We start from the raw sequence: 55,093 nt of genomic DNA on the forward strand, positions 1-55,093 counted from the left end.
GCGGTCGAGCTTGTCGTACTTCCAGTCGCCCACGGCGCCGAACAGCACGGCATCGGCGTCCTTGGCCAGCTTGAGCGTGGCCTCGGGCAGGGGGTGGCCGTGCGCCTCGTAGGCGGCGCCGCCCACCAGGGCCGACTCCATCTCGAACTTCAGGTCCAGCACTTCGAGGACCTTGACGGCCTCCGCGACGATTTCGGTGCCGATGCCGTCTCCCGGCAGAACTGCGATTTTCATGAACGACTTCTTTTCAAAGGGATGGCCGAGCGCCGCGGCAGGTCTGCCGGGCGCTGCTGGCCGCTGGTGGTGAACCGGGGTGAGTGCGGGGTCAGGAGACCATGCTGTGCGCCAGCCAGGGCTTGGTGGCCAGGCGCTGGGCTTCGAAGGCGCGGATCTTGTCGGACTGGCGCAGGGTCAGGCCGATGTCGTCGAAGCCGTTGAGCAGGCAGTACTTGCGGAAGGCCTGCACGTCGAACGGGATCTCCTCGCCCTGGGGGCGCACGATGACCTGGCGTTCCAGGTCGATGGTGAGCTGGTAGCCGGGGAAGGCCGCCACTTCATCGAACAGCTGGGCCACGGTGGCCTCGGGCAGCACGATGGGCAAGAGGCCGTTCTTGAAGCAGTTGTTGAAGAAGATGTCGGCGAAGCTCGGCGCGATCACGGCGCGAAAGCCGAACTGGTCCAGCGCCCAGGGCGCGTGCTCGCGGCTCGAACCGCAGCCGAAGTTCTTGCGCGCGATGAGCACGCTGGCGCCCTTGTAGCGCGGCTGGTTGAGCACGAAGTCGGGGTTGGGCTTGCGCGCGGACTCGGGGATGCCGGGCTCGCCGTGGTCCAGGTAGCGCCATTCGTCGAACAGGTTCACGCCGAAACCGGTCTTCTTGATCGACTTGAGGAACTGCTTGGGGATGATGGCGTCGGTGTCGACGTTCTCGCGGTCCATCGGGGCCACGAGGCCCTTGTGCACGGTGAATTGCTGCATGGTGGGGATGCCTTACTTGTTGGCGGCGCGCTCGAGGGCGCCGCCAGCCCGCTGGACGTCCTGACCCACGCCCTTGACGGTGTTGCAGCCGGCCAGCAGGAAGGCCAGCGAAAGGGCGATGAAAGTGGCGGTCTTCTTCATGACGGTGTTCCTTGGGGAGAGTGGATGGGCCAACGGGTGTTGGATGGGATGGATGGGGGTGAAGTTCAGGCGAACTGGCGGATGTCCACGAAGTGGCCGTGCACCGCTGCGGCGGCGGCCATGGCGGGGCTCACCAGGTGGGTGCGGCCGCCGGCGCCCTGGCGCCCTTCGAAGTTGCGGTTGCTGGTGCTGGCGCAGCGCTCGCCCGGCTCCAGCCGGTCGGCGTTCATGGCCAGGCACATCGAGCAGCCGGGCTCGCGCCATTCGAAGCCCGCGGCCTTGAAGATCTCGTGCAGGCCTTCGCGTTCGGCCTGTTCCTTGACCAGGCCCGAGCCGGGCACCACCATGGCCAGCTTCACGTTGCTGGCCACCTTGCGGCCCAGGTTCTTGACCACGGCGGCGGCTTCGCGCATGTCCTCGATACGGCTGTTGGTGCACGAGCCGATGAACACCTTGTCGATGGTGATGTCGTTGATCGGCTTGCCCGGTTCCAGGCCCATGTAGGTCAGCGCTCGCTCGATGGCGCCGCGCTTGTTGGCGTCCTTTTCCTTGTCGGGGTCGGGCACGCGGGCGTCGATGCCCAGCACCATCTCGGGCGAGGTGCCCCAGGTGACCTGCGGCTGGATCTGCGCGGCGTCGAGCTTGACCACGGTGTCGAACTGCGCATCGGCGTCGGAGTGCAGCGTCTTCCAGTAAGCGACGGCCTGGTCCCATTCCACGCCCGTGGGCGACAGGGGGCGGCCGCGCACGTACTCGATGGTCTTCTCGTCCACGGCCACCAGGCCTGCGCGCGCGCCGCCTTCGATGGCCATGTTGCAGACCGTCATGCGGCCTTCCATGGACAGGCTGCGGATGGCCGAGCCCGCGAACTCGATGGTGTAGCCCGTGCCGCCGGCCGTGCCGATCTTGCCGATGATGGCCAGCACGATGTCCTTGGCCGTGATGCCCTTGGCGAGCTGGCCGTCCACCTGCACCAGCATGTTCTTGGCCTTCTTGGCCAAGAGGGTCTGGGTGGCCATCACGTGCTCCACCTCGGAGGTGCCGATGCCGTGGGCCAGCGCACCGAAGGCGCCGTGCGTGCTGGTGTGGCTGTCGCCGCACACCACGGTCATGCCGGGCAGGGTGGCGCCGTTTTCGGGGCCGATCACGTGCACGATGCCCTGGCGCTTGTGCATGAACGGGAAGAAGGCCGCAGGGTGGATCTGCGCCATGTTGTCGTTCAGCGTGGTGATCTGTTCCTTGCTGATCGGGTCGGTGATGCCGTCATAGCCGGCTTCCCAGCCCGTGGTGGGCGTGTTGTGGTCGGCCGTGGCCACGATGGAGCTGGTGCGCCACACCTTGCGGCCGGCCTCGCGCAGCCCTTCGAAGGCCTGGGGGCTGGTCACCTCGTGCACCAGGTGCCGGTCGATGTAGAGGATGGAGGTTCCGTCCTCTTCCGTGTGGACGACGTGCTCGTCCCAGATCTTGTCGTACAGGGTGCGTCCCATGGTGCGTCTCTTTCAGGTGGGTGTGTGATTTTAGTGGGGCATGCCCGCAGGCGCGGCTGCGCTGGCGGGCGGCGGAGGGGCCAGGTGTTCTGCCAGCAACCGGGCGGTGACGGGCAGGGCGTTGAAGTCGCGGGCCACCACCTGCAGTTCGCGGTGGGCCCAGGCATCGGTGAGGGGGACGGCGCGCAGGCTGCCCACGCCGCGCATCAGCGCAAAGGCGCGGTCGGGCAGCAGGCCCACGCCCAGGCCGTTGTCGATCATGCGGCACATGGCATCCAGGCCCGTGACCTGGATGCGCTGGCGCAGCGGGCGCCCGACCGCGGCGGCTGCGGCCCGCATGGCCAGGCTGATGCTGCTGTTGGCGTGCAGGCCGACGATGTCCCAATCCAGCACCTCCTCGAAGCCGATGGCGGTGTGCTGGGCCAGGGCATGCACCTCGGGCACCACCAGCACCAGGTGGTCGGCGCGGTAGGGGCGGCTTTGCAGTTCGGCGGCGCCGTTGCCCGTGGCCATGGCGACATTGCAGATGCCCAGGTCGGCCGCGCCTTCGTGCACGGCGCTCAGCACATCGCTGCTCAGGTGTTCCTGCAGGTCGATCTTGATCTGGCTGTGCTCGCGCGCAAAGGCGCCCAGGTCCTCGGGCAGGAACTGGAAGATGGCCGAGATGTTGGCGTGCATGCGCACATGGCCGCGCACGCCGTCGGCGTACTCGCTGAGCTCGCCCTGCATGCGCTCCAGGCCGAAGAGCACGGTGCGCGCGTGGTGCAGCAGGCTTTCGCCGGCCGGGGTGAGCGTCACGCCCCGGCTGTGGCGGTACAGGAGGGCCGTGTCCACGGCGGTTTCCAGGTCCGACAGGCGCTTGCTCACGGCCGAGGCGGCGATGAATTCACGCTCCGCCGCGCGGCCGATGCTGCCGAGCTCGCACACCGCCACGAACAGCTGCAGCGAGGTGAGGTCTATGCGGCGCGCAAAACTGCGCTCGGAGCTTTTCATCGGGTCTCTTGAATGCTTTGTGCTTCTCGTTTGGAGAAGGCGAACTGCTATTTTCCTCTAAAAGAATGCCTGCTGTCATCGCGAACGGCGATGTCGTCCATCGCGTCTGCGGTCTTCTTGGCATGCGCAGGCCCATGAAAAAACCGCACGGGCCTGGTGGCGCCGTGCGGTTTTCTGGGGGGGCGATCAGCTGAAGAAATTCTTCAGCCGGTCCGTCCAGCTCTCGCCACTGGGCGAATGGCGCGAGCCGCCCTTCTTGAGCGATTCCTCCAGTTCGCGCAGCAGCTTGCGCTGGTGCTCGGTCAGTTTGACGGGCGTCTCGACCGCGATGTGGCAGTACAGGTCGCCCGGGTAGCTGGCGCGCACGCCCTTGATGCCCTTGCCGCGCAGGCGGAACTGCTTGCCCGCCTGGGTGCCTTCGGGGATGTCGATGGCTGCCTTGCCGGCCAGGGTGGGCACCTCGATCTCGCCACCCAGTGCGGCCGTGATGAAGCTCACGGGCACCTGGCAGTGCAGGTCGTCGCCATCGCGCTCGAAGATGTCGTGCTTCTTCAGGCGGATCTCGATGTACAGGTCGCCTGGCGGGCCGCCGTTGGTGCCTGGCTCGCCATTGCCCGTGCTGCGGATGCGCATGCCGTCGTCGATGCCCGAAGGAATCTTCACTTCCAGCGTCTTTTGCTTCTTGAGCTTGCCCTGGCCATGGCAGGTGGTGCAGGGCTCGGGGATGATCTTGCCCGTGCCGCGGCAGTGCGGGCAGGTCTGCTGCACGCTGAAGAAGCCCTGGCGCATCTGCACCGTGCCGCTGCCCGAGCAGGTCGAGCAGGTCTTGGCGCTGGTGCCGGGCTTGGCGCCGCTGCCGTGGCAGGTGTCGCAGCTCTCCCACGAGGGGATGCGGATCTGCGCATCCTTGCCGCGTGCGGCTTCCTCCAGGGTGATCTCCATGGCGTAGCTCAGGTCGCTGCCGCGGTAGACCTGGCGGCCACCGGCGCCGCGGCCCCGTCCGCCCTGCTGGCCGAACATGTCGCCGAAGATGTCGCCGAACGCCTCGGCAAAGCCGCCGAAGCCCTCGGCGCCTGCGCCACCCGGGCCACGCATGTTGGGGTCCACCCCGGCGTGGCCGTACTGGTCGTAGGCGGCCCGCTTTTGCGGGTCCGAGAGCATTTCGTAGGCCTCCTTGGCCTCCTTGAACTTCTCTTCGGCGGGCTTGGCGGCATCCCCCTGGTTGCGGTCAGGGTGGTGCTTCATCGCCAGCTTGCGATAAGCCTTCTTGATCTCTTCGTCCGAGGCGTTCTTGGGAACGCCCAGGACTTCGTAAAAATCGCGTTTGGACATGGTCTTTCTGGGCCCGGTTGGAACAGGAACGCCGCGCAAGCCCCCTTGTCAGGAAACTCGCGCGGCGGCTCGGATCAAACGGGGCGTGCTCAGCCCTTCTTGACTTCCTTCACCTCGGCATCGACCACATTGTCGTCGTCGGGCTTGTTGGCACCGCCGGCAGCAGCCTGCTGGGCCGATGCATCGGCTGCGCCGGCGCCAGCGGCGGCCTGGGCGGCTTGCGCGTCGGCATACATCTTCTCGCCCAGCTTCTGGCTGGCGGCCATCAGGGCCGTCGTCTTTTCCTCGATGGCGGCCTTGTCGTCACCCTTGAGCACGTCTTCCAGGGCCTTCACGGCCGAGGTGATCGCGTCCTTCTCGCCCGCATCGAGCTTGTCGCCGTGCTCGGCCAGGCTCTTGTTCACGCTGTGCACGGCGGCTTCGCCCTGGTTGCGCGCCTGGATCAGCTCCAGCTTCTTCTTGTCGTCGGCCGCGTTCAGTTCGGCATCCTTCACCATCTTCTGGATTTCTTCTTCCGACAGGCCCGAGCTGGCCTTGATGGTGATCTTGTTTTCCTTGCCCGTGCCCTTGTCCTTGGCGCCCACGTGCAGGATGCCGTTGGCGTCGATGTCGAACGACACCTCGATCTGCGGCACGCCGCGCGATGCGGGAGGGATGCCTTCCAGGTTGAACTCGCCCAGCAGCTTGTTGCCCGAAGCCATTTCGCGCTCGCCCTGGAACACCTTGATCGTCACGGCCGGCTGGTTGTCGTCGGCGGTCGAGAAGGTCTGTGCGAACTTCGTCGGGATCGTGGTGTTCTTGGTGATCATCTTGGTCATGACGCCGCCCAGGGTCTCGATGCCCAGGGACAGGGGGGTCACGTCCAGCAGCAGCACGTCCTTGCGGTCGCCCGACAGCACCTGGCCCTGGATGGCGGCGCCCACGGCCACGGCTTCGTCAGGGTTCACGTCCTTGCGGGGTTCCTTGCCGAAGAATTCCTTGACCTTCTCCTGCACCTTGGGCATGCGGGTCATCCCGCCGACCAGGATCACGTCATGGATGTCGGACACCGACACGCCGGCGTCCTTGATGGCCGTGCGGCAGGGCGCGATGGTGCGCTCGATCAGCTCTTCCACCAGGGCTTCCAGCTTGGCGCGGGTCAGCTTGATGTTCAGGTGCTTGGGGCCCGAAGCGTCGGCCGTGATGTAGGGCAGGTTGATGTCGGTCGCAGCCGAGTTGGACAGCTCGATCTTGGACTTCTCGGCCGCTTCCTTCAGGCGCTGCAGGGCCAGCACGTCCTTGGACAGGTCCACACCTTGTTCTTTCTTGAACTCGGTGATGATGTAGTCGATGATGCGCTGGTCGAAGTCTTCGCCGCCCAGGAAGGTGTCGCCGTTGGTCGACAGCACTTCGAACTGCTTTTCGCCGTCCACGTCGGCGATCTCGATGATGGACACGTCGAACGTGCCGCCGCCCAGGTCATACACGGCGATCTTGCGGTCGCCCTTTTCCTGCTTGTCCAGGCCGAAGGCCAGGGCCGCAGCGGTGGGTTCGTTGATGATGCGCTTGACGTCCAGGCCCGCGATGCGGCCGGCGTCCTTGGTGGCCTGGCGCTGGGCGTCGTTGAAGTACGCGGGCACCGTGATCACGGCTTCCGTGACCGGCTCGCCCAGGTAGTCCTCGGCCGTCTTCTTCATCTTGCGCAGGATGTCGGCCGACACCTGCTGGGCCGACAGCTTGTTGCCGCGCACTTCGATCCAGGCGTCGCCGTTGTCGGCGGCCACGATCTTGTAGGGCATCAGGTCGATGTCCTTTTGCACTTCCTTTTCCGTGAACTTGCGGCCGATCAGGCGCTTCACGGCGTACAGCGTGTTCTTGGGGTTGGTCACGGCCTGGCGCTTGGCCGAGGCGCCGACGAGGATCTCGCCGTCTTCCTGGTAGGCCACGATGGAGGGCGTGGTGCGGGCGCCTTCGCTGTTCTCGATCACGCGGGTCGTGTTGCCCTCCATGATGGAGACGCAGCTGTTCGTGGTGCCCAGGTCAATACCGATGATTTTTCCCATTTTCTTCTCCGCGATGTTTGAGTGATTTGGATGATTGGTAACTTGTGGATAACTTGGCTGGCTTCAAGCCGTTGTCCACCAAATTTATTTATTTCGGGGCCGTGACGGTCACGAGCGCCGGGCGCAGCACGCGGTCGGCGATCTTGTAGCCCTTTTGCAGCACGGCCACCACGGTGTTGGGTTCCTGGTCGGCGGGCGCCACGCTGATGGCCTGGTGCTGGTGGGGGTCGAACTTCTCGCCCGCAGGCGGGTTGATGGCCAGCACCTTGTTGCGTTCCAGTGCCGAGGTCAGCTGGCGCAGGGTGGCGTCGGCGCCCTCGCGCAGCTGCTGGGGCGTGGCCTCCTTGATGGCCAGGGCCGCATCCAGGCTGTCGGCCACGGGCAACAGGCTCTCGGCAAAGCTCTCGATGCCGAACTTGCGGGCCTTGGCCACTTCGTCCTCGGCACGGCGGCGGGCGTTCTCGGCCTCGGCCTTGGCGCGCAGGAACTGGTCGGCCAGGTCGGCGCTCTTGGCCTTGAGCTCGGCCAGCTCGCCTTGCAGGCGCGACAGCTCGTCAGAGGCATTGGCGGCCATGGCGGCTTCAATTTCTTCGGGGGAGGCGTCTTGGGAGGTGGTGGGCTGGCTGTTATCGGACATGTCGGGGTCTTCGTAAATAAAACAGTACGCGCACAAGGTTGGGCGTGTGTGTGGTATTTCAAGTTCGTGCGCCATGCAGGGGCATCGGCGGCAGCGAAGCGAGGGGAATGGGCAGGGCAGCAGCCCGTTTCTGGCAGGGGGAGAGTGTACAAGGTCAAAGATGCGGGCTATAATCTACGGCTTTGCCCTTGCCACACCGCTTCTGGACGCAGCGGGTGGTCTCATCCAAAAGGAGTCTGCATGCGTCATTACGAAATCATTTTGTTGATCCACCCGGATCAAAGCGAACAAGTTCCAGCCATGCTGGAGCGCTACAAGGGCATGATCACCGCTGGCGGTGGCAAGGTGCACCGCGTGGAAGACTGGGGCCGCCGTCAACTGGCGTACCTGATCAACAAGCTGGCCAAGGCCCACTACCTGTGCGTGAACATCGAAGCCGACCAGGCTGTGATGGCTGAACTGGAGCACGCCTTCAAGTTCAACGACGCCGTGCTGCGCCACCTGACGGTTCAGAAGAAGAAGGCCGAGACCGGTCCTTCCTCGATGATGAAGACCGTCGAGCGCGAAGAAGCCCGCAAGGCCAGCCAGGCGGAATACGCCGCTGCCGGCGAGCGCTGATCGCCCACCGCCCTTTCGGGAGTGGAGAACCGCGTCGTCTTGACGGCCTGTATCGCCGAGGCTGAGGCCCTGCGCTACACCCCCGCCGGTCTGCCTGCCATCACCCTGCGGCTCGAACACGAGTCCAGGCAAAACGAGGCAGGCGAACCCCGGGACGTCAAGGCAGCCATGAAGGCCGTTGCATTCGGTGCGATGGCCGAGCGGTTGGCAAGGCAGCAGATTGGGAGTCGATGGACTTTCAACGGCTTTCTCGCCACGCCGCGCAATGGCCGCAACGCCGTGCTCCACATCCAGGATATTCAACAAAATTAATTTTCAAGAGGTCCGCAATGGCCACGTTCAAGAAGTTCAACAAAGACAAGCGCCCAAAGCGCAACACCCAGTCCCTGCTGTTCAAGCGCAAGCGCTTCTGCCGCTTCACGGTGACCGGTGTTGAAGAAATCGACTACAAGGATGTCGACACGCTGCGCGATTTCATCGCCGAAAACGGCAAGATCATCCCCGCGCGCCTGACCGGCACGCGCGCCATCTTCCAGCGCCAGCTGAACACCGCCATCAAGCGCGCCCGCTTCCTGGCCCTGGTGCCTTACAGCGACCAGCACAAGATCTAAGGAGCACAACCCATGCAAATCATTCTGCTCGACAAGGTTGTGAACCTCGGCAACCTGGGTGAAATCGTCAAGGTCAAGGACGGTTACGCTCGCAACTTCCTGATCCCTTCGGGCCGCGCCCGCCGCGCCACCGAAGCCGCCAAGGCCGAGTTCGAAGCCAAGCGCGCCGAACTGGAAAAGGCTGCTGCCGCCAAGCTGGCACAAGCCCAGGCTGAAGGCGAAAAGCTGGCCGGCACCACGGTCAAGCTGACGCAAAAGGCTGGCGTGGACGGCCGCCTGTTCGGCTCCGTGACCAACCACGACATCGCCGAAGAGCTGAACAAGCAAGGCTACAAGGTCGCCAAGTCGCAAGTGCGCCTGCCCAACGGCCCGATCAAGGTCGTGAGCGACAGCGCTGTGAGCGTGGCCCTGCACACCGACGTGGTTGTGGAAATCAACGTCTCGGTCTACGGCGAAACCGCCTGATCGCCGTCGCGTAGCCTCCCTCTGCGCGATTCGCTGGAAGCCGCCCTCGGGCGGCTTTCGTCTTTTCGATCCGGCCCTCTGTACAGGGTTGCCCACCGGTAATCCACAGGTTGCCCAAAGGCTTGTCCCGGCCGCCCGGAGAAATCCATGTCCGCTGTCTTTCCCCCGCTCGAAGACCAGGGAGCGCTGCCATCCTCCAGTGACGACCAGGAGATCGCCAAGCTGCGCACGCCGCCGCACTCCATCGAGGCCGAGTCCAGCGTGCTCGGCGGCCTGCTGCTGGACAACAACGCCTGGGACCGCGTGGGCGACCTGCTCAAGGATGGTGATTTCTACCGCTACGAGCACCAGGCGATCTTTGCGGCCATCGGCGCCCTGATCAACGCCAGCAAGCCGGCCGATGTGATCACCGTGTTCGAGCAACTGACGAACCAGGGCAAGGCCCAGGAAATCGGCGGGCTGACCTACCTGAACAACCTGGCGCAGTACGTTCCGAGCGCCACCAACATCCGCCGCTACGCCGAGATCGTGCGCGAGCGGGCCATCTTGCGCAAGCTGGTCACGGCCAGCGACGAGATCTCCACCAATGCCTTCAACCCGCAGGGCAAGACGGTGGAGCGCATCCTGGACGAGGCCGAGGCCAAGATCTTCGCCATCGGCGAAGAGGGCTCGCGCAACAAGCAGGGTTTTCAATCGCTCGACAACCTGGTGATCGATCTCCTGGACAAGGTCCAGGAGATGGCCGACAACCCGGCGGAGGTGACCGGCGTGCCCACGGGCTTCGCCGACCTGGACCGCATGACTTCGGGGCTGCAGGCGGGCGACATGATCGTGCTGGCGGCACGCCCGTCCATGGGCAAGACCTCGTTTGCGGTGAACATCGCCGAGCATGTGGCGCTCAACGAGGGCCTGCCGGTCGCCATCTTCTCCATGGAAATGGGTGCCGCCCAGCTGGCGGTGCGTATCGTGGGCTCCATTGGCCGCGTGAACCAGGGCAACCTGCGCACCGGCAAGCTCACCGACGACGAATGGCCGCGCCTGACCGAGGCCATCGAGCGGCTGCGCACCGTCTCGCTGCACATCGATGAAACCCCGGGTCTGACCCCGGGCGAGTTGCGTGCCAACGCGCGCCGGCTGGCGCGCCAGTGCGGCAAGCTCGGCCTGATCGTGGTCGACTACCTGCAGCTCATGAGCGGCTCGGGCGCCGGCAGCGCCGACAACCGCGCCACCGAGCTGGGCGAGATCTCCCGGGGCCTGAAGATGCTGGCCAAGGAGCTGCAGTGCCCGGTGATCGCGCTGTCGCAGCTCAACCGCTCGGTGGAGCAGCGCACCGACAAGCGTCCCATGATGTCCGACCTGCGCGAATCGGGCGCCATCGAGCAGGACGCTGACATCATCATGTTCATCTACCGCGACGACTACTACAACAAGGACAGCAAGGAGCCCAACGTGGCCGAGGTCATCATCGGCAAGCAGCGTAACGGCCCCACGGGTACCGTGAAGCTGTTCTTCCAGAAGAACCAGACGCGCTTCGAAAACCTGGCCATGGGCGGTGGTGATGACTATTGATCCCCCCTGAGGCGCTTTGCGCCATCCCCCCAGGGGGACGCTCCCGGTGCGGCGGGGCGGCCCTTGCACGGGAGCGCTGGCAGGGCCGCGCCCAACTTCAAAGGCTGGAAATGAAAAGGCCCCTGCCGTTGGCAGGGGCCTTTTCATCGTTGGGCAGCGCGGTTCTTTAGAGTACTTCGCTGGCGAAATCGGCCAGACGTGAGCGCTCACCCCGCGCCAGCGTGATGTGGCCGCTGTGGGGCCAGCCCTTGAAGCGGTCCACCGCATAGGTCAGGCCCGAGGAGCCTTCGGTCAGGTAGGGGGTGTCGATCTGCGCCAGGTTGCCCATGCAGATGATCTTGGTGCCCGGGCCTGCGCGCGTGATCAGTGTCTTCATCTGCTTGGGCGTCAGGTTCTGCGCCTCGTCGATGATCACGTACTTGTTCAGGAAGGTGCGCCCGCGCATGAAGTTCATGCTCTTGATCTTGATGCGGCTCCTGATCAGCTCGTTGGTGGCGGCGCGTCCCCACTCGCCGGCATTGCCGCCGTCGCCCTTGGCCAGGAATTCGAGGTTGTCGTCGAGGGCGCCCATCCAGGGGCCCATCTTCTCTTCTTCCGTGCCGGGCAGAAAGCCGATGTCCTCGCCCACGCTCACCGTGGCGCGGGTCATGATGATCTCGGTGTAGCGGCGGTCATCGAGCACCTGGGTCAGGCCCGCGGCCAGGGCCAGCAGGGTCTTGCCGGTGCCGGCGGTGCCGGTCAGGGTCACGAAGTCGATCTCGGGGTCCATGAGCAGGTTCATGGCGTAGTTCTGCTCGCGGTTGCGCGTGGTCACGCCCCAGACCGCATGCTTGGCCGAGCCGTAGTCCTTGAGGGTCTGCAGCACCGCCGTCTTCTCGCGGATCTCGCTCACGCGTGCGAACAAGCTGGGTTCGCCGGGCGCCTCGAAGTACACGAACTGGTTGATCATCAGCTGCGGCACGATGGGGCCGCCGATGCGGTAGTAAGTGTGCACTCCGCTTTGCCAGCTCTCCACGTTCTTGCCACTCTTGACCCAGAAGTCGGGCGGCAGGGCGAGCACGCCCGAGTACAGCAGGTCGCCGTCTTCCAGGGTCTTGTCGTTCTGGTAGTCCTCGGCGGCCAGGCCCAGCGCGCGTGCCTTGACGCGCATGTTGATGTCCTTGGACACCAGCACCACCTCGCGCGGCGCATGCAGCTTGCGCAGCGCTTCCACCACGCCCAGGATCTGGTTGTCCGCCTTGCCCTGCGGCAGGCTGGTGGGCAGGCTGTAGTCCAGCGGTGCGGTCTGGAAGAACAGGTGGCCGCCGGCCGCGCGCTGGCCGGTGGAGTCGAGCTTGAGGCCGTGGGCGATGTCGGCACCCTGCACCCCGGCCAGGGCGTCGAGCGTGCGGCTGGTCTGGCGGCCGTTGCGGGCCACTTCGGTCATGCCCTTCTTGTGGCCGTCGAGCTCCTCCAGCACGATCATCGGCAGGAAGATGTCGTGCTCTTCGAAGCGGAACAGGCTGGTCGGGTCGTGCAGCAGCACATTGGTGTCCAGCACGAACAGCTTGGTCGGGCCGCTGGGGCGCGCGCGCTTGGTGGTGGTGCGTGTGGCCGCTGTCGGCGCGGAAGCACTGCCGGAGGTCTTCTTGGTAGTGCTGCGCGGGGTCGCGGTCGCGGGCGTGGCCGGCGCCTTGGCGCGGCTGCTTGCGGCTGCGGGCACCGCTACCGGGGTGGCGGTCACGGTCGCTGCGGGGGCGGGCACGGCCTGCAGGGTGGCGCGGCCGGTGGTCGTCTTGCGGGCGGGTGTGCGGGGGGCGGGGAGTTCCGGGGCCTCTGTGGCCGCAGGCTGCGCTGTGGCGCGGCCGGGTTTGGCCACCACGTCATAGGCATCGGGGGAGAGCAGGGCGGCGCGGCGGCTGGGGGCGGGAGGAAGGGGCATGGTGTACGGGCCTCGGTCTGGTAGGGATCAGAAAGCAAAAAGCCGCCTGGAGGCCAAGGCGGCTTTGTCGGGGAAGGCTGGCGTTGCAAAATCCGGAAGCATCGACCCCATTATGCCCATTCCCGGTGGCGCTTCCGAAGTGGGTGGATGCGCCTGTTGCGTGGATGCCCGCCGGGTGGCTTCAGGCGGCTTTCTTCAGGGCCTTGATGCTTTTGACGGCCTTGAGCACTTCGTCCACGTGGCCGGGGACCTTCAGGCCACGCCATTCCTGCACCAGCAGGCCGTCGGGACCGATCAGGAAGGTGCTGCGCTCGATGCCCTTGACCTTCTTGCCGTACATGATCTTGTTCTTGACCACGCCGAACATGTGGCACATCTTCTCTTCGGTGTCGGCGATCAGCTCGAACGGCAGTTCCAGCTTTTCCTTGAAGTCGTCGTGCGACTTCATGTTGTCGCGCGACACGCCGAACACGGCAGCGCCGGCCTTCACGAAGTCCTTGTACTTGTCGCGGAACTGCATGGCCTCCGTCGTGCAGCCCGGGGTGTTGTCCTTGGGATAGAAGTACAGCACCAGAATCTGGCCGAGGTGGGAGGTGTTGGAGACCTTGATTCCACCGGTTGCGTTGGCTTCAAATTCAGGGAGGGGTTTGTTGACAACGATCGCCATATCACTTCAATCTCTCAGGATGTAGTCGTTGATAAGCCAGGGGAGTGGGGGTGTTTTTGCTTTTGGAGGGCCCCTGACCGCAACCGGAGATTTTACCCTGAAACGGACTCTTTCGCGAATCGCATTCTGTAACCAAAGTACACAGGCCGGAACCTGTTCGGTACCTCCGTCGCCCTGGGGCGAGGGTCAGGGCGCTGCCTCCAGCAGCAGTGCCGCGACCACATTGCGCCCCTCGCCGGCCAGGATGTTGTAGGTGCGGCAGGCGGCCGCCGTGTCCATGGTTTCCAGGCCCAGGCGGCGCGCCATCAGCGGCTGCAGCCAGGCCGGGGGCGGAAAACGGTTGCGCTGGCCGCTGCCGAAGATGACCAGCTCGGTCTCGAGCTGTGCCAGTTCGGCAAAGTGCTCGGCCGTGAGGTCCTCGTAGCGCGCGCAGGGCCAGGCCTGGCGCAACCCGTCCGAGCCCACGATCACGCTGTGCGTGATCTTCTCGCCATCCACCCCGATCCAGCCCGGGCCATAGCCCGTGACGGTTTGTACGTTGGCTTTGTCCGGCTGGAATTTCATGGTGTGCGTCGGGTGCGCGGCGCGGGCCCGGGGGCCCGCCTCGCTGGTGATCTGTGGTCAAATTATAGGTTTCGCCCATTGGCCGGCCCCGTTGGCTGACCCTGGTGCGAGCCGCACTTTTTGTCCACCGCATCTTCCAGCGCATGAAAACCGTCCAGAAATCCGCCAAGCTTGCCAACGTCTGCTACGACATCCGGGGCCCGATCATGGACGCGGCCAAGAAGATGGAAGAGGATGGCCACAAGATCATCAAGCTCAACATCGGCAACCTCGCGGTGTTCGGTTTCGATGCGCCCGAAGAGATCCAGCAGGACATGATCCGCAACCTGCCCAACTCGGCCGGCTACTCGGACAGCAAGGGCATCTTCGCGGCCCGCAAGGCCGTGATGCACGAGACCCAGAAGCAGGGCATCAAGGGCGTGGCCCTCGATGACATCTACCTGGGCAACGGCGCCAGCGAACTCATCGTGATGGCCACCAACGCCCTGCTGGACGATGGCGACGAGCTGCTGCTGCCCTCGCCCGACTACCCGCTGTGGACGGCTGCGGCCAGCCTCTCGGGCGGCACGCCCGTGCACTACCTGTGCGAAGAGGCCAATGGCTGGATGCCCGACCTGGCCGACATCCGCGCCAAGATCACGCCGCGCACCAAGGGCATCGTGGTCATCAACCCCAACAACCCCACCGGGGCGCTGTACTCGGACGAACTGCTCAAGGGCATCGTCGCCATCGCGCGCGAGCATGGCCTCGTGATTTTTGCCGACGAGGTCTACGACAAGGTGCTGTACGACGGTGCCACGCACACCGCCATCGGCTCGCTCAGCGAGGACGTGCTCACCCTCACCTTCAACTCCCTGTCCAAGAGCTACCGCTCCTGCGGTTACCGTGCGGGCTGGCTGGTGGTCTCGGGCGACAAGAAGCCCGCGAAGGACTACATCGAGGGCCTGAACATGCTCTCCAACATGCGCCTGTGCGCCAACGTGCCCGGCCAGTGGGCCGTGCAGACGGCGCTGGGCGGCTACCAGAGCATCAACGAACTGGTGTGCGAGGGCGGCCGCCTGCGCAAGCAGCGCGACCTGGCCTATGAGCTGATCACCGCCATCCCGGGCGTCACCTGCGTGAAGCCGCGCGCCGCGCTGTACATGTTCCCGCGCCTGGACCCGGCCATCTACCCCATCCAGGACGACCAGCAGTTCTTCCTGGAGCTGCTGCAGGAGACCAAAGTCATGCTGGTGCAGGGCACGGGCTTCAACTGGGCCGCACCCGACCATTTCCGCATCGTGTTCCTGCCCCATGAGGACGACCTGCGCGACGCCATCGGCCGCGTGGCGCGCTTCCTCGAGCAGTACCGCAAGCGCCAGCAGACCGCCGTTGCCTGAGGCGGCCGGGCCCGCTGACCGACAGACAGACAGGAGACCTGCCCATGCGCCACCGCCATGCCGCCCGATCCCTGGCACTGCCCGTCTGCTTGGCTGCGCTGGCGCTGCCGGCGCAGGCCGCTGACAAGGACCCCGTGGGCTTTCGGCACAAGGACTGGGGCCTGCAGTGCGACAACACCCGGGCCTGCCGGGCCGTGGGCTACCAGGCGGAGGCCGGCGACTCCGGCCCCGTCTCCATCCGCCTGGCGCGCGAGGCCGGGCCGGGCACGCCAGTGCTGGTGGACCTGCAGGTGTCCAGCGACAACGCCACCCCGGCGGCGCTCAACCTCAAGGTGGGCAAGCTGGCCCTGACCGGCCTCAAGGGCGAGATACCCCGTGTACCCGCCGGCCAGGTGGCTGCGCTGCTGCAGGAGCTGCAGAAGAACGACGAGGCCACCGTCACGGCGGGCAAGGAGCAGTGGGTGCTGTCGCTGGCGGGCGCCAGCGCCGTGCTGCTCAAGATGGACGAGGCGCAGGGCCGCATCGGCACGCCCGGAGCCCTGGTGCGGCGGGGCAGCAAGCCCGAGTCCTCGGTGCCGGCCGCCGTGCCGGCGCCGGTGGTCAACGCCGTGCTGCCCCTGCCCGAGCGCAAGGGCGACGCCGCCCTCGCCAAGCCGCTGCTGGCGGCCATCAACCTCAAGGAGGTGGATGAGCGCTGCAATGGCGATCCGCCCAAGCCGGCCGACGTGCAGGTCCATCGCCTCACTGAGCGCAAGGTGCTGCTGTCCATCCCGTGTGCCATGGGCGCCTACAATTTCGGTGGACTCAACTGGCTGGCCAACGACCGCCCGCCCTACCAGCCGCAGCCACTCGACGCCGAAGGCGAATTCGATGCGGCCGATGGTTCGATCCGCTCCTCCATGAAGGGACGCGGCATCGGTGACTGCTGGTCCATGCAGGAATGGCACTTCGACGGCAAAGGCTTCGTGCTGACCGGCGAATCCGGCGACAGCATGTGCCGCGGCTTTGCCGGCGGCGCCTGGCAACTGCCCTCCTATACCGCCAAGGTGGTCCTGCCCACCAACCCCGCTTCCAAGAAACCCTGATTTTTATGACCATGAAACCCATCCAAGTAGGCCTGCTGGGCATCGGCACCGTCGGCAGCGGCGTGTTCAACGTGCTGCAGCGCAACCAGGAAGAAATCCGCCGCCGCGCGGGCCGCGGCATCGAGATCACCATGGTGGCCGACCTCGATGTGGCACGCGCCCGCGCGGTCGTGGGTGAGGGCGTCCAGGTCGTCAACGACGCCCGCGCCATCATCGCCAACCCCGACATCGACATCGTCATCGAGCTCATCGGCGGCTACGGCATCGCGCGTGCCCTGGTGCTCGAAGCGATTGCGGCCGGCAAGCACGTGGTCACCGCCAACAAGGCGCTGCTGGCCGTGCATGGCACCGAGATCTTCGCGGCCGCATCGGCCAAGGGCGTGATGGTGGCCTTCGAGGCCGCCGTGGCCGGGGGCATCCCCATCATCAAGGCGCTGCGCGAAGGCCTCACGGCCAACCGCATCCAGTGGATTGCCGGCATCATCAACGGCACCACCAACTTCATCCTGTCCGAGATGCGCGACAAGGGCCTCGATTTCGACGTGGTGCTCAAGGAGGCCCAGCGCCTGGGCTACGCCGAGGCCGACCCCACCTTCGACATCGAAGGCGTGGACGCTGCCCACAAGGTTACGCTGATGAGCGCCATCGCCTTCGGCATCCCGGTGCAGTTCGACAAGGCCTACGTCGAGGGCATCACCAAGCTGGGCGCGGCCGACATCAAGTACGCCGAGCAACTGGGCTACCGCATCAAGCTCTTGGGCATCACCAAGCGCGCGGACAAGGGTGTGGAGCTGCGCGTGCACCCGAGCCTGGTGCCCGCCAAGCGCCTCATCGCCAACGTCGAAGGCGCCATGAACGCCGTGGTGGTGCAGGGCGATGCCGTGGGCTCCACGCTCTACTATGGCAAGGGCGCGGGCAGCGAACCCACGGCCAGCGCCGTGATCGCCGACCTGGTGGACATCGCCCGCCTGCACACGGCCGACCCCGAGCACCGCGTGCCGCACCTGGCCTTCCAGGCGAACACGCTGGCCGACGCCATGGGCACGCTGCCGCTGCTGCCCATGAGCGAAGTGGTCACCAGCTACTACCTGCGCCTGCGCGTGGCCGACCAGGCCGGCGTGCTGGCCAAGGTCACCGGCCTGCTGGCCGAGGCCGGCGTCAGCATCGATGCAGTGCTCCAGCGTGAAGCCGATGAAGTGGGCGGCGAAGGCTCCACCCAGACCGACCTCATCATCCTCACGCACGACACGCGCGAAGGCACCATGGACGCCGTGATCGCCCAGATGCAGGCCCTGCCCACCGTGCTGGCCCCGATCACGCGCATCCGCAAGGAAGAGCTCAACTGACCCCGGCGCACCCATGATGCAGCCCCGCCACCGCCATGCCCTCCGTCGTCGCTGCGCTCACGCTCGCGGCACTGCTGCGGCTGTCGCTGGTGGAGATGCCGCGCTGGCACCTGGCGTTCTGGTTCGCCCTGCTCGTAGGGCTGGCGCTCAGGCCGTCCCTGCCGTTCATGGACGTGCTCCTCAACGGGCTGGGCAGCTTTGCCGCGTCCTGGCTGTACTTCGTGCTGCTCGAACGCACCGACAACCGGGCCGACCGGGGGCTGCACTGGCTCATCCTGATCGCTGGCTATGCGCTCCTCATCGCCTCGCGCCTCTGCCTTGACATCCGTGTCTACGGCATCAGCATTTGAACCCTGACGGGAACCCCATGAAATACCTCAGCACCCGCGGCCATGCAGACCGCAAGCAGTTCTGCGACATCCTGCTCGAAGGCCTGGCCCCCGATGGCGGCCTGTACCTGCCCGAGCACTACCCACAGGTCGACGATGCCATGCTCACGCGCCTGCGCAAGGCCTACCATGAGCAGGGCTACGCCGAGCTGGCCTTCCAGATCCTGTCGCTGTACATCGACGACATTCCGGCCGCTGACTTGAAGGCCCTGTGCGAGAAGACGTACACCGCCGAGGTCTTCGGCACCGGTGAGATCGTGCCCCTGCGCCATCTGGAAAACAGCCTCTGGCTCGAAGCCCTGTCCAACGGCCCCACGCTGGCCTTCAAGGACATGGCCATGCAACTGCTGGGCAACCTGTTCGAGTATGAACTGGGCCGCCGCGGCGAAGAGCTCAACATCCTGGGCGCCACCAGCGGCGACACCGGCAGCGCGGCCGAGTACGCCATGCGCGGCAAGAAGGGCGTGCGCGTCTTCATGACCAGCCCGCACGGCCGCATGAGCGCCTTCCAGCAGGCGCAGATGTTCAGCCTGCAGGACGAGAACATCCACAACCTCGCCATCGAAGGCGTGTTCGACGACTGCCAGGACATCGTCAAGGCCGTGAGCAACGACCTCGCGTTCAAGCGCAAGTACAAGATCGGCACCGTCAACTCCATCAACTGGGCGCGCCTGCTGGCGCAGGTGGTCTACTACTTCGCCGGCTATGTTCAGGCCACCGAGCGCAACGACCAGAAGGTCAGCTTCACCGTGCCCAGCGGCAACTTCGGCAACGTCTGCGCGGGCCATGTGGCGCGCATGATGGGCCTGCCCATCGCCAAGCTGGTGGTGGCCACCAACGAGAACGACGTGCTCGACGAGTTCTTCCGCACCGGCGTGTACCGCGTGCGCGGCAGTGCCGATACGCACGAGACGTCGAGCCCCTCGATGGACATCAGCAAGGCCAGCAACTTCGAGCGCTTCGTGTTCGACCTGCTGGGCCGCGACGGTGCGCGCACCAAGGCCTTGTTCGGCGACGCGCTGGCCAAGGAGGGACGGTTCGACCTGAGCCGCGATCCGAAGTTTGCCGAGGCCGCTGCGCGCTATGGCTTCGAGAGCGGCAAGAGCACCCATGCCGACCGCCTGGCCACCATCAAGGACAACTTCCAGCGCCACGGCGTGACCATCGACACCCACACCGCCGACGGCGTGAAGGTGGCCCTGGAGCACCACAGCGACCCCGCCGTGCCCATGATCGTGCTGGAGACGGCCCTGCCCATCAAGTTCGCCGAGACCATCGTCGAAGCCCTGGGGCAGCCGCCCGAGCGCCCGGCGAAGTTTGCCGGCATCGAAGACCTGCCCAAGCGCGTGCAGGTGATGCCTGCCGATGTGCGCCAGGTGCAGGCCTATATCGAGCGCCACTGCCAGTGAGGCGCCGCCTGCCCGCCAGGGCAGTCCGCGCCGCTTGTATCGGGGCGCCCTGGGCGTCCCTGTCGCTCCGTGACGGAGCTTGGTGGACCATGGGTGGCATGGCCTTGTGCAGGAGCATGGGATGAAGGTGGTAGGTTTTGCAGGGTTCTCCGGCAGCGGCAAGACCACGCTGGTCGAGCAGCTCATCCCCGAGATGCGGCTGCGCGGACTGCGGGTCTCGGTGGTCAAGCACGCGCACCACAGCTTTGACATCGACCATGTGGGCAAGGACACCTGGCGCCACCGCGAGGCCGGTGCCTTCGAGGTCGTGGCGGCTTCCGACCGGCGCCTGGCGCTGGTGCGCGAGTTCGAGCGGCCGGCCGAGCTCACCGTGCACCACCTGCTGGCCGAGCTGTACCAGGGCGTCGACTGGGTGCTGGTGGAGGGCTTCAAGGACAGCGACCTGCTCAAGGTCGAGGTCTGGCGTGCCCCCGAAGTCGGCCAGGCCCCACGGCCGGTGCGCTACGCCGAGGACGATTTCGTGGCGGCCGTCGCCACCGATGCGCCGGAGCAGCTGCCCGTGCCCACGGGCCTGCCCCTGCTCGACCTGAACAACCCGGCCCAGGTCGTGGACTGGTTGTTGCACTACGCCGAGCGTTTCGAATACGACTGGGATCTGCACCAATGAAGCCCCAAGCCGCCTTCAAGCCCCTCAAAGCCCTGGCCGAGGCCTTGGGCGAACTGCTCGACCGCGCGACCCCGCTGGCCGGCACCGACACCGTCACCACCTTCGAGGCCGACGGCCGGGTGCTGGCCCGGGATGCCGTCTCGTCCCTGCAGGTGCCCCCCAACGACAACAGCTCCATGGATGGCTATGCCGTGCGCAGGGCCGACGTGGCGGCGGCGGGCGTGGTGCTGCCCGTGTCGCAGCGCATTGCCGCCGGCAGCGCGGGCACGCCCCTGCAACCGGGCACGGCCGCGCGCATCTTCACGGGGGCGCCGATTCCCGAGGGCGCCGATGCGGTGCTGATGCAGGAAGACTGCGAAGCCCTGGACGACGGCCGCGTGCGCATCAACCTGGTGCCCAATGCCGGCCAGTGGATACGCCGGGCCGGCGAGGACATCACCCGGGGCGCCGTGGTGCTGTCCGCCGGCACCCGCCTGGCGCCTGCGGAACTGGGCCTGGCCGCGAGCATCGGCCTGCACCAGCTGCAGGTGGCGCGCCGCCCGCGCGTGGCGCTGTTTTCCACCGGCGATGAACTGGTCATGCCCGGAGACGTGCCGCCCGAACAGATGCGCCCGGGTGCCATCTACAACAGCAACCGCTTCTTCCTGCGGGCCATGCTGCTGCGCCTGGGCTGCGAGGTGACCGACCTGGGCATCGTCCCCGACCGGCGCGATGCGACCATCGAGGCGCTGCAGCGTGCCAGCGAAGCCCACGACCTGATCCTGACCAGCGGCGGCGTGTCCGTCGGCGAAGAGGACCACATCAAGCCTGCCGTGGAATCGATGGGAACGCTGGACCTCTGGCAGATCGCCATGAAGCCGGGCAAGCCCTTTGCCTATGGGCGGGTCGGCAATGCCCATTTCATGGGTCTGCCGGGCAACCCGGTGTCGAGCTTTCTGACCTTTGCGCTGCTGGTGCGTCCCTTCCTGCTGCGCCTGCAGGGCGTGCAGGCCGTGGCCCCGCGCGCACTGCCTGCCACGGCCCATTTCACCTGGGCCCGGGCCGACAAGCGCCGCGAGTTCCTGCGCGTGCGCCACAACGCAGCGGGCGGGCTGGACCTGTTCTCCAACCAGAGCTCGGGCGTGCTCACCTCCGCCGCCTGGGGCGATGGCGTGGTCGACAACCCCGCCGGGCAGACCATCGCACCGGGTGATACGGTGCAGTTCATTGCGTTTGCGGAGCTGCTGGGATGAAAGTCACCGTGCGCTACTTCGCCTCCATCCGCGAGGCCATCGGCCAGGGCAGCGAAGCGGTGGAGACCGCTGCCGCGACCCTGGGCGGGCTGCGCGACGAGCTGATCGCGCGCGGCGGCACCCATGCGGCCAGCCTGGCCCGGGGCCGGGCCGTGCGCATGGCGTTGGCCCAGGTGATGAGCACCGAAGACGCCGCCTTGCACGAGGGCGCCGAGGTGGCGTTCTTCCCGCCCGTCACGGGCGGTTGAGCCTGTCGCCGGCTACAGGGTCCGCAGGCGCTGCATCAGGGCCGGCGAGGCCGCCATCATCGGTGCGCGCAGCTCATTGCACACCTCGCCCGTGTGCGCGAGCACGGCCTTGAGCGGGGCGGGGTTGGGCTCGGCAAAGCAGGCCTCGATCCAGGGCTGCAAGGCCTGCCAGATGTGGCGGGCCCCGGGCAGGTCGCCTGCGTGCAGCAGGCCCATCAGTTCCACAAACCGGGGCGTCTGCCAGTGCGCGCTAGCAGAGATGGCGCCGGCACCGCCCAGTGCCAGCGTGTTGAAGATCTGTGCGTCTTCGCCGGTCAGTACCTGCAGGCGGCCATCGGCGATCAGCGCCTGCGTCTTGTTGAGGTTGCCCCCACAGTCCTTGATGGCCTGGATGCGGGGGTGTGCCGCCAATTCCAGCAGGGTCTCGGTGGCGAGCGTGGCGCCCGTGCGGTAGGGAATGTCGTAGAGCACCACGGGCGCCGTGCTGGCGTCGGCGATGGCGCGGAACCAGTGCAGCAGGCCCTGCTGCGAGGGGCGGATGTAGTGCGGCGCGGACACCAGCAGCCCCGCCAGCGGGTAGCGCGCCAGGGCGCTCACCTGGTCCAGCACCTGGCCCTGGTGGTAGCCCGAGACACCCATCACCACGGGCCGGCCCCGGGCGGCCTCGAGCACGGTTTCCAGCACCTGCAGCTGCTCGGCCTTGTCCAGGGCCGCGGCCTCCCCGGTGGAGCCGCAGGCGACGAAGCCCGAGACGCCTTCGTCGCGCAGCCGGGCGGTCAGGGCCGCGAGGGCCGGGTGGTCGACCGCGCCGTCCTTGAATGGCGTGACCAGGGCGATCCAGAGCCCGCTGAAGACGGAGCGGGCGGGGGCGGTTGTCAGGGAGGGCATGCGAAACATCCTTTCAGGGTTCGACCAAGGGAAGAACCGTCCAGAGGAAAGGCGCGCGGAATGCCGGGAAGGGAAAGAGAAAAGAAAGGAAGTCGCTTCTCTGCCAGGTGGTTCCGTCGCTCATCCGGACGGAACCACAGCTCCGGTCAGATGAGCTCTGGTTTTTTGGCTTTGGCCACGTGCTGCACGGCCACCGCGGGTGCGGTGTTCAGGGCCAGGGTGCTGCAGGTGGTCATGGTGCGCAGTATAGCGGCAAGCGCTGCGGGCGTCAGCCGGCCAGTGGCGCGGGCTCGGCAGGGGGCAGCAGTTCGGGGCACTGCCAGACCAGCAGCTCGGCCAGGCGCGTCACGATCCAGGTGGCCTCGGGCACCGAGACGCCGGACTCGCCCGTGCACAGCCCGGCATGGATGCGCCGCAGGATCTCGGCCTCGGAAGGGGCCTGCACGTGGTAGAGCGTCTGCGCATGTTCCACCAGGTGGCCGGCCAGGTCTTCGCACAGCTCGTAGCGGCTGCGCACCACGCTGGCGGGCTCGCGCAGGCGCTGGCGCGCGTCGCTGTACACGGCCATGAAGGAGGGGGGAACGTGGATCTGGTTGTCGTCTTCGTACATGGGGCGAGAAAGCAATAGGGTCAGGCCGTGGCGGGTTGGATGCCGCGCCGTGCGCTGCGAAACCGCTTGCCGTACTCGATCATGGGCTGCTCCACGGCGTAGTACAGGGCCGTGGCCAGCAACAGCGTAGCGACGACGACGACGGCATGTGCGCCGGCGCCAGACCATTTCAGGTGGACGTAGACCACCAACATGACCTTGGCATGCACCAGGTACAGCGAGTACGAGATCTTGCCGATGTAGCGCGACAGCACATCCTGCAGCGGCGGCAGCTTGAGGAACAGCAGGAAGATGCAGCCCAGGCCCACGGCCGCCAGCGGCTGCGGTGCAAGCCCCAGGACCACCTGCCATTGCGACCACAGCACGATCAGCACCAGCGCCACAGGCCACAGGATGCTGCTGGAGATGCGGCGCAGCACCGGCTCGTAGCGGTAGATCACCGTGCCCAGCACGAAGAAGTACAGGTAGCCCACGATGTTCGACTTGATCAAGGCATGCTGCAGCAAGGGCGAAAACTCGATCCCGGCGTTGTGCGCCTGGGCTGTGTACAGGAAGTCGAGCACACCGGTGTTGGCCGTCTTGATCCAGGCGATGGACAGCAGCGTGGACAGCAGCAGCACCACCAGCCAGAAATGCCGCCAGCGCAGGCGGTGGGCGACCAGGGCCAGCACCAGCACGATGGCATACCAGAACAGCTCCACCGTGAGCGTCCAGCCCACGTGCACGCGGTCGAAATACAGGCTGCTGCGCACCGACAGCTGCTGCAGGTTCAGCAGGTTGAGCAGGACATGCGGGTAGCCGTCTGCCAGCAGGGCCCGAAAGCCCGGCTGCAGCACCGCCTCGATCAGCATGATGCCCACCAGCGCAACCCAGTACACCGGGAAGATGCGGAAGAACCGGGCCTTGGCATAGTCGCCCAGGCTGTTGCGCTCGGCGCTCTGGATGATGAGGTAGCCCGAGATCAGGAAGAACAGCTGCACGCCGATGCCGCCACCATCGGGGCCGAACAGCGGCACGGGGATGCCCGAGTACGCGGAGAAGTGGTGCAGCGCCACCGAGAGGATGGCCATGGCGCGCAGGATGTCGATGTTGTTGTCGTGCTCGACCGACGAGAAGCGCTGCGTGATGTCTGAAATTTTCATGAGAAGGCAGATCCGCCCATGGGGGCGGGGGCGCCCCGGGCCGGGGCGTCCATTGCAAGGCCCGGATCAGTCCGGGGTGAACAGGCGCTCGAATTTCGCGCGGTCGGCACTGAGCTCGAAGGTCACCACCTGGCCCATCTTCATGTCCGACAGCCGGCAGGCCGCGAACAGGGTGGTCTTGCCGGCCAGTTCCATGATGTCCAGGTCGATGATCGCATAAGGGTAGGGCACGAAGACCTCGTGCGCAAAGACGTCCTTGGTGCGGTTGCGCGGCGAGGGGTAGAGCTTGTACTTGTCGGTGGTGATGGTTTGTGTAGCCATATCAGGAGGGGGTACAGTTCTCTGGATCCTACAGACAAACATTTCCTTTAGAAAAAAACAGATCCATGGCAAAACCCAAAAGTGAATGGCCCGCCAAGGTACTGGCCTTGGTCCAATCAGGCAACCACCCTGCGGCCGTTGCGCAGATCAAAGTGGCACCCACCGTGTCCGACATCACGCGTTTGCAGGCCCTGGTGGCCAAGCTGCCGCGCTCGCCGGCCATCGTCCAGCTGGAAAAAGTGCTGGAGGAGGAGCGCGCCCTGCTGGCCGCTCCCCGCCTGCACCGCGCACCATGACCTTCCGCAGCCCCTCCAGCGTTTCCATCCAGACGGCGGACTTCGACCTGTCCGCCGAAGTGGCGGCGCTGCGCCATGAAGACCGGCGTGTGGGCGCGGTCTGCGCCTTCGTGGGCACGGTGCGCGACCGCAACGATGGCGACGACGTGGCCTCGCTCGAGCTCGAGCACTACCCGGGCATGACCGAGAAATCCATCGAAGCCATGGTGGAGGTCGCGTTTGCGCGCTTTGACCTCTATGGGGCGCGGGTGATCCACCGTGTGGGCCTGCTGGCACCGCTCGACCAGATCGTGCTGGTGGCCGTGACCAGCGCCCACCGGGGCCAGAGCTTTCAGGCCTGCGAATTCCTCATGGACTACCTCAAGACCCAGGCGCCGTTCTGGAAGAAGGAGGTCACCCCCGCCGGCGCCCGCTGGGTGGACGCACGCGTGAGCGACGATGCGGCCCTGGCCCGCTGGGGGATCACCGCCAGCAACGGCTGAGAATGTAAGCACCGGTAAATTCCGTTCTGCAGGCCGCGAAGGCCCCGGGATGCTTGAAATGCACGCCGAAAGTCCCCATGTGTGACGCAATTCGGAGGACATTTCACCCATGCGTCTCGACAAATTCACCACCAAGTTCCAGGAAGCCCTGGGCGACGCCCAGAGCCTGGCGCTGGGCAGCGACAACGCCTACATCGAGCCCGTGCACGTGCTCGTGGCCATGCTGCGCCAGGAAGACGGCCCGCGCGCGCTGCTGCAGCGTGCCGGCGTCAACGTGCAGGGGCTGCTGGCGGCTGCGGAAGGCGCCGTCAAGCGCCTGCCCACGGTGCACGGCCAGGACCAGGTGCAGGGCGGGCCCGAGCTCGGCCGCGTGCTGCAGGCCACCGAGAAAGAAGCCATCAAGCGCGGTGACCAGTTCATCGCGAGCGAGCTGTTCCTGCTGGCCTTGATCGACAGCAAGGGCGAGGCCGCCACGATTGCCAAGGACAACGGCCTCACGCGCAAGAGCCTGGAGGCGGCCATCGACGCCGTGCGCGGCGGCCAGAAGATGGACAGCGCCGAGGCCGAGGGCCAGCGCGGCGCCCTGGCCAAGTACTGCCTGGACCTGACCGAGCGCGCGCGCATCGGCAAGCTCGACCCCGTGATCGGTCGCGACGACGAAATCCGCCGCGCCATCCAGGTGCTGCAGCGCCGCACCAAGAACAACCCCGTGCTCATCGGCGAGCCCGGCGTGGGCAAGACCGCCATTGTGGAAGGCCTGGCCCAGCGCATCGTGGCCGGCGAGGTGCCCGAGTCGCTCAAGGGCAAGCGCGTGCTCAGCCTGGACATGGCGGCCCTGCTGGCCGGTGCCAAGTACCGCGGCGAGTTCGAGGAGCGCCTGAAGGCCGTGCTCAATGAGCTGGCCAAGGACGAGGGCCAGACCATCGTCTTCATCGACGAGCTGCACACCATGGTGGGCGCAGGCAAGGGCGAGGGCGCCATGGATGCGGGCAACATGCTCAAGCCGGCCCTGGCGCGCGGCGAGCTGCACTGCGTGGGCGCCACCACGCTCGACGAATACCGCAAGTACATCGAGAAGGATGCCGCGCTGGAGCGCCGCTTCCAGAAGATCCTCGTGGGCGAGCCGACGGTGGAGGCGACCATCGCCATCCTGCGCGGCCTGCAGGAAAAATACGAGGTGCACCACGGCGTGGACATCACCGACCCGGCCATCGTGGCCGCGGCCGAGCTCTCGCACCGCTACATCACCGACCGCTTCCTGCCCGACAAGGCCATCGACCTGATCGATGAGGCGGCGTCCAAGATCAAGATCGAGATGGACTCCAAGCCCGAGGTCATGGACCGGCTCGACCGCCGCCTGATCCAGTTGCAGATCGAGCGCGAGGCCGTGCGCCGCGAGAAGGACGAGTCCTCGCTCAAGCGCTTCGGCCTGATCGAGGAAGAGATCGAGCGCCTGCAAAAGGAGATCGCCGACTACGACGAGATCTGGCAGTCTGAGAAGGCCCAGGCCCAGGGCAGCGCGCATGTGCGCGAAGCCATCGACAAGCTCAAGTTCCAGGTCGAGGAGTTCACCCGCAAGGGCGACTTCAACAAGGTGGCCGAGCTGCAGTACGGCAAGCTGCCCGAGCTCGAACGCCAGCTCAAGGAAGCCCAGGCCAAGGAAGACGGCAAGGACGGTGTGGCCAGCGCGCCGCGCCTGCTGCGCACGCAGGTCGGCGCCGAAGAGATCGCCGAGGTGGTGAGCCGCGCCACGGGCATCCCCGTGGCCAAGATGATGCAGGGCGAGAAGGACAAGCTCTTGCAGATGGAAGCCAAGCTGCACGAGCGCGTGGTAGGCCAGGAAGAGGCGATTGCGGCCGTGGCCAATGCCATCCGCCGCTCGCGTTCCGGCCTGTCCGATCCCAACCGCCCCACGGGCTCCTTCCTGTTCCTGGGCCCCACGGGCGTGGGCAAGACCGAGCTGTGCAAGGCGCTGGCGGGCTTTTTGTTCGACAGCGAAGACCACCTGATCCGCATCGACATGAGCGAGTTCATGGAAAAGCATTCCGTGGCCCGCCTGATCGGCGCGCCGCCCGGCTACGTGGGCTATGAAGAAGGCGGTTACCTGACCGAGGCCGTGCGCCGCAAGCCCTACAGCGTGCTGCTGCTCGACGAGGTGGAAAAGGCCCACCCCGATGTGTTCAACGTGCTGCTGCAGGTGCTGGACGATGGCCGCCTGACCGATGGCCAGGGCCGTACCGTGGACTTCAAGAACACGGTGATCGTGATGACCAGCAACATCGGCTCGCACCTGATCCAGGCCATGGTGGGGCAGGACTCGGACGACATCAAGGAAGCGGTCTGGGGGGAACTCAAGAACCATTTCCGGCCCGAATTCTTGAACCGCATCGACGAGACGGTGGTCTTCCATGCGCTGGATGCGAAGAACATCGAGGCCATCGCGCGCATCCAGCTGCAGTTGCTCGAAGCGCGCCTGGCCAAGATGGACCTGCAGCTGCAGATCTCGGGCCCGGCGCTCGAAGAGCTGGCCAAGGTGGGCTTCGATCCGGTGTTCGGTGCCCGTCCGCTCAAGAGGGCCATCCAGCAGCGGATAGAAAATCCGCTGTCCAAGCTGTTGCTGGAGGGCCGGTTCCCGCCCAAGAGCGTGATCCCGGTGACGGTGGACCCGGTGCAGGACCCGGGGGTGTTCCAGTTCGGCGGGGCCACCGAGCCCGCCTGATGCGGAAAGAAAAGGGCGGCCACGGCCGCCCTTCATTGAAAGGAAAGGTGTCGTTTGAACGATCTTGTTTCGGGTTTGGTGCGCTTTGCGCTGCGTGCCCTGGTGCTGGCCATGGGGCTGGTGGTGTTCCTGAGCCTGCTGGCGGCGGCCGCTGTGCTGGGCCTGGTGTGGGCCCTGCGCGCTGTCTGGGCCCGGCTCACGGGCCGGCCCATGAGCCCCTGGGTCATGCGGATCGATCCACGCACGGGATTCAACGCCGCCATGCGCTCCCGGGCGCAATGGGGGAGCGCACGCCAGCACGATGGCGCTGCCGAGCCGGCCGCGCCATCGCGGCGCGGCGGGGTGCTGCCCGGGGCCGTCGAGGTGACCGACGTGGAGCCGCGCGAGCTGCGCTGAGGATGCCTGCAAGAGGGCTCGGCATGCCCCTCTAGAGGTGCCGGCATGGACCTTTTGCGGGAATCGGGCGCTCTATCATGCGTGCCATGACTCCTGCCGATATCCACGCCCTTTTCGAAACCCAGCGGCAGGCCAGCCGCACGCAGGTCGAGGTACCGCTGCTCGTACGCCGTGAGCGCCTGCTGCGCATGCGCAAGCTGCTCGATGAGAACGGCGCCGTGCTGGCGGCAGCCGTGCAGGCCGATTTCGGCATGCGCTCGCCCCGGCTCACCGAGGTGGCTGATTTCTTCGTGCTGCGCACCTTGCTGTCGCACACCCTCTCGCACCTGTCGCGCTGGATGAAGCCACAGAAGGTGCGCACGCCGATCTACCTGCAACCGGCCAGCGCCCACATCCAGCGCCAGCCCCTGGGCGTGGTGGGCGTGGTCTCGCCCTGGAACTACCCGGTTCAGCTGGCCCTGGCGCCGGCCATCACGGCGCTGGCTGCGGGCAACCGCGTGATGCTCAAACCCAGCGAACTCACGCCCCACACCTCGGCCCAACTGGCGTTGCTGGTGGCACAGTTCTTTGCACCCGACGAGTTCTGCGTGGTGCAGGGCGATGCCAATCTGGCTGCCCTGTTTGCCTCGCTGCCGTTCGACCACCTGGTGTTCACGGGCTCGACGCCCGTGGGCCGCAAGGTGGCCTTGGCGGCCGCGCAGAACCTCACGCCCACCACGCTGGAACTGGGCGGCAAGTCGCCCTGCATCATCGACGGCCATTGCGACATGCAGGATGCGGCGCTCAAGATCGCCCATGGCAAGCTGCTCAATGCCGGGCAGACCTGCATCGCGCCCGACTATGTGCTGGTGCCGCGCGGGCGCGAGACCGAGTTCGCCAACGCCTACCGCGCAGCCGTGGCGCGCCTGTTCCCCACCATCGAGGGCAACCCGGACTACGCCTCCATCATCACGCCGCGCCACCACGCGCGGCTGCGCACCATGCTGCAGCAGGCGCAGACACAGGGCGCCGAGGTGCAGCCCATCGACCCCACGGCGGGCAAGCCCGCGGTGAACACCGTGGGCACGCTGGGTGACGGTGTGAGCCGCCAGATGCTGCCCACGCTGGTGTTCGGCGTCACCTCGGACATGCAGATCATGCAGGAGGAGATCTTCGGGCCGGTGCTGCCGGTGATCTCGTACGAGCGCCTGGACGATGCCGTGGCCCACATCAATGCGGGCCCGCGTCCGCTGGCGCTGTACTGGTTCGGCCAGAGCGAGGCGGTGCGCGACGATGTGCTGCGCCGCACCGTGAGCGGTGGCGTCACCGTCAATGACACCCTCATGCACATCGCGCACGACAACCTGCCCTTTGGCGGCGTGGGCGACAGTGGCTGGGGCGCCTACCATGGGGAGCAGGGCTTTCTGCGCTTTTGCCACCAGAAGTCGGTGCTGGTGCAGTCGCGCTGGGCCATGGGCTCGCTGTTCTATCCGCCCTACGGGGCGCGTTTCGACCAGGTCATGGGGCTTCTTCGCCGTTGGCTGTTGTAGCCAGGGCATCGGGTGGCGCGGGCACCGTGCCGCTGATCAGTTGCACGATGGCGTCGCGCAGCTGCCCGGTGGACACCGGCTTGTGCAGCAGCAGGGCCGAGGTGGTCTGCGCGTCGCGCAGGCGCTGGGGCGAGGTGTCGCCGGTCATGATGATGGCCGGCACCGGCACGCCCAGGTAGGCGCGCAGGGCCTGCAGCACCTGCTTGCCGGTTTCTTCGTGGCGCAGGCGGAAGTCGGTGATGATCAGGTCGGGCGTGCTGTCCTCGATGTGCTCGAGCGCATCCGCACTGGATTCGGCCGTGGTGCACAGGCAGCCCCAGCTTTGCAGCAGGGCCTGCATGCCCAGGCGCACCGATTCGTCGTCGTCGATGGCCAGCACATGCAGGCCCGTGAGATCGAAATGGTTGAAGGAGGGTGGCGCTTCGTCCTCCAGCGCCCCCTGCCAGGCGTCGAGCCAGAGCCGGAACACCGAGCCCTTGCCGGGGCGCGAGTTGAGCTCCACCGCCGTGCCCATCTCGCGCACCAGGCGCCGCACGATGGCCAGGCCCAGGCCCAGGCCCTTGCGGCGGTCGCGCTCGGGGTTGCCCAGCTGGTGGAACTCCTTGAACACGTTGTCCCACTGGCTGCGCGGGATGCCGGCACCGGTGTCCCAGACTTCCAGGGCAATGCGCCGGCCCCGGCGGCGGCAGGCGATGAGCACGCCGCCGCGTGGCGTGTAGCGCAAGGCGTTGGAGATGAAGTTGTGCATGACCAGCATCACCAGGGAGCGGTCGGCATAGGCGGCGGTCGAGGTCTCGTGCGTGCGGTAGACCAGGCCTGCGTTGTCGGCCTGCACGCCGAACTCCTGCTCCAGGGCCGTGAGCAGGGGCTGCACGGCGAAGGCAGAGGGCCGCACCTTCACGACGCCGGCTTCCAGCCGCGAATAGTCGAGCAGCGTGGTGAGCATTTCCACGGCCGCGCTGGATGCCGCCTGGGCATGGCCCAGCACGGTGATCTGGTGCGGGCTCATGGGGCTGCGCTGCAGGGTTTCCAGGAACAGGCCCATGGCATGCAGTGGCTGGCGCAGGTCGTGACTGGCGGCGGCGAGAAAGCGCGATTTGTCGCGGTCGGCGCGTTCGGCTTCTTCCTGCGCGGCCAGGGCGCGCTGCGATTCGGCGCGCAGTTCGGCCACCAGGCGTTCATTCTCGAGCTTGAGGGCGATGCTGCGGCGCGTGGCCGTGTCGCCCGTGCTGGCCTGCAGGCCGGTGAGCGCGTAGTACACCAGCACCAGGAACAGGGCGGGCCACATGGCGGGGCCGCCGCTCATGGCCACGGCGGCGAAGATGCCCCCCACGGCACAGGTGAGGTAGGTGATGTAGGCCCGGTACAACGGGGCCCCGAGGCCGAGCGCGCCGGAGGAGACGGTGCTGACGATGCCGATGGCGTAGATGACGCTCTCGGGCGTGCCCCAGTACAGCACCACGAAGCCCAGGCTGCCCCAGCTCAGGCCCATGGCGGCCATGCAGGCCATGAGCTTGCGCGCCGAGTGCAGCACCGGGTCGCGCTGCGGCGCCATGCCGCGCAGCGTGGCATACACCCCGATGACCACCAGCGCGTGCGAGACCAGCCAGATGCTCACCACCTGGGTGTCGGCCACGCGCGCCATCACCCACAGCGTGCCCAGGGCCGTGGCCAGGGACGCCAGCAAGGTCATCGGGAAGTTCTGCCGCAGCAGGGTGACCTGCTCGCGCAGGACCTCATCGTGCTCCCAGCGTCTGCGCGCCCAGGGCCAGCGGGGAATCAGTGGCAGGGCTTCAGACAAGGTCATGGAGCGGCGGCATGGACAGGCCCAGGCGCTGGGCCGCCAGCAGCGCGGCGCTGCGGCTGTTCACGCCCAGCTGCGCAAAGATGGCCGCCACATGCACGCGCACCGTGTTCTCGCTCAGGCCCAGGTTGCGCGCAATGACCTTGTTGGGCTTGCCGGTGCACAGCAGCGACAGCACTTCGAGCTGGCGCGCCGTCAGGCTGGGCGCAGAGGGTGCCCGCTGCGTGGCAGCATTGCCGCTGTTCGCTGGAAAACAGGGTTCGCCCGAGAGGGAGACGCTGATCGCCTCCAGAATGTCTTCTCCGCTGGCCGATTTGGGCAGGAAACCATCGGCACCGCGTGAGCGGGCTTCGTGGATGGCATCGGGTGCAATGCTGGCAGATACCAGCACGATGCGTGCATTTGGATAATTTTGGCGCAAAAGGCGCAGGCCATCGAGGCCGCTCATGCCCGGCAGCTGGATGTCCAGCAGCACCAGGTCCACCGGGGCCGGGGGCAGCGCGCAGGCTTCGGCAATGGAGCCGGCTTCGGCAATCGAACCCACGGAGGGGTGGTCCTGGACGATCAGGCGCAGCCCGGTACGGAACAAGGTGTGGTCGTCAATGAGCAACAGGCTGGCAGGCATGCCGTGAGTATTGCGCACAACACCGCGCGAGGGAACTGGCGCGAACTAGTCCATTTGTGCGATGGACGCAGGGGCAGGCCGTTTTTAGACTTTCCTCCATGCAGTGACCCTGGTACCTTACCGAACCAGCGTACTGTGGCGGTTGGCACAGACCAACCTTTTTCCAACGACCAGGGGAACACAACATGGCTGCCAGCGCTCTTTCGAACCCAATGCCTCCATCGCCCGAGCACAAGCCTTCCGCCGGCGTGGGGGTGGGCGGCAATTGCATTGCACAGATCGTGCATGACAACTGCCCGGACCTGCTGGCATCGGCGGGCGTGATCATTGAACACCTGGACGCGCAGGCGGGCAACTGGCAGTTTTCCATCGACAACGGCCTGACCTGGCGCAGCGCCCGCACCGACCTCATCAACCGCCCGGGCTGCATGGGCCTGGCGCTGGATCGCGATGCGCGCCTGCGCGTGCTGCCCTTCAGCGGCCACCGGGTGAGCGGCGTGCGCATCGTGTTCCACACCGTGCAGCGCAGCCACGGCCAGGGCAGCGGCAGCTACCGGGCCTACGCCCCCGACGAGCGGGATGGGGGCTCGCGCAGCGTCACGCTGGTGGTGGGCCTGAATGCGGTCAATGGCATGCCGCCGGAGGTGAAGGTCCCGCGTCCGCGCAACAAGCGCGCGCTGGCCCAGTCGGCCCGCGAGCGTGCCGAGGGTGGGCTCGGAGGCCCGCTGGCCGTGGCCTGACAAGGCTTTTCGAAGCGCATTTTCGGGGCCTGACCGCAGGGGTCTGCGGGCCCGGGTACCCTACCGGCGCAGGGTGAAAAACGGTTTGCGGCGACAATGCCGGTCCTTTCGTTTTTTCACACCCTGTTTTCGTTCGGTTTTTTCATGTCCAGTATCCAGGTTCGTCCCGCTACGCTTCGCGATGCCAAAGCCATCGCCCAGATCCACACCGCCTCTGCCCAGGCGGCCTACAAGGGGCTGGTGCCAGACGAGCAATTGAAGTCCATGTCCTCCGTCGACAAGCGCCAGGCCTACTGGCGCGAAGCCATCGAATATTGCGAGCCCCAGGTGCAGGTGGCCATCGATGGCGAGAAGATCGTCGGTTTTGTCGGCTACGACCGCTCGCGCGATGAGAAGTCCCGCCCCACCACGGGCGAAATCTGGGCCATCTATGCGGCCCCCACCCACTGGAACCAAGGCGTCGGCCTGGCCCTGTGGGATGCGGCCCGTGACGGCCTCCAGGAAGAAGGCTGCACCAATGTCACCGCCTGGGTGCCGCTGCGCAATGAGCGCGCCCTGCGCTTCCATGAGCTCGCAGGCTTCAAGCAGGAGCTCTCGACCGCCAAGACCAATGTGATCGGCGGCGTCAAGATCGAGGAAGTGCGCCTGAAGCGCCCGATCACCAACTGATCCCACCCATGATCGCGTGGAACCACCTGGGCCAGGCCCACAGTGCCCGGTGGCGCTCCGAGAGCGGCGCCCCGGCCCCGCGCCGGGTGGTGACCGCCGACGACACCCTGTCTGCCGACACCGCCTACCGCCTGGCCTGCGAGGGCACGGGCCTGCTCTGGCAAGGCGACTTCCAGAACGCCCGCATGCTGCTGCAGGCGCTGATGCGCCGCGTGGAGCGCAAACCGCGCAAGGCGGCGGCCAAGGCGGCCGAGAAGGCCGCTGCGGCCACGCCGGCGCAGCTGTTCCACCTGCACCGGCAGGCGCAGGCGCAGCGGGCCCGGGTGCTCTCGTCGATCCTGATTCCCCTGGAGGGGGATTACGGCATCGACCTGCGCCGCGCGCCGGATTGGCGCCAGGCCTGTACCGAGGCCTGGGGGCCTGCCGACGGCGAGGCCTCGGTGGCCACGCTGCGCGAGCTGCTGGGACTGGTGGGGGCCTTCGAATGGCGCAAGAAGGGCGTGGACGTGCCCGCGCTCGGCGCAGGGGCGCACAACCGCATCCACCCGCACTACGGCGTGTTCTCGCCCGTGCGCGGCGAGTATGTGGACCTGGTGGCCGACACCTCGCTGCCTTCGACCACGCTGGCGTTCGACATCGGCGTGGGCACGGGCGTACTGTCCGCGGTGCTGGTGCGCCGAGGCGTGCAGCGTGTGGTCGCCACCGACCAGGACCCGCGTGCCATGGCCTGCGCGCGCGACAACCTCAAGCGCCTGGGCGTGCTGGGCCAGGTGGAGCTGCTGCAGGCCGACCTGTTTCCACCCGGGCGCGCGCCGCTGGTGGTGTGCAACCCCCCGTGGGTGCCGGCACGCCCGAGTTCCCCCATCGAGCACGCCGTGTACGACGAAGGCAGCCGCATGCTGCGCGGCTTTCTGGCGGGCCTGGCGGCCCACCTGGAGCCGGGCGGCGAGGGCTGGCTGATCCTGTCGGACCTGGCCGAGCACCTGGAGCTGCGTCCGCGCGAGCAACTGCTGGCCTGGATCGCCGAGGGGGGCCTGCGGGTGCTGGGCCGACATGACATGAAGCCGCGCCATGCCAAGGCCATGGAGGCCGGAGATGCCCTGCACGCTGCGCGCATGGCCGAGGTCACCTCGCTCTGGCGCCTGGCCGCCATCGGCTGAGGGCGCCGGGCCTGGGGCTCAGGACACGGTGTCTGCCGCGTCCCGGGGCAGCAGTTGCTCCATGCGGTCGCGGATGGTCTGGGCGCGCTCGGGCCCGGCCATCTGGGCCACTTCCTCCAGCAAGGCTTCGCCCACATCGAGCATGCTGGCGCGGTCGCGCGCACTGCGCAGTGCCTCGTGGAACTGCCGGGCCAGGGCCGGGTCGCGGCGGGCGAACATGCGCTCGCAGATATCGAACAGGTACATGCGGGTGCCGGCCAGCGAACGCAGTGCGTCGCTGGGGTCTTGCGGCTGGCTGGCGGCCAGCGGCGCCTGGGGTGCCGCTGGTGCGGCGCTGGGCAGGGCTGCCGGCGCCGGGGCGGCCGCAGCCGGTGCATCGGGCAGCACGGCCGGGCCGGTGAGGTAGCCCTGGCGCATGAGGTTGTCCACGATCTGCGCGCCGATGCCGTTGTACATGGCCTGCAGGTCCGACAGCGACTTGCCGTCGGCCAGCAGCAGCAGTGAGCGCTCACGCAGGCTCAGCGTGCGGACGCCGGGGGAAAGTTCCAGGCGGGCTTTGTCGGTTTTTTGGAGCAGCATGGTGAAGGCGCAGGCGGGCTGGCGGGCACGGGACGGAGCGCCTGCCATTGCAGCACCGGGGTGTGACGCTGTGATGACCCTCTTGCAGGACAATACCGGGTTGCCCCTGCGAGGGGCCTGTGTGATTTCTGCCGAGCGATGACCCTGCTGCTGGCCCCGATGGAGGGGCTTCTTGATTTTGTGCTGCGCGACGTGCTCACCCGGGTGGGTGGGGTGGACCGCTGCGTGTCCGAATTCATCCGCATCACCGGGACGCTGCTGCCGGACAAGGTGTTTCTGCGCTACATCCCCGAGCTGCGCAACGGCAGCCGCACGCTGGCTGGGGTACCGGTGCGCGCCCAGCTGCTGGGCTCCGACCCCGTGAGCATGGCCGAGAACGCGGCGCGCCTGGCTGCGCTGGGGCCGGAGGGGATCGACCTGAACTTCGGCTGCCCGGCCAAGGTGGTGAACCGCCATGGCGGCGGTGCGGCCCTGCTGCAGGAGCCCGAGCGCATTGCCACGGTGGTGGCGGCCGTGCGGCGTGCCGTGCCGGCGCACCTGCCGGTCTCGGCCAAGATGCGCCTGGGATTCAATGACACGGGGCTGATGCGTGAATGCGCGCAGGCCATGGAGGCGGGCGGCGCCTGTGAACTGGTGGTGCATGCCCGCACCAAGGCCGATGGCTACCGGCCGCCTGCGTACTGGGAGCAGATCCCGGCCATCCGCGCGGCGGTGGCGTTGCCCGTGGTGGCCAATGGCGAGATCTGGACGGTGGCCGATGCGCTGCGCTGCCGCGAGGTGTCGGGTTGCGATGCCCTGATGCTGGGGCGGGGCATGGTGGCCGATCCAGGCCTTGCACGGGCCATCCGGACGGCGGACGCGGGGCGGCCGGGCTCGGACCCTGTGCAATGGTCCGATCTCTTGCCCCATATCGCGGCCTTTTGGCAACTGGTCTGCGATGACCTGGAGCCGCGCCAACGCGCCGGCCGCCTCAAGCAGTGGCTGAACCTGATGCGCCGGCGTTTCCCCGAGGGCGAGGCCGCCTACCAGCATGTGCGCACCATGACGGACCAACGGGCCATCAGTACCTGGGTGGCGGCCCTGCAGGAGGGCCAGGCCACTAAAGCAGATGGTCCGGTGCCAGCGGGCCAATCAACTGCAGCAACAGCCTGAGCGGTGCACTGGCATCGGGCTCGGTGGTGCTGTCCGGCAGGCCGCTGCCCTGGGGTGCATGCCACAGCAGCCAGTTGCCCGGTTGCTGCAGTTCCACGCGCCAGGCCAACTCGCCCAGGGCGGGTTCCAGCCGGGTGGTGATGCGGCGCGCCAGGTCGGTGCTGCGGATCAGCAGGGCGATCTCGGTGTTCTGCTTTTGCGAGCGCATGTCCAGGTTCATGGAGCCAATGGCGACCAGGCGGCCGTCCATCACCAGCACCTTGGAATGCAGCATGGCGCGCGAGCCGCCCACGGAGCCGGTGGGCGAGTTGTCACTGCCCCCCGAAGAGCCGCCGGGCAGGCCCAGGGCCGTGCCCAGGCCGGTGAGTTCGCTGCGCATTTCGTAGATCTCGACCCCCATGGCCAGCAGGTCGGGCCGGTGCCGGGCATAGCCGGCATGGGCAATCGGGGCGTCGTTGGAGGCCAGCGAGTTGGTGAGCACCCGCACGCGAACACCGCGTTCGCGCGCCTGGGCAAAGGCCCGCTTCATGTCGGGGCCGGGCACGAAGTAGGGCGACACGATGAGCAGCTCGCGCCGGGCCTGGGCCATCAGGTGCAGCAGGCCGTCGACCACGGTGTCGCCACTGCCGCTGTCGTCCAGGTCCGTGGAGGGGAGGACCGTGCGGGGGGAGGGGGCTGCCGGGGCCGGCACGCCCGGTGCGATGCGTGCCGCCTGCCGGGCGTTGGACTGCGGTGGGGCGCTTGCGCCGGGCGGGTCGGAAGGGCCGGTGAGCGCGGGTGCTCCTTCGGCAGGGATCTTGGCGGGCTGGTCCACCAGCACCACGGCGGGGGCCCAGACGAAGGCGGCGCTGTCCAGGTCCATGGGCTGGTAGTCCCAGATGCGGCTGCGCTGGGCGGCCGTGCGGTCGGCCGCTTCCTGGCCCGGGGGCGGCCCGTCAGCGGGCGCCTGCGGTTCGCCGAGCGCTACCTTGCGCTCCTGCTCGGCGGCGTCGGCCGCTTCGTACTGGCTGCGCATGGTGTCGAGCTCTTCGCGCGTGACCAGCGATTGCACGGGGTAGGCGCGCTGGTTGTTCCAGTAGTGGTCGAAGCTGCGCGACAGGTCCTGCACGATGGGGCCGGCGGCGAGCACGTCCAGATCGACGAAGTTGCCGGCGTCGGCGGTGCCGAAGTACGCGTCGCCCAGGTTGCGCCCGCCGGTGACGCCCATGGCGTTGTCGGCGATGAAGAGCTTGTTGTGCATGCGCTGCTGGGCCCGCGAGAAATCGGTGAGGGCACCGAACATGCGGCCCAGCGTGGAGCTGCGCGCGCCGGTCAGCGGGTTGAACATGCGCATCTCGATGTTGGGCACAAAGGCCAGGCGCATGACCTGCGCATCGCGCCCGGCGCTGTGGAAGTCGTCGAGCAGCACCCGCACCCGCACCCCGCGCCCGGCGGCAGACACCACGCTCTTGAGCAGGCGCTCGGTGCTGGCGTCGGCATGGATGGCGTAGTACTGCAGGTCCAGCGTCTTCTGCGCGGCCTCCACCAGCGCCAGGCGGCTGCTGTAGGCCGCCTGGGGACCACCCAGCAGCAGAAAGCCGGAGGGTGCCCGGGCGCCTGCGGCCTGGCGGTGGGTCTCCACCAATTGCCCCAGCGGCGTGCCGGCAGGTGAGGCGAGGGCGGTGGATTCGGGCCGGGCCACATCCTGGGGCAGGCCCGCACACCCGGTGAACAGCGCCACGGCGAGCACGGTGACCAGGGCCATCCAGCCGTGGCGGGCGGTGGCGGCGAGGTCTTTGGCGGCAGTGGAGGCAGGCATGGGGCGGGTCAAGCGTCTGGACACTGCGCAAGGTATAGCCTGCCGCCCCGGCGCGCGCTGTCGGACGGCGCGCCGAAACGTAACGCCGTGTGAACGGCGTCACCATCCGGCCGCTTACCAGCTGACTTCGCGGTCCGGTGTGGCGCTGATCTTGTGGATGGAGAGGTCGGCGCCGTCGAATTCCTCTTCCTGCGATAGCCGCAGGCCCACGGTGGCCTTGAGGGCTGCGTAGACGACGAAGCCGCCCAGCGCGGCCCAGACGACGCCCAGGGTGGTGCCGATCAGCTGCGCCGAGAAAGCCACCCCGCCCAGGCCGCCCAGGGCCTTGCTGCCGAAAATACCGGCGGCCAGGCCGCCCCAGGTGCCGCACAGGCCGTGCAAGGGCCAGACGCCCAGCACGTCATCGATCTTCCACTTGTTCTGGGTCAGCGTGAACAGCAGCACGAAGATGGTGCCCGCAATGGCGCCCGTGACCAGGGCGCCCAGCGGGTGCATGAGGTCGGAGCCCGCGCACACGGCCACCAGGCCCGCCAGGGGGCCGTTGTGCACGAAGCCCGGGTCGTTCTTGCCCAGCACCAGGGCGGCCAAGGTGCCGCCGACCATGGCCATCAGCGAGTTGACGGCGACCAGGCCCGAGAGCTTGTCCACGGTTTGCGCGCTCATCACATTGAAGCCGAACCAGCCCACCACCAGGATCCACGCTCCCAGGGCCAGGAACGGGATGTTCGAGGGCGGGTGGGCCGAGATGGCACCGTCCTTGCGGTAGCGGTTGGCGCGCGAACCGAGCAGTACCACGGCGGGCAGGGCGATCCAGCCGCCCACCGCATGCACCACGACCGAGCCGGCAAAGTCATGGAACTCCTCGCCCGTGAGCGACTTGATCCAGGCCTGCACCCCGAAATGCTGGTTCCAGGCAATGCCCTCGAAGAAGGGGTAGACAAAGCCCACGATGATGGCCGTGGCGATCAGCTGCGGCCAGAACTTGGCGCGCTCGGCAATGCCCCCGGAAATGATGGCCGGAATGGCTGCCGCGAAGGTCAGCAGAAAGAAGAACTTGACCAGCGAGTAGCCGCTTTGCTGCACCAGGGTGTCGGCGCCCACAAAGAAATGCGTGCCATAGGCCACGCTGTAGCCCACGGCGAAGTACACCACCGTGGACACGGAGAAGTCCACGAGGATCTTGACCAGGGCATTCACCTGGTTCTTCTTGCGGACCGTGCCCAGCTCCAGAAAGGCGAACCCGGCATGCATGGCCAGCACCATGATTGCCCCGAGCAGAATGAACAAGGCGTCCGTGCCCTGTTTGAGTGCTTCCATACCATCTCCACGCGATTGTTTGATCTGTTTTGGTGCGTTTCACTGCGTTCCGCAATGAGTGCACCAATTTCAAGCAAAAAATGCGCCAGCATGTGGCATGGCTCACCGAGGTGGTGCTGTGCTGTTTTGGTGCGTTGCTCCGGCGGTCGGTTGCGGAGCAGGATGGACGGGGGTCAGAAGCGATCGCGCCCCTGTACCCGCGCCACGATGCGCAGATCGGGCCCGATCCGCTCCACGGAGGTGTATTCCAGGTCGGTCCCTTGTGCCAGGTTCTGCAGCGGGGCTGTCTGGGCGATGCCCAGGCCTGGTCCGAGCAGCCGAGGGGCTTGGTAGACCAGCATTTCGTCTACCAGCCCTTCGCGCAGGAAGGAGCCGTTGAGTTTGTGGCCCGCCTCCACATGCAGCTCATTGACGCTGCGCTGGCCCAGGTCCTTGAGCATGGCGCCCAGGTCCACCTTGCCTTGGGGATTGGACAGGCGGATCACCGTGGCGCCTTGGCCCTCCAGGGCCGCTTTTTTCGCTGCATCATCGCTCGCGGTGTAGATGAGGCAGGTGCGACCCGGGATGGAGAAGAAACGCGCCTGCAGCGGGGTCTGCAGCTGGCTGTCCACAACCACCAGGTGGGGCTGGCGGGGTGTGGCCACCTCGCGCACGTCCAGCCGTGGGTCGTCATCGAGCACGGTGCCGATGCCCGTGAGCACGGCGCAGGCACGGGCGCGCCAGGCATGGCCATCGGCCCGGGCCGCGGGCGAGGTGATCCACTGGCTCTGCCCGTTGGCAAGCGCCGTGGTGCCGTCCAGCGAGGCCGCGGTCTTCAGGCGCACCCAGGGCGTGCCGCGCACCATGCGGCTGAAGAAGCCGATGTTGAGCTCGCGCGAGCCTTCTGCCCCCGGGCCCACGACCACCTCCACCCCCGCAGCGCGCAGGCGCGCAAAGCCCTGGCCCGCGACCAGGGGGTTGGGGTCGGCCAGCGAGGCCACCACCTTGCCGATGCCGGCGCCGATCAGCGCATCGCAGCAGGGCCCCGTGCGGCCCTGGTGCGAGCAAGGCTCCAGCGTGACGTAGGCCGTTGCACCTTGCAAGGAATTGCCCCGGGCGGCCGCATCGCGCAGGGCCATGACCTCGGCATGCGGCCCGCCGGCCTGCTGGGTGAACCCCTGGCCCAGCACCACCTGGCCATCCGGGCTGGTGATCACGCAGCCGACGCGCGGATTGGGATTGGAAAGAAAAAGCGCCTGAGTGGCTAGCTCAAGCGCTTTCGTGGTGTGCTGTTGTTCCGAAGAGGTCGCCATGGTGGCGTGCATGCTAGCGCATGCGGGGCTGTTCGGAGGGCGTCGGGGTCACTTGTTCCAGCATTCGGCCACGGTGAGTGAGGCGGGGGTAAAGGTTCCCGCCGCCATGCCGCGGGTGCCGGTATTGGTCAACGTCAGGTCGCCGCATTTGTCGGTGGCTTGCGCTGTTCCCGTATCACGTGTGGCTGTCAACGTGAATGTGCTTGCCGTGGAGTTCGTAACAGAAATGGTATAGCGCTTGACGTTGTCATTGAGCCAACTCAGGCTGGGAGGGAGGGGGGCGGCTGCCGTCACGATAGGGTAGGTCCCCGTCGCAGTGGCTGCACGCTCCATGTACTGGGCTGCCTGCAGCAGCCCTGCTCGCGCATCGGCACGGTGCCCGCGCCGGATGTACTCGTTGTAGCTGGGCAGCGCAATCGCCGTGAGAATCCCGACGATCGCCACCACCGTCATCAGCTCGATGAGGGTGAAGCCCCGTTGTCGCGTGGATGTGTTGCGGTTCATTCTGTGCATCGTACAGTCCTTCCGCCCCATTTAGCGGATCTGGCGCCAGCTCGGACGCATGGATTCCTCGGGTGGACCCGCAAGCCTTTCGCCGCCTGGGCTGCCGCCTCCACCGCCGCCTGCACCGCCGCTGGTGCCTTTGGCATTAACGTCGATATTTTCGAACTTGTCCTTTTTGATGATGCTGTGCGGTCCCTTTGCCACTTGAGCCCTGGAGACTGCCTGGTCGGCCGCAGTGTACTTCTTGTCGCCGTTCATATCCACGATCTGGAACGAGGGGCGCTTTCCGTCCATGATGTTGACGAAGGTGCGGTACTGGCGCTCTGCATCCACGGAGGTCGAGTCGCAGCTTTCGACGTTGGGATCCACATTGGAGCCCTTGGCGGGTACCTGCGACCACACCGTCAGCAGGTTGGTGGCGTCGTAGAACTCCAGGGGCTTGAGCAGGCGCTCGCCCACGGCAGGCAGGTCCATGTACCAGCCGTTGTAGTTGCCCCAGGTCTCCAGCTTCAGTTCATCCACGATGTCGACCGTTGCATAGTCGCCACTGACATCGGTGAATTTCTGCTGCGCCAGCTTGGCTGTCGCGATGCCCGTGCCCAGGGCGGCAGGGGCGGGTACGCAGTCGGCGCCATTGGGGCAGCTTCCACCGCCGGGGTGGACCTGCAGGCGCTTGCTTGCTCCGGTGCCGACATAGCGGTACCGGGTGTTGTCCAGCACCGAGTACAGGGACTGCACGTCGACGTTCGATGGGTCGGTGACGTCCACGTTGCGGCCCGTGCCAAAGGCAACCATCATGCCGCCCACGCGCGAAGTCGTCGCTGTAGGGCCGCTGCCGGTTTTCTTGTTGCGGTCGTTGGCACGCACGGTCGGAGCGGTGGAGATCGGCTGGATCTTGGTGCGCGAGGCATTGCCCAGCGCAGCCGGTCCCTGTGCTGTGAACAGCGGGCTACCGCCAAAGGCGACTTTCCAATCGCCGGGGGTGGCGCTGGTCAGGTCGAACTTCCACATATTGCCCAGGTTGTCGCCAGCGTACACCACGTCGATGCGACCGTCGTCATCCAGGTCCACCACGCGTGGCGCGCCCAACCCGTTGTCGTTGGCGTTGCCGGTACCCGCTGCCTGGGTCGTGGTGGGAATGCGCACCAACTCGCGTGCCCCATCCAGGTACTGGATCAGCAGCACCGGACGCTGGTTGGTGCTGTTGTAGCCATTGCCCAGCACCACCGCCCAGCGGTTGTTGTTCATGCGCGTGATCTGCGTGGTGCGCATGCCGTCTGTGTCGCTGCGGACCGGCCGAGAGGTGATGTGGCCGATGTCCTTGTCTTCTTCGACGACCTTTTCGCACATTGTTTTTTCAGCCCCGGTCATGGAGCCGCACACAGGCGCGGCTTCGGTGGAGCCGCGTGTGCGGTCGAGCTTGACCAGAGTCTGTGCATTGCCTTCGGAAAAACCGGGTACTCCGGACGGAGAGGCAGTAGCCGTGGGATTGGTGACATCCAGGGCGAAGTAACCCTTGCCCCCTTGGCCCAAGGTACCGACCAGGTAAGTGCGCCAATCGGGGACAAAGGCGGCATAGGACGGGTCGGACGGATCTTGTACGCCGCCGTTGGCATCGATGTCCCCGGTCATCGGCGAGCCATCGACAAAATAACGGTGCTTGTTGTTGTACTGCGGGTCGGTCAACAGGGTCAGGTTGGGAATCACGCCCCGGGGGACATAGGCCAGTCTCTCCTGGCCGTCGACGGCCGAGAAGCCATGCAGCATGCCATCGTTGCCGCCCACATAAAGCATGGCCGTGCGTGATTTCTCGCTGCGCACGAAATTCGCATAGCCTTTGAGCAGTGAATCCCCTGCTGGTGGGCCGGCGTACCACACATCGGAATTGATGATGTCGCCCTGACGGCTTGCGCGTTCGCGGTAAGGTTTGGCGGTGGTGTATCCGGTGTCGTCGGAGCCTTCCTTGCCGCGCTCACCGCGAATGTATTCAAGTCGGTCCTGGCCTTTGGCGGCGCCCTCGTCGGTGCCGCTGACGTTCTTTTGCAGCCAGACCTTTTGTGCCGTGCTGAGGTTGGCCTCGTCGGATGCCCACTTGAAAGGCACGCCGCCCCGGTACTTGCTGACGTCCCATTTGTCGCTCCAGGTCAGCACAAGGCGCGAGCCGATTGCGGCCAGGGCATCCAGCTTGTCTGCGGTGTTCTTGCCGGACCATCCGGGATCGCTGATGGTCGTGCCGTCGGTCTTCACCCGTTCGGCGGTCACGAAGCCCTTCCAACCGTTGGTGGGCTCATAGGCTGCCGTGTACTTGCCCACTTCACTGCGCGAGACGTTGGAGCCGCTGGTGGCGCTGGCGCTCAGGTCGGGGTCGGTGGCAGTGTTGATCTGGCCGAAGATTTCACGGAAGGCCTTTTCCAGGTCTTCGCCCTTGGTCACGGCGTAGAAGCGGCCTCGGCCGTTCAGGGCCGCATGCCACAGGTCCAGCGAGCGCTTGTTCTCGTTGTCCATGGTGGGCCAGGTCTTGGTGCCCGTCACGAAATCGCGGAAGCTGCCGTCGTATCCGAAGGGCGTTTTTTCCGTGGGGCCGATGATGTCGGCAGCGCCAGGCCAGGTCGTGGACACGTTGCTGAAACCGATGGTGTAAGTCACCATGTGTGGCCAAGTGGCGGGGTTGTAGCGTGGGTTCCAGTAACGCTCCAGGATGGCGTCCTTGTTGGCGCTGTCCTTGCCGAAATTCTCGGTGGCGGGCGCCTTGCGGTAGTCGGCCGCAGGCTGCATGGTGCCAGTCATGCCTGTGGTCTGCATGGGGGTGGCCCAGCTGTAGAAGGCCCAGTCAGCCAGCGTGTTGTTGACGGTATCCCGATAAAGTGCGGACTTGGCACGCTCTGTCGCAGTGGCTCCTCCGTACACATTGCTGTCTGGCAGCGTCAGGCTGGTCGCATTGTCGCGCCTAGCGGTATTGGGAACGTCATAAGCCGTGCCATTCCAGCGGCCGTCCGTCATCATGATGTGGTAAGAGCGGCGGCAGGCCAGGTAGGGGGCTCCTGTTGTGCCAGGGTCGGATGCCCATGCGCTGCTGGTGCCCAGGCTCTGGCGCATGTACTCATCCGCCTGCTTGAACATCGTGTGAGAAGGCGTGCCGTTGGTGGCCTTCAAATTGCTGATGAAGCTGATGAAGTTGTTGCGATGGGTGGTGTTCAGCCGGCGCATGGAGTTGGTCTTCATGGTCGAGCTGTTGACGCTGAGTGCGTCAGGCGAGCCACCGTTGTTCCACATCGCCTGCCACGACAGCCGGATCTTCTTGTCGGGCAAGAGGGTGGTGTCGCGGAAGATACCGCCTGTGCCACCACTGCCGACCATGGTGTACTTCAGAACGTTGATGCGTTTGGCCGTCACGGGCCAGGTGCCATCGGCATTCGGAGTGGTCTGGTTGTTGCTGGTGCTGGCTTCGCTGTCGAGGCGGTATTCCATACTCCCGGAATCGTCAATCGAGATGATGACGTTGGGGGAGACATAGGGTTCGACCGTGCCGGGCGGCGACTGCGCCAGATCCAGGGCCCATGCGCCATGCGGCGCCAGCGCGGCGCTAGCCGCCAGGGCAATGAGGTGTTTGCGAAAACGGGGGGCAGCGGTGCGGTGCATGGCGCGCTCCTTGGTGAGGTTGGGTGGTGAAAAGTTGTGCAAAGACCTGTCAGGCGATGGTCAAAGCATTTCTAGGTAGTTGGGTTGACGGTGTCGCTTCAATTCGGGCGCAGTTGCCGGACATAGGTCTGCTGGATCACCGCCATCGTGTTGGGCTTGCGCCCGTAAGCCAGTGCCGTGATGCGGTAGGCCACGTTGGGCTTGAGGTTCAAGGTCAGAATGTCCAGTTGGCCTGGGTCCACGATCACGCCGGGGCCAACGCCCTTGTCGTAGTTCAGTACTTCAATCCAGTACCAGCCGCCCTGGTTGTTGGGTGTGGCGGCATCCCACTGCAGGATGGGGTTGGCAGGCGATGTCGCGCTGCCACGGGCGGCCCCGGTGTACTGGCCATAGCGCGCGCCGACGTTCGGCTGGGTCATGTCTTCGAGCTTGACCTCGCCAGCCTTCAGACCGGTGGGCACTGGGCTCGTGGCATTGGTGTAATTCCAGAAATCCTGCCGTCCGGTGCGTTTCGTGCACAGGCCCGAGCGGCATTTGGTGGTCTCGGTGTCCAGGTTGGCCAAGAGGGGGTTGACCTCCTGGGGATCCACTGGAATCTTGTAGGCGGTGGCGACCAAGTCGCGGCATGTGGCGGCGGTGCAGGGGGTGCCGTCTGCAAACTCGCGCCGGATATCCAGCTCCGCGTCCTGCAGCAGCGCTTGCGCGGCCTCGAAGGCGCGTTGGTAGTCGGCATCATTGCCCACCACCATCTCGTTGAACAAGGAGGTGCGGGATGCCCAGAGTGCCAGCAGCATGGACAGCAGCACGAAGACGATAACGACAAAGAGTGCCACGCCCCGCTGCCGTGGGCGCGGTGGACGGTGGTTGAAAAGTGGAAGCCTTGGCATGGGAGTTTTTCTCGTCAAGGGTTACATGGAGGTGACCAGCCCTTGGCTGCGCATCTGGAAGACGTTGCGGAACACGCTGTGCATGCGGCGCGCGCGCGCGCCGGTCAGCGTGCTCATGTCCACCACCGTGCCGTTGCAATCGGTGTAGTTGCTGCCGGCGGGCAGGTCGATGGCCTCAACGCCGTAGAGCACCAGGCACACTTCCACGGCCTGCACGCGGCGCCAGTTGGTACCCACGCCCGTGGCATCAACGAAGGCCATCTTGGGGTCGCCAAGCGTGCTCACGGTGTCCTGCATCAGATAGCGCACCTGGAAATTGGCGACGTTCTGGGCGATGGGTTGGGCGGCTGCGCTGTTGCCACTGCACTGCAGCTCACTGCCATTGAGCTGAAAGATGCTCTCCAGACGCTCGTCTGCATTGGCACTGTCAGGGCCTCCGACGCAATTGCGCGCCAGCGTCTGCTCGGCGGCGCTGCTGAACACGGGTTCTGTAAATCGGCGATAGCCCAGGGTCACGGTGGCTGGCGTATTGGTGCCGGTAATCGTGTCCGTACTGGGGTCGAACCCTTTGGCGCTGCCGGAGGCGGGCACGGTGGTCTGGAAACCCACAGGTGAGATATACATGTCCTGCGCAATCTGGGATCTGGGATTCATGTGCAGGCGTATCGAGCCCGCCTGGCGCAGTTGCAGGCCAATGACCCGCATGGCGTAGGCGGCCTGCTGCTGGATACCGCTGGTGTCACTCACCGTGCCAGAAACGCCGCGAGAGACCATGAGTGCACCCATGGCCACGGCGATGGTCAGCAGGCCGATGGTGATGCCCACCATCAATTCGATCAACGTGAATCCACGTTGGGTGCGGGAACGAGTCGGCAGGGGCTTGCGCCGAGTCGGCTCGCGAGCGCAATCTGCAGGGTGATGCGGGGAAAGCATGGTGTGGATGGGCATGTCAAATCCCCGGGCAGTAGAACAAGGTGGAGTTGCCACCGGGGGCGTAGGGTGCGCAGCGAGCGGCAACCGGGATGTATTGCAGATGGCAGGTGTGGTCGGCGGGGCAGACTGCTGCGGCGCCTCCCCCTGCGCTCAATGTGCCATCGTTGGCGCGAACGTTGGTCGCGTCAATTTCGTCTTTGTAGGCTTTCTTTTCGGCGGCATTGGTAATTTCGCGCTCGTTTTCGCGCCACGCAATCATCACTCCCAGTTGGCGTCGCTGCCCGGTAGGGGTGCCACTTGCTGCATCTTCTGCAGGTGGGATGAAGATGCTTGCCTTGCCCAATGGGAGGTTGTCCCGGACGGCCTTCTTCCAGACGCCCAAGTCGTACGTGGCCAACTGGGTGTTGGAGCAACTGGAAGCGCAACTGGTTACCGTGGGTGTTGCTGCAAAGGTCGTGACATAGGCATCAATGTTTGCCAGACCATTGGGGTTGATCTTCATCCGCTCTCCCAGGTCTTCGATCAGGCGGATGGCCTGTGCCCGGCGCAGTGAGGTCGATGTGTCGGTGAGGGTGCGCATCTGGATGCCCAGGATGCCCAGGATGCCCAGGGACATGACGACGATGGCGACCAGGGATTCGATCAGACTGACGCCGCGCTGGGAATCATGGCGGTGGCGTTGGAGGTTGGCGGGGCGCATGGGGAATCCTCTGTGTCCGGGGCGGGTTTTCATGGAGCCAAGAAAGGAGGGCGTTTTCAGCATGTTTCGCTGCCTTTCTTGCGCACGATCCGCCCCCCTATGCCTATGCACAGGCGTGCCGCGCTGCTGTCGGTGATGGTCTTGCCCTGGGGCATGACTTCGAAGAACAGATTGGTAGGTACGCCGGCCCCTGCGCCCGTGGAGTGCGAGGCCATCCCCCAGCGGTCGACAACGATCTTGCCTGTGGTATTGCCGGCCAGGGTCACCGCAATCCGGGTGGGGTCTGTCACGGTTTGCAGCGGGCATTCATTGGGCACGACGGCAGGGTTGCAGGCATCCTGGTTGCCATTGGCATTCACATCGAAAAACACCACCCACCCACATCCCCACTGCGTCGGGCCGCTGCCGTTGGTGCAGGTGGGGGCATTGGTGCTGTTGGAGTCATTCTTCTGGATGATGACATTGCCGCTGCGTTTGATGGCTTCCGACCGGGCGAAATACATGGTGGATGTCATGCCCTCGGAGACGTCGCGCACCCGCCAACGCTCGATCAGGGGCCTGAAGCTGGGCCCGGCCAGGGCGGTCAGAATCGCCACAATGGCCACGACGACCATGAGCTCGATGGCCGTAAACCCGCCACTGGGGTGCGCAGCTCCGCCGGGTGTGCGGATTGCTGAACGACGGTGAAGGCTCGGTACTTGCATGATTTTCATATTAGGTGACCGGATGTGACGTGACCATGGAGTGCTGACCAGTGGCATGGAAGCCGGGACGAGCGGCCAAAAGAGGGGCGCAACGAGGGCATCTCGCCTGTACTTCCCTTGCAAGGCGTGGGTTGTCATGCCCGCCGCTTCATATTTCCTGTTGCATTTGAGATCTTTTTGCCGCTTGCGTTTGGCGGGCTGTTCTTGGACGCATTTTGGGTGCCCCCGCAGGCTTCGGCAAGCCAAAAAGACCCATCTTGCAGGGTGCGGGTTATAATCCGATGGTTTTGCATGGTGCAAGACGCACGCCACCGGCCTTTCCAGCGGGTGGCGCAAGTAAAAACCGGGGTCTTTGGCGCTCTGCCGCAGACCTCATCCAAGGAAAAACCAAATGATCGCATCCTCCATCAAGGCCGAAGTCGTCAAGGCCAACGCCCGCGCTGCCAACGATACCGGCAGCCCAGAAGTGCAAGTGGCCCTGCTGACGGCCCGCATCAACGAACTGACCCCCCACTTCAAGACGCATGCCAAGGACCACCACGGTCGCCGCGGCCTGCTGCGCATGGTGAGCCGTCGTCGCAAGCTGCTGGACTACCTCAAGGCCAAGGACGCCGACCGTTACACCGCGCTGATCGCCAAGCTGGGTCTGCGCAAGTAAGCTGCATCGCATGCAAAAACGCCTGGGTTAGTCCGCTAGCTCAGGCGTTTTTTACTTCGGAGCCGCAAAACAGAGCGAAGCTGTGTCATTCCAACGGGCCTGCCGCCGCCGCTGCGGGGTCAGGTCCGCTGGAATGGCATCGTGTTCTGAATTGCACTCCAAGCCTCGCTGGCATTGCATTGCCAGCTACAACAAAAGGAGCTGAACATGAGCATTTTCAACAAGGTCACCAAGACCTTCCAATGGGGCGACAAGACCGTCGTCATGGAAACGGGTGAAGTCGCCCGCCAGGCCTCCGGCGCCGTGCTGGTGAACATCGACGACACCGTGGTGCTGGCCACCGTGGTGGGTTCCAAGTCGGCCAAGCCCGGCCAGGACTTCTTTCCCCTGACCGTCGACTACATCGAGAAAACCTATGCCGCCGGCAAGATCCCTGGCAGCTTCTTCAAGCGCGAAGCCAAGCCCAGCGAGCACGAAACGCTGACCAGCCGCCTGATCGACCGCCCGATCCGCCCGCTGTTCCCCGAAGGCTTCTTCAACGAAGTGCACGTGGTGATCCACACCGTCTCGCTGAACCCTGAAGTCGACGCCGACATCGCCGCCCTGATCGCCACCAGCGCTGCGCTGGCCATCTCTGGCATCCCGTTCAATGGTCCCATCGGTGCCGCCCGTGTGGGCTACATCAATGGCGAATACGTGCTCAACCCTGGCCAGACCGCGCGCAAGAGCTCGCAGATGGACCTGGTAGTGGCCGGTACCGAAGCCGCCGTGCTGATGGTGGAGTCCGAAGCCCAGCAGCTGTCCGAAGAAATCATGCTCGGCGCCGTGGTCTTCGGCCACCAGCAGGGCAACATCGCCATCAACGCCATCCATGACCTGGTGCGCGACGCCGGCAAGCCCGCATGGACGTGGCAAGCGCCCGCCAAGGACGAAGCCCTGATCGCCAAGGTCGGTGCTCTGGCCGACGAGAAGCTCGCCGCCGCCTACCAGATCCGCAACAAGCAAAGCCGCACGCAAGCCTGCCGCGAGGCCTATGCCTCCGTGATGGCGGGCCTCAAGGCCGAAGGCGTGGAATTCGACGCCGTCAAGGTCGAAGGCATGCTGTTCGACATCGAAGCGCGCCTGGTGCGCAGCCAGATCCTGGCCGGCGAGCCGCGCATCGATGGCCGCGACACGCGCACCGTGCGCCCCATCGAGATCCGCAACAGCGTGCTGCCACGTGCCCACGGCTCGGCCCTGTTCACGCGCGGTGAAACCCAGGCGCTGGTCGTGACCACGCTGGGTACCGAGCGCGATGCCCAGCGCATCGACGCGCTGGCCGGCGAGTACGAAGACCGCTTCATGATGCACTACAACATGCCTCCCTTCGCCACCGGCGAAGTGGGCCGCATGGGCTCCACCAAGCGCCGCGAAATCGGCCACGGCCGCCTGGCCAAGCGCGCGCTGGTCGCCGTGCTGCCGACCAAGGAAGAGTTCCCCTACACCGTGCGCGTGGTCTCGGAAATCACCGAGTCCAACGGCTCCTCGTCCATGGCTTCGGTCTGCGGCGGCTGCCTGTCGATGATGGACGCCGGCGTGCCCATGAAGGCGCACGTGGCCGGTATCGCCATGGGCCTGATCAAGGACGCCAATCGCTTCGCCGTGCTGACCGACATCCTGGGCGATGAGGACCACCTGGGCGACATGGACTTCAAGGTGGCGGGTACCACCGCTGGCATCACCGCGCTGCAGATGGACATCAAGATCCAGGGCATCACCAAGGAAATCATGCAGGTCGCCCTGGCCCAGGCCAAGGAAGCCCGCATCCACATCCTGGGCAAGATGCAGGAAGCCATGGGCGAAGCCAAGGCCGAAGTCTCGAACTTCGCGCCCAAGCTGTACACCATGAAGATCAACCCCGAGAAGATCCGTGACGTGATCGGCAAGGGCGGCGCCGTGATCCGTGCGCTGACCGAAGAGACCGGCTGCCAGATCAACATCGAGGAAGACGGCACCATCACCATCGCCGCCACCGACGCTGCCAAGGCCGATGAAGCCAAGCGCCGCATCGAGCAGATCACGGCCGAAGTCGAAATCGGCAAGGTCTACGAAGGCCCTGTGACCAAGATCCTGGACTTCGGCGCCCTGATCAACCTGCTGCCCGGCAAGGATGGCCTGCTGCACATCAGCCAGATCGCGCACGAGCGCGTCGAGCGTGTGGGTGACTACCTGACCGAAGGCCAGATCGTGAAGGTCAAGGTCATGGAAACCGATGAAAAGGGCCGCATCAAGCTGTCCATGAAGGCCCTGGCCGAGCGTCCTGCCGGCGGTGGCTTCAGCGACCGCCCTGCGCCCGCAGAGCGCGGCGACCGCGAGCCCCGCCGCGACCACGGTCGTGACCGCCAGCCTGTGGATCAGCAACAACAACAGCAACAGCAACAGCAGTAACCTGCGGCGCATGCTGCCAGTGGATGGCGCGATCGGCCGGTGCAATGGCTGATCCGCCGTCCTTTTTTGCCACTGCAGGTGTGCAGGGCTGCGGCAACTGCGGTGTTCCCCGATGACAACAACCTCTCCAATGCAAGCGGTGGAAATTTCCGCGTTCGGCGCGCCGGACGTGCTGCGCCTGGGCGAGCGCCCTGTGCCTGTTCCAGGTGCTGGCGAGCTGCTGATACGTGTGGGTGCCAGCGGCATCAACCGCCCCGACGTGCTGCAGCGCATGGGCCACTACGCACCCCCGCCTGGCACCTCCGACCTTCCGGGTCTGGAGGTGGCGGGTGTGGTGGAGGCGGGCGATGCAGCGGCCATGGCCCAGGCGGGCCTGGCCATTGGCGACCGTGTCTGTGCGCTGGTGGCGGGTGGTGGCTATGCCCAGTGGTGTGTTGCGCCGGTGGAGCAGTGCCTGCCGGTGCCGGCGGGCTTCAGCGACATCGAGGCGGCCTCGCTGCCCGAGACCTTCTTCACGGTGTGGAGCAATGTCTTTGACCGCGGCCGCCTGCAGGCGGGTGAAACCCTGCTGATCCAGGGGGGCACCAGTGGCATCGGCGTCACGGCCATCCAGCTGGCGCGTGCCTTTGGTGCCACTGTGATCGCGACCGCTGGCAGCGATGAAAAGTGCCAGGCCTGTCTGGACCTGGGGGCGCACCACGCCATCAACTACAAGTCCCAGGACTTCGTGGCCGAGGCCAAGCGCATCACCGACGGCAAAGGGGTGGATGTGGTGCTGGACATGGTCGCGGGCAGCTATGTCGCGCGCGAAGTCGAGTGCCTGGCCGAGGATGGTCGCATCGTCATCATCGCTGTGCAGGGTGGGGTCAAGGGCGAGGTCAATGCCGGCCTGGTGCTGCGCCGCAGGCTCACCATCACCGGCTCCACGCTGCGTCCGCGCTCCGTGGCCTTCAAGGGTGCGATCGCCCGCGCGCTGCGCGAGCGGGTGTGGCCCTTGCTGGCGGCCGGTGCCGTGCGCCCGGTCATCCACGGCACGTTCGCGGCGGCCGATGCGGCCCAGGCGCATGCGCTGATGGAATCCAACCAGCACATTGGCAAGATTGTTTTGACGTGGTGAACGGAACATGAAAAAGAAGCTCATCGCAGGCAACTGGAAGATGAACGGCGGCCTGGCTGCCAACGAGGCCTTGCTCAAGGCATTGCGCGACGGCATGGCGGCCTTTGCATCGCCATGCGACGTGGCGGTGGCCGTGCCGGCGCCTTACCTGGCGCAGGTGCAGGCCCTGGTCGCCGGCTCGGGCATTGCCCTGGCGGCCCAGGATGTATCGGCCCATGAGCAGGGCGCCTACACCGGCGAGGTGTCGGCTGCCATGCTCAAGGAGTTCGGTGCGCGCTATGTGCTGGTGGGGCATTCCGAGCGCCGCCAGTACCATGGCGAGACCGATGCCGTTGTGGCCATCAAGGCGCAGCGCGCGCTGGCGCTCGGTGTCACGCCCATCGTCTGCGTGGGTGAAACCCTGGCCGAGCGCGATGCCGGCGAGACCGAGGCGGTCGTCAAGCGCCAGCTGGCTGCGGTGATCCACCTCAATGGCCACTGCATCAGCGAGATCGTGGTGGCCTATGAGCCGGTCTGGGCCATCGGCACGGGCCGCACGGCCACGCCCGCGCAGGCCCAGGCGGTGCATGCCGTGCTGCGCGCGCAGCTGGCCCTGGCCAGCGGGCATGCCGAGCGTGTCCACCTGCTCTATGGCGGCAGCATGAATGCCGCGAACGCGGCCGAACTGCTGGCGCAGCCGGACATCGATGGTGGCCTGGTGGGCGGTGCCTCGCTCAAGGCGGCCGATTTCTTGCAGATCATGGGGGCGGCCTCGGTGGGCCGCGCCTGAAGTTATCCAAATCAGGAGTGAACAGAGAATGAATGTGATCGTGAATGTGATTCTGGCGGTGCAGATGCTGACCGCGCTGGGAATGATCGGCTTGATCCTGATCCAGCACGGCAAGGGTGCCGACATGGGGGCGGCCTTTGGCAGTGGCAGCTCGGGCAGCCTGTTCGGTGCCAGCGGTAGTGCCAACTTCCTGTCGCGCACCACGGCGGTTCTGGCGGCTGTGTTCTTCGCTGCCACGCTGGCTCTGGCATACTTCGGCAATGCACGCCCCGCCAGTTCTGGCAGCGTGCTCGAAGCGCCTGCAGCGGCTTCGCCTGCGCCTGCGGCGTCGGGTGCAGCCCCTGCGGTGATTCCTGTGCCTGTGGTGCCGGCTTCCGGTGCGGCGCAGATCCCGACCAAATAATCTGCACTAATTTGGGCCCTGTTCCGCGAAGCAGGGTTTTTACGGAGTAGAATCCTGGATTGTCTGGAAAGCCAAAACCGCAAGGTTCCTCATGCCATCCAGGCACATACATCCAGCCGTCGTGGTGAAATTGGTAGACACGCTATCTTGAGGGGGTAGTGGCGAAAGCTGTGCGAGTTCGAGTCTCGCCGACGGCACCAAAACAAAGGCCTCCCCGCTTGACCCGCCCAGGGTCAAGTCGGGCCAGGCCACAGCGGTGAGCACATCCTCCAGATGAACCTCGATCAGTACCTCCCCGTCCTCTTGTTCATCCTGGTCGGCATCGCCGTTGGCGTCGTGCCCCTGGTCATCGGATATGTCCTCGGTCCCAACCGCCCGGACGACGCCAAGAATTCTCCCTACGAGTGTGGCTTTGAAGCCTTCGAGGATGCGCGCATGAAGTTCGACGTGCGCTACTACCTCGTCGCCATTCTCTTCATCCTGTTCGACCTCGAAATCGCGTTCCTTTTCCCGTGGGCGGTCACGCTGCACGAGGTGGGTGCTGCTGGTTTCGTTGCCGTGGTGATCTTCCTGACGATCCTCGTCGTGGGCTTTGCCTACGAGTGGAAAAAGGGCGCCCTCGACTGGGAATGACAGCGGGCTTCAACAAGGACTGATGCAATGATTGAAGGCGTGATGAAGGAAGGCTTCATCACCACGAGCTATGACTCCGTGGTGAATTGGGCCAAGACCGGCTCGCTCTGGCCCATGACCTTCGGTCTGGCCTGCTGCGCTGTCGAAATGATGCACGCGGCGGCTGCCCGCTACGACATCGGCCGCTTCGGCGCCGAAGTGTTCCGCGCCAGCCCCCGCCAGTCCGATCTGATGATCGTGGCCGGCACGCTGTGCAACAAGATGGCGCCCGCGCTGCGCAAGGTGTACGACCAGATGTCCGAGCCCCGCTGGGTGCTGTCCATGGGTTCGTGCGCCAACGGTGGCGGCTACTACCACTACAGCTACTCCGTGGTGCGCGGCTGCGACCGCATCGTGCCCGTGGATGTCTACGTGCCAGGCTG

56 protein-coding genes and 1 tRNA gene (2 of these 57 cut by a window edge) are annotated in these 55,093 nt (G+C 66.1%); 30 read left to right on the forward strand and 27 right to left on the reverse strand.

Features of this window, described 5'->3' with window-relative positions:
• The 8 genes from leuB to grpE all read right to left on the reverse strand — a co-directional run.
• Positions 1–234, reverse strand: partial view of a 3-isopropylmalate dehydrogenase gene (gene leuB, locus AC3WOH_RS10910; RefSeq protein WP_492229370.1) — the 5' portion only. Its footprint begins 840 nt before the window's first position; 234 of the gene's 1,074 nt are visible here — the first part of the coding sequence; its start codon is at positions 232–234; its stop codon lies off the left edge, out of view.
• A gap of 91 nt (positions 235–325) precedes the next feature.
• A complete protein-coding gene (leuD, locus tag AC3WOH_RS10915; protein ID WP_492229371.1) occupies positions 326–976 on the reverse strand; it encodes a 3-isopropylmalate dehydratase small subunit in 651 nt (216 codons plus the stop codon).
• Positions 977–988: 12 nt separating this feature from the next.
• Entirely contained in the window at positions 989–1,117 is a 129-nt protein-coding gene (locus AC3WOH_RS10920; protein ID WP_007850089.1) for an entericidin A/B family lipoprotein, read from the reverse strand.
• Between the two features lie 65 nt (positions 1,118–1,182).
• The gene (leuC, locus tag AC3WOH_RS10925) at positions 1,183–2,604 is read right to left on the reverse strand and encodes a 3-isopropylmalate dehydratase large subunit (protein ID WP_492229372.1); all 1,422 of its coding nucleotides are present in this window, start codon (positions 2,602–2,604) and stop codon (positions 1,183–1,185) included.
• A gap of 30 nt (positions 2,605–2,634) precedes the next feature.
• Positions 2,635–3,597 carry a LysR family transcriptional regulator gene (locus AC3WOH_RS10930; RefSeq protein ID WP_492229373.1) on the reverse strand — a complete coding sequence of 321 codons (963 nt, stop codon included), beginning with the start codon at positions 3,595–3,597 and terminating at the stop codon, positions 2,635–2,637.
• A gap of 186 nt (positions 3,598–3,783) precedes the next feature.
• A complete protein-coding gene (dnaJ, locus tag AC3WOH_RS10935) occupies positions 3,784–4,929 on the reverse strand; it encodes a molecular chaperone DnaJ (RefSeq protein WP_184858208.1) in 1,146 nt (381 codons plus the stop codon).
• Between the two features lie 89 nt (positions 4,930–5,018).
• Positions 5,019–6,971 (reverse strand): molecular chaperone DnaK, encoded by a 1,953-nt coding sequence (gene dnaK / locus AC3WOH_RS10940; RefSeq protein ID WP_492229374.1) that lies wholly within the window; start codon positions 6,969–6,971, stop codon positions 5,019–5,021.
• Positions 6,972–7,059: 88 nt separating this feature from the next.
• Entirely contained in the window at positions 7,060–7,608 is a 549-nt protein-coding gene (gene grpE / locus AC3WOH_RS10945; RefSeq protein WP_184858219.1) for a nucleotide exchange factor GrpE, read from the reverse strand.
• A gap of 240 nt (positions 7,609–7,848) precedes the next feature.
• Here grpE and rpsF point away from each other — a divergent pair, with 240 nt between their 5' ends.
• The 5 genes from rpsF (at position 7,849) to dnaB (ending at position 10,871) form a co-directional block, all read left to right on the forward strand.
• Positions 7,849–8,226, forward strand: coding sequence for a 30S ribosomal protein S6 (gene rpsF, locus AC3WOH_RS10950; RefSeq protein WP_015013245.1), 378 nt, complete (start codon positions 7,849–7,851; stop codon positions 8,224–8,226).
• A 21-nt stretch (positions 8,227–8,247) separates the two neighbouring features.
• Positions 8,248–8,538 carry a primosomal replication protein N gene (gene priB / locus AC3WOH_RS10955; protein ID WP_184858220.1) on the forward strand — a complete coding sequence of 97 codons (291 nt, stop codon included), beginning with the start codon at positions 8,248–8,250 and terminating at the stop codon, positions 8,536–8,538.
• A 17-nt stretch (positions 8,539–8,555) separates the two neighbouring features.
• On the forward strand, positions 8,556–8,837 hold the full coding sequence (rpsR, locus tag AC3WOH_RS10960; protein WP_005795932.1) for a 30S ribosomal protein S18: 282 nt from the start codon (positions 8,556–8,558) through the stop codon (positions 8,835–8,837).
• Between the two features lie 12 nt (positions 8,838–8,849).
• Complete coding sequence (gene rplI, locus AC3WOH_RS10965) at positions 8,850–9,302, forward strand: 50S ribosomal protein L9 (RefSeq protein ID WP_492229375.1); 453 nt, start codon at positions 8,850–8,852, stop codon at positions 9,300–9,302.
• A gap of 147 nt (positions 9,303–9,449) precedes the next feature.
• The gene (gene dnaB, locus AC3WOH_RS10970; protein WP_492229376.1) at positions 9,450–10,871 is read left to right on the forward strand and encodes a replicative DNA helicase; all 1,422 of its coding nucleotides are present in this window, start codon (positions 9,450–9,452) and stop codon (positions 10,869–10,871) included.
• Between the two features lie 166 nt (positions 10,872–11,037).
• Here the strand turns inward: dnaB and AC3WOH_RS10975 are convergent, their stop codons facing one another.
• The 3 genes from AC3WOH_RS10975 to AC3WOH_RS10985 form a co-directional block, all read right to left on the reverse strand.
• On the reverse strand, positions 11,038–12,792 hold the full coding sequence (locus AC3WOH_RS10975) for a PhoH family protein (RefSeq protein ID WP_492229377.1): 1,755 nt from the start codon (positions 12,790–12,792) through the stop codon (positions 11,038–11,040).
• 181 nt (positions 12,793–12,973) lie between these two features.
• A complete protein-coding gene (locus tag AC3WOH_RS10980) occupies positions 12,974–13,459 on the reverse strand; it encodes a peroxiredoxin (protein WP_184858228.1) in 486 nt (161 codons plus the stop codon).
• A 186-nt stretch (positions 13,460–13,645) separates the two neighbouring features.
• Positions 13,646–14,023 carry an Mth938-like domain-containing protein gene (locus AC3WOH_RS10985; RefSeq protein ID WP_492229378.1) on the reverse strand — a complete coding sequence of 126 codons (378 nt, stop codon included), beginning with the start codon at positions 14,021–14,023 and terminating at the stop codon, positions 13,646–13,648.
• Between the two features lie 143 nt (positions 14,024–14,166).
• Between AC3WOH_RS10985 and AC3WOH_RS10990 the strand changes: the two genes are divergently transcribed.
• The 8 genes from AC3WOH_RS10990 (at position 14,167) to AC3WOH_RS11025 (ending at position 21,778) form a co-directional block, all read left to right on the forward strand.
• Positions 14,167–15,402, forward strand: coding sequence for a pyridoxal phosphate-dependent aminotransferase (locus AC3WOH_RS10990; protein WP_184858232.1), 1,236 nt, complete (start codon positions 14,167–14,169; stop codon positions 15,400–15,402).
• 44 nt (positions 15,403–15,446) lie between these two features.
• A complete protein-coding gene (locus tag AC3WOH_RS10995) occupies positions 15,447–16,487 on the forward strand; it encodes a DUF1176 domain-containing protein (RefSeq protein WP_492229379.1) in 1,041 nt (346 codons plus the stop codon).
• A gap of 11 nt (positions 16,488–16,498) precedes the next feature.
• Positions 16,499–17,833, forward strand: coding sequence for a homoserine dehydrogenase (locus AC3WOH_RS11000; protein WP_492229380.1), 1,335 nt, complete (start codon positions 16,499–16,501; stop codon positions 17,831–17,833).
• Positions 17,834–17,868: 35 nt separating this feature from the next.
• Positions 17,869–18,183, forward strand: coding sequence for a response regulator (locus tag AC3WOH_RS11005; protein ID WP_492229381.1), 315 nt, complete (start codon positions 17,869–17,871; stop codon positions 18,181–18,183).
• Between the two features lie 17 nt (positions 18,184–18,200).
• Complete coding sequence (gene thrC / locus AC3WOH_RS11010) at positions 18,201–19,631, forward strand: threonine synthase (protein ID WP_492229382.1); 1,431 nt, start codon at positions 18,201–18,203, stop codon at positions 19,629–19,631.
• Between the two features lie 121 nt (positions 19,632–19,752).
• Positions 19,753–20,298 carry a molybdopterin-guanine dinucleotide biosynthesis protein B gene (gene mobB, locus AC3WOH_RS11015; RefSeq protein ID WP_492229383.1) on the forward strand — a complete coding sequence of 182 codons (546 nt, stop codon included), beginning with the start codon at positions 19,753–19,755 and terminating at the stop codon, positions 20,296–20,298.
• Complete coding sequence (locus AC3WOH_RS11020; RefSeq protein ID WP_492229384.1) at positions 20,295–21,530, forward strand: molybdopterin molybdotransferase MoeA; 1,236 nt, start codon at positions 20,295–20,297, stop codon at positions 21,528–21,530. Before mobB ends, AC3WOH_RS11020 begins: the two co-directional genes overlap by 4 nt.
• Positions 21,527–21,778, forward strand: a complete 252-nt coding sequence (locus AC3WOH_RS11025) for a MoaD/ThiS family protein (protein WP_492229385.1) — start codon at positions 21,527–21,529, stop codon at positions 21,776–21,778. Before AC3WOH_RS11020 ends, AC3WOH_RS11025 begins: the two co-directional genes overlap by 4 nt.
• Before the next feature lie 12 nt (positions 21,779–21,790).
• Here AC3WOH_RS11025 and dapA read toward each other — a convergent pair whose 3' ends face one another.
• The 4 genes from dapA to AC3WOH_RS11045 form a co-directional block, all read right to left on the reverse strand.
• Positions 21,791–22,666, reverse strand: coding sequence for a 4-hydroxy-tetrahydrodipicolinate synthase (gene dapA, locus AC3WOH_RS11030; RefSeq protein ID WP_492229386.1), 876 nt, complete (start codon positions 22,664–22,666; stop codon positions 21,791–21,793).
• A gap of 268 nt (positions 22,667–22,934) precedes the next feature.
• Positions 22,935–23,276 (reverse strand): hypothetical protein, encoded by a 342-nt coding sequence (locus AC3WOH_RS11035; RefSeq protein WP_184858252.1) that lies wholly within the window; start codon positions 23,274–23,276, stop codon positions 22,935–22,937.
• A gap of 20 nt (positions 23,277–23,296) precedes the next feature.
• Positions 23,297–24,418 (reverse strand): acyltransferase family protein, encoded by a 1,122-nt coding sequence (locus tag AC3WOH_RS11040; protein ID WP_492229387.1) that lies wholly within the window; start codon positions 24,416–24,418, stop codon positions 23,297–23,299.
• A gap of 66 nt (positions 24,419–24,484) precedes the next feature.
• The gene (locus tag AC3WOH_RS11045) at positions 24,485–24,739 is read right to left on the reverse strand and encodes a hypothetical protein (protein WP_492229388.1); all 255 of its coding nucleotides are present in this window, start codon (positions 24,737–24,739) and stop codon (positions 24,485–24,487) included.
• A gap of 65 nt (positions 24,740–24,804) precedes the next feature.
• Between AC3WOH_RS11045 and AC3WOH_RS11050 the strand changes: the two genes are divergently transcribed.
• The 5 genes from AC3WOH_RS11050 (at position 24,805) to AC3WOH_RS11070 (ending at position 30,161) form a co-directional block, all read left to right on the forward strand.
• Positions 24,805–25,035, forward strand: coding sequence for a hypothetical protein (locus AC3WOH_RS11050; RefSeq protein WP_492229389.1), 231 nt, complete (start codon positions 24,805–24,807; stop codon positions 25,033–25,035).
• Positions 25,032–25,517 (forward strand): molybdenum cofactor biosynthesis protein MoaE, encoded by a 486-nt coding sequence (locus AC3WOH_RS11055; protein ID WP_492229390.1) that lies wholly within the window; start codon positions 25,032–25,034, stop codon positions 25,515–25,517. The genes AC3WOH_RS11050 and AC3WOH_RS11055 overlap by 4 nt, the downstream gene beginning before the upstream one ends.
• 109 nt (positions 25,518–25,626) lie before the next feature.
• Positions 25,627–28,236, forward strand: a complete 2,610-nt coding sequence (gene clpB / locus AC3WOH_RS11060) for an ATP-dependent chaperone ClpB (protein WP_492229391.1) — start codon at positions 25,627–25,629, stop codon at positions 28,234–28,236.
• Positions 28,237–28,290: 54 nt separating this feature from the next.
• A complete protein-coding gene (locus AC3WOH_RS11065) occupies positions 28,291–28,632 on the forward strand; it encodes a hypothetical protein (RefSeq protein WP_492229392.1) in 342 nt (113 codons plus the stop codon).
• A gap of 86 nt (positions 28,633–28,718) precedes the next feature.
• Positions 28,719–30,161, forward strand: a complete 1,443-nt coding sequence (locus AC3WOH_RS11070; RefSeq protein ID WP_492229393.1) for a coniferyl aldehyde dehydrogenase — start codon at positions 28,719–28,721, stop codon at positions 30,159–30,161.
• On the opposite strand, the gene AC3WOH_RS11075 is transcribed toward AC3WOH_RS11070, so the two are convergent.
• Entirely contained in the window at positions 30,130–31,968 is a 1,839-nt protein-coding gene (locus tag AC3WOH_RS11075; RefSeq protein WP_492229394.1) for a hybrid sensor histidine kinase/response regulator, read from the reverse strand. The genes AC3WOH_RS11070 and AC3WOH_RS11075 overlap by 32 nt on opposite strands.
• A complete protein-coding gene (locus tag AC3WOH_RS11080) occupies positions 31,955–32,590 on the reverse strand; it encodes a response regulator (protein ID WP_492229395.1) in 636 nt (211 codons plus the stop codon). Before AC3WOH_RS11080 ends, AC3WOH_RS11075 begins: the two co-directional genes overlap by 14 nt.
• A gap of 212 nt (positions 32,591–32,802) precedes the next feature.
• On the opposite strand from AC3WOH_RS11080, the gene AC3WOH_RS11085 reads away from it, so the two are divergent.
• The 3 genes from AC3WOH_RS11085 to AC3WOH_RS11095 all read left to right on the forward strand — a co-directional run bounded on the left by AC3WOH_RS11085 (position 32,803) and on the right by AC3WOH_RS11095 (position 35,159).
• Positions 32,803–33,330: a hypothetical protein gene (locus AC3WOH_RS11085; protein WP_492229396.1), complete on the forward strand. Its 528-nt coding sequence runs from the start codon at positions 32,803–32,805 to the stop codon at positions 33,328–33,330.
• A gap of 144 nt (positions 33,331–33,474) precedes the next feature.
• Positions 33,475–33,999, forward strand: coding sequence for a GNAT family N-acetyltransferase (locus AC3WOH_RS11090; protein WP_492229397.1), 525 nt, complete (start codon positions 33,475–33,477; stop codon positions 33,997–33,999).
• Between the two features lie 8 nt (positions 34,000–34,007).
• Positions 34,008–35,159, forward strand: coding sequence for a methyltransferase (locus AC3WOH_RS11095; protein ID WP_492229399.1), 1,152 nt, complete (start codon positions 34,008–34,010; stop codon positions 35,157–35,159).
• Between the two features lie 18 nt (positions 35,160–35,177).
• On the opposite strand, the gene AC3WOH_RS11100 is transcribed toward AC3WOH_RS11095, so the two are convergent.
• Positions 35,178–35,738, reverse strand: a complete 561-nt coding sequence (locus AC3WOH_RS11100; protein ID WP_492229400.1) for a hypothetical protein — start codon at positions 35,736–35,738, stop codon at positions 35,178–35,180.
• 138 nt (positions 35,739–35,876) lie between these two features.
• On the opposite strand from AC3WOH_RS11100, the gene AC3WOH_RS11105 reads away from it, so the two are divergent.
• On the forward strand, positions 35,877–36,890 hold the full coding sequence (locus AC3WOH_RS11105; RefSeq protein WP_492229401.1) for a tRNA dihydrouridine synthase: 1,014 nt from the start codon (positions 35,877–35,879) through the stop codon (positions 36,888–36,890).
• Here AC3WOH_RS11105 and AC3WOH_RS11110 read toward each other — a convergent pair.
• The 9 genes from AC3WOH_RS11110 to AC3WOH_RS11150 all read right to left on the reverse strand — a co-directional run bounded on the left by AC3WOH_RS11110 (position 36,838) and on the right by AC3WOH_RS11150 (position 48,673).
• Positions 36,838–38,688, reverse strand: a complete 1,851-nt coding sequence (locus tag AC3WOH_RS11110; RefSeq protein WP_492229402.1) for a phospholipase D family protein — start codon at positions 38,686–38,688, stop codon at positions 36,838–36,840. The two genes, AC3WOH_RS11105 and AC3WOH_RS11110, sit on opposite strands and share 53 nt — an antisense overlap.
• A 114-nt stretch (positions 38,689–38,802) precedes the next feature.
• Positions 38,803–40,005, reverse strand: a complete 1,203-nt coding sequence (locus tag AC3WOH_RS11115; protein WP_492229403.1) for an ammonium transporter — start codon at positions 40,003–40,005, stop codon at positions 38,803–38,805.
• A 173-nt stretch (positions 40,006–40,178) separates the two neighbouring features.
• A complete protein-coding gene (gene ribD, locus AC3WOH_RS11120; protein ID WP_492229404.1) occupies positions 40,179–41,309 on the reverse strand; it encodes a bifunctional diaminohydroxyphosphoribosylaminopyrimidine deaminase/5-amino-6-(5-phosphoribosylamino)uracil reductase RibD in 1,131 nt (376 codons plus the stop codon).
• A 36-nt stretch (positions 41,310–41,345) separates the two neighbouring features.
• Entirely contained in the window at positions 41,346–41,801 is a 456-nt protein-coding gene (locus tag AC3WOH_RS11125; protein ID WP_492229405.1) for a type IV pilin protein, read from the reverse strand.
• 30 nt (positions 41,802–41,831) lie between these two features.
• The gene (locus AC3WOH_RS11130) at positions 41,832–45,440 is read right to left on the reverse strand and encodes a pilus assembly protein (RefSeq protein WP_492229406.1); all 3,609 of its coding nucleotides are present in this window, start codon (positions 45,438–45,440) and stop codon (positions 41,832–41,834) included.
• A gap of 98 nt (positions 45,441–45,538) precedes the next feature.
• Positions 45,539–46,327, reverse strand: a complete 789-nt coding sequence (locus tag AC3WOH_RS11135; protein WP_492229407.1) for a pilus assembly PilX family protein — start codon at positions 46,325–46,327, stop codon at positions 45,539–45,541.
• 21 nt (positions 46,328–46,348) lie between these two features.
• Positions 46,349–47,260 (reverse strand): PilW family protein, encoded by a 912-nt coding sequence (locus AC3WOH_RS11140; protein ID WP_492229431.1) that lies wholly within the window; start codon positions 47,258–47,260, stop codon positions 46,349–46,351.
• Between the two features lie 16 nt (positions 47,261–47,276).
• On the reverse strand, positions 47,277–47,960 hold the full coding sequence (pilV, locus tag AC3WOH_RS11145; RefSeq protein ID WP_492229408.1) for a type IV pilus modification protein PilV: 684 nt from the start codon (positions 47,958–47,960) through the stop codon (positions 47,277–47,279).
• 56 nt (positions 47,961–48,016) lie between these two features.
• Entirely contained in the window at positions 48,017–48,673 is a 657-nt protein-coding gene (locus AC3WOH_RS11150) for a GspH/FimT family pseudopilin (protein ID WP_492229409.1), read from the reverse strand.
• 382 nt (positions 48,674–49,055) lie between these two features.
• Between AC3WOH_RS11150 and rpsO the strand changes: the two genes are divergently transcribed.
• The 8 genes from rpsO to AC3WOH_RS11190 form a co-directional block, all read left to right on the forward strand.
• On the forward strand, positions 49,056–49,322 hold the full coding sequence (rpsO, locus tag AC3WOH_RS11155; RefSeq protein WP_005793232.1) for a 30S ribosomal protein S15: 267 nt from the start codon (positions 49,056–49,058) through the stop codon (positions 49,320–49,322).
• Positions 49,323–49,529: 207 nt separating this feature from the next.
• The gene (gene pnp / locus AC3WOH_RS11160) at positions 49,530–51,749 is read left to right on the forward strand and encodes a polyribonucleotide nucleotidyltransferase (RefSeq protein WP_492229410.1); all 2,220 of its coding nucleotides are present in this window, start codon (positions 49,530–49,532) and stop codon (positions 51,747–51,749) included.
• A gap of 130 nt (positions 51,750–51,879) precedes the next feature.
• Positions 51,880–52,866 (forward strand): NAD(P)H-quinone oxidoreductase, encoded by a 987-nt coding sequence (locus tag AC3WOH_RS11165; protein ID WP_492229411.1) that lies wholly within the window; start codon positions 51,880–51,882, stop codon positions 52,864–52,866.
• 7 nt (positions 52,867–52,873) lie between these two features.
• Positions 52,874–53,635: a triose-phosphate isomerase gene (gene tpiA / locus AC3WOH_RS11170; protein ID WP_492229412.1), complete on the forward strand. Its 762-nt coding sequence runs from the start codon at positions 52,874–52,876 to the stop codon at positions 53,633–53,635.
• Between the two features lie 28 nt (positions 53,636–53,663).
• Complete coding sequence (gene secG / locus AC3WOH_RS11175; RefSeq protein WP_492229413.1) at positions 53,664–54,038, forward strand: preprotein translocase subunit SecG; 375 nt, start codon at positions 53,664–53,666, stop codon at positions 54,036–54,038.
• 115 nt (positions 54,039–54,153) lie between these two features.
• A tRNA-Leu gene (locus AC3WOH_RS11180) sits at positions 54,154–54,238 on the forward strand.
• Positions 54,239–54,311: 73 nt separating this feature from the next.
• Positions 54,312–54,671: an NADH-quinone oxidoreductase subunit A gene (locus tag AC3WOH_RS11185; protein WP_007849128.1), complete on the forward strand. Its 360-nt coding sequence runs from the start codon at positions 54,312–54,314 to the stop codon at positions 54,669–54,671.
• Between the two features lie 27 nt (positions 54,672–54,698).
• Positions 54,699–55,093: the 5' portion of a NuoB/complex I 20 kDa subunit family protein gene (locus AC3WOH_RS11190; protein ID WP_007849129.1), read on the forward strand. 85 nt of this gene lie beyond the right edge of the window; the window shows 395 of its 480 coding nt (coding positions 1–395); it begins with the start codon at positions 54,699–54,701; the stop codon falls past the right edge of the window.

The organism is Acidovorax sp. FW305-C-20-28, from assembly GCF_058783375.1.

Coding starts and splice junctions, on each gene's coding strand:
- rpsO (WP_005793232.1), top strand. CDS start 49,056: ATGATCGCATCCTCCATCAAGGCCGAAGTCGTCAAGGCCAACGCCCGC.
- pilV (WP_492229408.1), bottom strand. CDS start 47,960: ATGCGCCCCGCCAACCTCCAACGCCACCGCCATGATTCCCAGCGCGGC.
- clpB (WP_492229391.1), top strand. CDS start 25,627: ATGCGTCTCGACAAATTCACCACCAAGTTCCAGGAAGCCCTGGGCGAC.
- AC3WOH_RS10985 (WP_492229378.1), bottom strand. CDS start 14,023: ATGAAATTCCAGCCGGACAAAGCCAACGTACAAACCGTCACGGGCTAT.
- AC3WOH_RS11020 (WP_492229384.1), top strand. CDS start 20,295: ATGAAGCCCCAAGCCGCCTTCAAGCCCCTCAAAGCCCTGGCCGAGGCC.
- AC3WOH_RS10990 (WP_184858232.1), top strand. CDS start 14,167: ATGAAAACCGTCCAGAAATCCGCCAAGCTTGCCAACGTCTGCTACGAC.
- mobB (WP_492229383.1), top strand. CDS start 19,753: ATGAAGGTGGTAGGTTTTGCAGGGTTCTCCGGCAGCGGCAAGACCACG.
- dnaB (WP_492229376.1), top strand. CDS start 9,450: ATGTCCGCTGTCTTTCCCCCGCTCGAAGACCAGGGAGCGCTGCCATCC.
- AC3WOH_RS11070 (WP_492229393.1), top strand. CDS start 28,719: ATGACTCCTGCCGATATCCACGCCCTTTTCGAAACCCAGCGGCAGGCC.
- rplI (WP_492229375.1), top strand. CDS start 8,850: ATGCAAATCATTCTGCTCGACAAGGTTGTGAACCTCGGCAACCTGGGT.
- leuC (WP_492229372.1), bottom strand. CDS start 2,604: ATGGGACGCACCCTGTACGACAAGATCTGGGACGAGCACGTCGTCCAC.
- AC3WOH_RS11165 (WP_492229411.1), top strand. CDS start 51,880: ATGCAAGCGGTGGAAATTTCCGCGTTCGGCGCGCCGGACGTGCTGCGC.
- AC3WOH_RS11050 (WP_492229389.1), top strand. CDS start 24,805: ATGGCAAAACCCAAAAGTGAATGGCCCGCCAAGGTACTGGCCTTGGTC.
- AC3WOH_RS11000 (WP_492229380.1), top strand. CDS start 16,499: ATGAAACCCATCCAAGTAGGCCTGCTGGGCATCGGCACCGTCGGCAGC.
- dnaK (WP_492229374.1), bottom strand. CDS start 6,971: ATGGGAAAAATCATCGGTATTGACCTGGGCACCACGAACAGCTGCGTC.
- AC3WOH_RS10920 (WP_007850089.1), bottom strand. CDS start 1,117: ATGAAGAAGACCGCCACTTTCATCGCCCTTTCGCTGGCCTTCCTGCTG.
- AC3WOH_RS11135 (WP_492229407.1), bottom strand. CDS start 46,327: ATGCCAAGGCTTCCACTTTTCAACCACCGTCCACCGCGCCCACGGCAG.
- AC3WOH_RS10975 (WP_492229377.1), bottom strand. CDS start 12,792: ATGCCCCTTCCTCCCGCCCCCAGCCGCCGCGCCGCCCTGCTCTCCCCC.
- AC3WOH_RS11140 (WP_492229431.1), bottom strand. CDS start 47,260: ATGCTTTCCCCGCATCACCCTGCAGATTGCGCTCGCGAGCCGACTCGG.
- rpsF (WP_015013245.1), top strand. CDS start 7,849: ATGCGTCATTACGAAATCATTTTGTTGATCCACCCGGATCAAAGCGAA.
- AC3WOH_RS11090 (WP_492229397.1), top strand. CDS start 33,475: ATGTCCAGTATCCAGGTTCGTCCCGCTACGCTTCGCGATGCCAAAGCC.
- AC3WOH_RS11005 (WP_492229381.1), top strand. CDS start 17,869: ATGCCCTCCGTCGTCGCTGCGCTCACGCTCGCGGCACTGCTGCGGCTG.
- AC3WOH_RS11095 (WP_492229399.1), top strand. CDS start 34,008: ATGATCGCGTGGAACCACCTGGGCCAGGCCCACAGTGCCCGGTGGCGC.
- leuD (WP_492229371.1), bottom strand. CDS start 976: ATGCAGCAATTCACCGTGCACAAGGGCCTCGTGGCCCCGATGGACCGC.
- pnp (WP_492229410.1), top strand. CDS start 49,530: ATGAGCATTTTCAACAAGGTCACCAAGACCTTCCAATGGGGCGACAAG.
- dnaJ (WP_184858208.1), bottom strand. CDS start 4,929: ATGTCCAAACGCGATTTTTACGAAGTCCTGGGCGTTCCCAAGAACGCC.
- secG (WP_492229413.1), top strand. CDS start 53,664: ATGAATGTGATCGTGAATGTGATTCTGGCGGTGCAGATGCTGACCGCG.
- AC3WOH_RS11115 (WP_492229403.1), bottom strand. CDS start 40,005: ATGGAAGCACTCAAACAGGGCACGGACGCCTTGTTCATTCTGCTCGGG.
- AC3WOH_RS10980 (WP_184858228.1), bottom strand. CDS start 13,459: ATGGCGATCGTTGTCAACAAACCCCTCCCTGAATTTGAAGCCAACGCA.
- AC3WOH_RS11105 (WP_492229401.1), top strand. CDS start 35,877: ATGACCCTGCTGCTGGCCCCGATGGAGGGGCTTCTTGATTTTGTGCTG.
- AC3WOH_RS11035 (WP_184858252.1), bottom strand. CDS start 23,276: ATGTACGAAGACGACAACCAGATCCACGTTCCCCCCTCCTTCATGGCC.
- AC3WOH_RS10930 (WP_492229373.1), bottom strand. CDS start 3,597: ATGAAAAGCTCCGAGCGCAGTTTTGCGCGCCGCATAGACCTCACCTCG.
- AC3WOH_RS10995 (WP_492229379.1), top strand. CDS start 15,447: ATGCGCCACCGCCATGCCGCCCGATCCCTGGCACTGCCCGTCTGCTTG.
- AC3WOH_RS11150 (WP_492229409.1), bottom strand. CDS start 48,673: ATGAAAATCATGCAAGTACCGAGCCTTCACCGTCGTTCAGCAATCCGC.
- grpE (WP_184858219.1), bottom strand. CDS start 7,608: ATGTCCGATAACAGCCAGCCCACCACCTCCCAAGACGCCTCCCCCGAA.
- AC3WOH_RS11055 (WP_492229390.1), top strand. CDS start 25,032: ATGACCTTCCGCAGCCCCTCCAGCGTTTCCATCCAGACGGCGGACTTC.
- AC3WOH_RS11085 (WP_492229396.1), top strand. CDS start 32,803: ATGCCTCCATCGCCCGAGCACAAGCCTTCCGCCGGCGTGGGGGTGGGC.
- AC3WOH_RS11045 (WP_492229388.1), bottom strand. CDS start 24,739: ATGGCTACACAAACCATCACCACCGACAAGTACAAGCTCTACCCCTCG.
- AC3WOH_RS11075 (WP_492229394.1), bottom strand. CDS start 31,968: ATGACCTTGTCTGAAGCCCTGCCACTGATTCCCCGCTGGCCCTGGGCG.
- AC3WOH_RS11125 (WP_492229405.1), bottom strand. CDS start 41,801: ATGAACCGCAACACATCCACGCGACAACGGGGCTTCACCCTCATCGAG.
- ribD (WP_492229404.1), bottom strand. CDS start 41,309: ATGCACGCCACCATGGCGACCTCTTCGGAACAACAGCACACCACGAAA.
- AC3WOH_RS11025 (WP_492229385.1), top strand. CDS start 21,527: ATGAAAGTCACCGTGCGCTACTTCGCCTCCATCCGCGAGGCCATCGGC.
- AC3WOH_RS11130 (WP_492229406.1), bottom strand. CDS start 45,440: ATGCACCGCACCGCTGCCCCCCGTTTTCGCAAACACCTCATTGCCCTG.
- tpiA (WP_492229412.1), top strand. CDS start 52,874: ATGAAAAAGAAGCTCATCGCAGGCAACTGGAAGATGAACGGCGGCCTG.
- dapA (WP_492229386.1), bottom strand. CDS start 22,666: ATGCCCTCCCTGACAACCGCCCCCGCCCGCTCCGTCTTCAGCGGGCTC.
- thrC (WP_492229382.1), top strand. CDS start 18,201: ATGAAATACCTCAGCACCCGCGGCCATGCAGACCGCAAGCAGTTCTGC.
- AC3WOH_RS11100 (WP_492229400.1), bottom strand. CDS start 35,738: ATGCTGCTCCAAAAAACCGACAAAGCCCGCCTGGAACTTTCCCCCGGC.
- AC3WOH_RS11110 (WP_492229402.1), bottom strand. CDS start 38,688: ATGCCTGCCTCCACTGCCGCCAAAGACCTCGCCGCCACCGCCCGCCAC.
- AC3WOH_RS11080 (WP_492229395.1), bottom strand. CDS start 32,590: ATGCCTGCCAGCCTGTTGCTCATTGACGACCACACCTTGTTCCGTACC.
- AC3WOH_RS11185 (WP_007849128.1), top strand. CDS start 54,312: ATGAACCTCGATCAGTACCTCCCCGTCCTCTTGTTCATCCTGGTCGGC.
- AC3WOH_RS11040 (WP_492229387.1), bottom strand. CDS start 24,418: ATGAAAATTTCAGACATCACGCAGCGCTTCTCGTCGGTCGAGCACGAC.
- rpsR (WP_005795932.1), top strand. CDS start 8,556: ATGGCCACGTTCAAGAAGTTCAACAAAGACAAGCGCCCAAAGCGCAAC.